This window comes from uncultured Porphyromonas sp. (genome assembly GCF_915070105.1).
Classification (GTDB): Bacteria; Bacteroidota; Bacteroidia; order Bacteroidales; family Porphyromonadaceae; genus Porphyromonas.
The window spans coordinates 1-57,671 of sequence record NZ_CAJZFJ010000002.1 but is presented as its reverse complement, the minus strand read 5'-3'; the positions used below and the strand labels follow the sequence as shown (position 1 = coordinate 57,671).

Sequence of the window (57,671 nt, the reverse complement as noted above, 5' to 3'; positions counted from 1 at the left end):
CTCGCAGGCGTAGCCCCGTGATGCGTGACGCCCCTTCTGCTACGACCGAGAAGATCGGGGCACTTAGGCTATCCATCAGTTGTATGCTCGAGGCCTGAGTAGCCTCTACTCCATAGAGCTCGGGGAGGTAGACATCGAGGTGAAGATCGTGGTTGGTTAACTTGTTCCAGAAGCTAGAGCGGTCATTCATCCCCTTGGAAGCAATCAGCAGGAGATTATCCTTGACCCGTAGCTCGATGTCATCACGAACCTCCTTAGGAAAGTCTTCGGGGAAGACTACCTGTGTCGTTTGTCCGACATGTAGTGACACACGTACGGGGTAGTCTACGAGGAGGAAGTTGCATGGGGGGAGCTGACTCGGCTCCACGGTGGTGAAGCCTTCGCGGGAGACACCAAATCCCCGCCCCTGACAGCTCTCTAGGCTTAGCCCGAGGAGCGTCAGTAGAAGTGTCATCAATAGAATGCGAGTACTAGTCATTGTGCGTATGTGTATAATTAAGTGATTATATGCACCTCAAAGGTAGTGAATAGGAGGGAATTATATACTACATATTCCTCTGATATAGCCCAGGGTGGAGGCATGAAATCACTAGGGTAGAGAGCAAGCGAGGTGGAGGTGCATACCCTAGCGATAGAGACATCTGTGTCCTGGGTGTAGATTTACCTAGCGTAGAGGTACTATAGAGGAGGGAAAAGTGTACACGTGTGTATACAACAGTGTACCCACGTGTATACAATAGTGTACACGCGTGTACACAACATCGCTCTCGGTATGTCCCTCTTAGCGATCTCTCCTAGGTCTATTTCTCGGGGCTAACGTTTGGTATTCAGAGGTAAGGCTACGGCTTCCTTCGCTATGAGACCAGCCCCCGAGAGGAGCAAAAGCGTGGAGAATCCCGAGGGTGACCGTACGTCGGCTCTGCTGACTTCGCCCTGAGGTATGGGGGGATTCTCGCCCTATATCGTACTTTATCCCCGTTAGCTGTGCTGGCTCGCAGGGAATGTGTCTCGTATGTACACAGAAATAGGTATCTTTGAAAGATATTGGTATGCTCTGTGCAGATAGAGCGACGTTATAGATAGAAATGAGCATCAGAAAGCAACTCATATACATAGGTCTGCTGACCCTCTGCCTCGTCGAGAACTACAGCGTGTGCGGGCAGCAGACAGCTAAGGTCGGTAAGCGAACAGGAATAGATACCCTCAGTCGAGAGGATAAGGCTACCGACTACTTCTACCGAGGGGTTCTTGCCCAGCGAGTGAATCGGATGGACGAGGCCCTAGACCTCCTACAGCAAGCCTATCAGCTTTCGCCTAAGGATCCTATGATAGCCTTTGCCCTTGGAGGTACATATATGGATGCCGAGCGACAGAGCGAGGCCCTGCCTCTACTGGAGCAAGCCTATCGGTCGGATAGCACAGACATAGCCTTTGCCTCCGCGCTCTCCTCTGCCTATATTGCGACCGAGCGTATGGAGGATGCGCTACGAGTGAATAAGCAACTCCTGAGCCTCGATCCCGATGACGTGGATGTGAAGTATCGTCTCGTCCAGCTCTATGCTCGTACGGGCTATATCCCACAGGCCATCCAGCTGTGTACGGAGCTTCAGGCTCGCTTCCGTCCACATCCAGATCCCTATAATAGGCTTACCCAGATCAAGATACAGCTCCACCAGCTCGCTGGCAATAAGAAGGCCATCGAGCAGGAGTATGAGACCCAGGCTTCGCTGTTCTCTGGGAATAGGAAGTACTACTATGACTTGATCCTTTTCCTCATTCAGGATGGACGCTATCAAGAAGTGAATAAGCGACTAGCTGCCGATGTCAAGAAGCAGACGATCCGCCCTGGTGATGCTCGTGCTCTCAGAGTCCACCTACATATTGCCAAGAAGGAGTATGAGCAGGCAGAGCAGGAGCTCGTACAGCTAAGCGAAGATCCCGAGATCAGCGCTGGAGAGAAGTTCGTCCTTTGGTCGCTCCTCTCCAATGAGATAGCGGGTGAGGAGAAGCTCCTCGATGAGCGGTATATGCCCCGTATCAAGCGGCTCCTCACTGTCCATCCCGAGGATCTCTCTATCCTCAGGAGCTATGTACAGCTCCTTCGTTATCGAGATCACCATCAGGAAGCGATAGATGTCCTTCGTCCTCAGACGAAGCTACACCCTTCGACGGCTTGGCTGTGGGATGAGCTCTTTCAGAATGCTGTCGGGCTCTCCCAGGATAGCCTCATCGTGCAGGTCGCTCGAGAGGCTGTTCAGTATGTGCCAGAGGACTGGCGGTATCACATCGCTCTGGCTACTGGAGACTTTGCAGAAGAGCGTTTCTCAGATGCCATCAAGACCCTAGAGCGGGGAGCCAGTGCCATCAATCCTAAGAAGGGGGACGGAGCAGCTCGACTCTATGGTCTGCTCGCAGATCTCTATGCAGAGCGTGGTTCAGCAGCTCAGAGGGTCTTAGCCGACAGTCTCTATCGCCTAGCTATAGAGGCCAATCCTAATGACCCCGACGTGCTGAATAACTATGCCTATCGTCTAGCGAAGGCAGGGAAAGAACTCGAGCTAGCAGAGCAATACGCAGGCCAGGCGGTCAAGCTCAATCCTGACGTAGCTCATATCCTAGACACCTATGCCTACATCCTTCACCTGCGAGGGAATGACAGCCTAGCTAGACTCTATCAGAGAAAGGCTATTGACAAGGCGGGAGACAAGTCTTCAGGGGATATGTATGACCACATGGGAGACATCCTCCTAGCCCTCGGGGATCAGGATGAGGCTCTCCTCTACTTCATCAGTGCTCGGAAGGCCTACGAAGAGCAGGGCGATCTCGAGGAAAAGCAGCAAGTAGATGCTAAGATAGCCCGACTACAGAATCCCAAGGTCAAGGAGACCAAGGTCACAAAGAAGAAGAAAAGATAATGCGATATTCTCTCTATACAGTAGCCCTGCTGGCTACACTCCTATTCTCTGGTTGTGATCTATCTCGTCGTGGTACCAACGCCACTGGAGGTACTGTCGCTGGGGCAGAAGCCTACTCCGAGGCTCGTCTACGCTCCCTGCTCTCCTCGCCCACAGACCTCGCCTCTGGTGAGGGGGCGATGCTACGTGGAGCGATGAATCTACAGGTACAGCTAGGGAAGGAAAGCTTTTCCTCTAAGGTCAATACGACGATCCAAAGGGGACGAGGGGTCTATTGGTCCGTTGTCCCATTCCCCCTTGTCGAGGCTGGCCGTGTATGGTTTACCCCTGAGGGGATCACAGCTGTGGATCGCATCCATGGTCGCTATGCCGAGGCTTCGTATGCCGAGCTCTCCGACTATCTTGGCTTCCCACTGAGTTATCCAGAGGTAGAGGCTTTGCTCATAGGCCGGCCCTTCCTCCCCAAGGCTGCTCAGGAGCGTCGAGCACACGAGCTCCTCTATCGAGCCTATCCAGAGGGAGGGGCAGAGCTCTCGGGACATCTACGTCCGGGTGCGACACAGAGTGCACAGCGATATACTTACCGCTGGGGCTTTGGTCGTACGGGATATGCTGAGGTCTTCGACGTCTGGCATCAGGAGGCTGCTCGTGGGCGTATCTTTGCCCTTCGCTATACAGCACCCTCCTCCTTACTACCCGAGCGTACCGAGCTCTATCTGGGGCAAGATCGAAATGCTGCCCCTCGTCTGGTCATCGACTGGAGCCGAGTCCAGCCCTATGAGGGTACTCCTCCTAACCTCAAGCCTCAGATCAAGCCTAGCTACCAGCGTATCTCCATCTCATCCCTACTACGTGTACTGGCATCCGAGCAATAATCAGAGCCTCATGAGGTCAATCAGCTTATTTACCCTCCTTGTACTTCTCTCGCTGGGACTCTCGCACCCGTACAGCGCACAGGCGCAGAGCAAGTCTCGGACACTACGTAGGCTAGAGCAGGAGCGTCGCCAGCTCCTTAAGAAGATTGAGGCAGGCGACAAGAAGCTCCAGCAGCTACGTGCCACCACTCAGAGCTCCGAGCAGACACTGCGTGCTGTCCAGCAGCAGGTCGCTCAGCGCCGTGAGGTCGTCTCACTCCTCGGGCATGAGGTCAGTGGCTTGCAGGCTCGTATCGATACCCTCTCGGGACATATCGGTCGTCTAAGGCGAGAGGAGGGTGCACTGCTCCTGCGCTACCAAGCGGCTCTCCTTCAGCTCCAGCGTGTAGATACTCATATTGACCCATTGGTCTTCATCCTTTCCTCTTCCACACCGACCCAAGCACGGGAGCGACAGCACTTCCTAAGTAAGTATGTCAAGGCCGTGCAGCAGGCCTCTCGGGCTCTACGAAGTACCCGCTCTGAGATAGAGGTCACTAAGGCCGAGGTCGGGCGCACACACTCCGAGAAGGAGCAGCTCCTAGCCCTGAGAGAGCAAGAGAAGCGTAAGCTCGAGAAGGAAGAGGCTGCACGTGCCACAGAGGTAAAGAGCCTCAAGGGGCAAGAGAAGCAGGTCGCCCAAGATCTTTCTCGCCAGAGGCAGCGTGCCGAGGCTCTCGATAGGCAGATACAGAGACAGGTGGAGGCTGAGATAGTCGCTGCCCAGAGACGATCCGAGGAGCTCCGTAAGAAGCAACTCGCAGCTCGCACTAAGACCAAACCCACCCCTGCTCCAAAGGGACAGAAGGGTTCTGCTCCCACTTCCCCTTCCACCCCCGCGCCGACACCCGAGGAGCCTGCTGACGAACGCCGTGCAGCCTCCCCCGGTGGCTATGCAATGGATGCCAGCGAGCGTGCCCTAGCTTCCTCCTTCTCGCAGAACAAGGGTAAGCTCCCTGCTCCCATCAGAGGCTCTTATTCTCTACTACGTACCTTCGGCGTGCACCGACACAGCGAGCTCTCTCGTGTACAGGTCAGCAGTAGTGGGGTAGACTATGGGGTGCAGGGCGATAGTCGTGCCTATGCTGTATTCGCTGGAGTGGTTAGCCGTGTCTTCGTCGTCCCTGGGTATGGTACGGCGGTGATCTTGAGGCATGGGAACTACCTCACCGTCTATGCTAACCTCGCCGCTCTCTCCGTAGGACAGGGCGCAAAGGTCAAGACGGGACAAGCCCTCGGGACGATAGGTACTGCTCCTGATGGCAGTGGGACACGCCTACTGCACTTCCAGCTGTGGCACGAACGAACCAAGTTAAATCCTCTCTCATGGGTCAAAAGATAATTGCTACCATCGGCTCCTTCGATGGTGTGCATCGTGGGCATGCTATGCTCCTAGGTCAGATGCGAGACCTCGCTCAGTACTATGGCGAAGCAGAGCTACATGTCGTGACCTTTTCCCCTTACCCATCCGACGTCCTTCGCCCTGATCTCAGGATCGAACACTTGGTAGCACCTGAGGAGCGTAATCAGTTGCTCCGTGAGTTAGGTGGAGTCAAGGTGCATGACCTACCTTTTACTGAGACTCTTGCCTCGATGTCCGCAGAAGCCTTTATGGAGGACGTTTTGCTCCGACAGATCGGTGTGACGGATCTTGTCATTGGCTACGACCACCACTTTGGCAAAGGAGCTAGTCTAACTATCGAAGACTATGAACGTCTAGGACAGAGGCTCGGTATCGCTATCCACCGAGGACGAAGCTACCAAGTCGATGGCGAGGTCGTGAGCTCAACACGTATCAGAGAGAGTATCAAGTCGGGTGACGTCGCTCATGTGGCTCTGCTGCTTGGCCGTCGCTACTCCCTAAAGGGAAAAGTCGTGCAGGGACAGCAGCTAGGACGGAAACTTGGCTACCCGACAGCCAATATCGACCTCGGCTATGCCACCCAAGTCCTCCCTCAGGATGGCGTCTACCTTGCTCGAGCTTACCTCCGAGAGGGGGGTAAGGAGGCCGAGTACAAGGCAATGCTCTATATCGGTACACGTCCGAGCATTGATCAGGCGACCATGCTTCGCAGTATCGAGGCTCATCTCTTGGACTTTGATCGGGATATTTATGGAGAGGAGCTGGTACTCCAGCTAGAGAGTTTCTTCCTGCCCGAGCAACGATTTGGGAGCAAGGAGGAGCTGAGGCTAGCTCTCTCCCTCTACGAGGCAAGTGTTCGTATGTACTTCGCACTAGAGGAGCGTCAGGTGAGTGAGGCCACTCAGATCCTTCACGAGGCAGAACTTAGATATGGGGATCGACTTACGCCATCAACGGCGCCGATTTTACTTCGCCTCCACGAGAGTCTCTCCCATGCTCCCCATCGGGAGGCATCCTCGAGCCACTCATCTAATTTTCACTAGGGGCACATTGCAGTGAGCCATATAGCCCTCAGGAGTTCAAACTTATTCTATCTATGAAAATAGAAGGCTTACACGTTGCCATTGTCTATCCTGTCCTTGGACTAGGTGGGCTAGATGTGGTTATTCGTGATACGGGCAAGCTCTTTGCCTCTATGGGTATCCACGTGCATTACTATACTATCGAGTGGCGAGAGGCGGAGTGGCAGCTACCAGCCCCTACGTACTGCTCTCTCTCTTTGCTTCCTGATGGGGCAGAGCTCTGGAATCAGCAGGCTGTAGACTTCGTCCTTCAAGAGCTACGTCTACGTCAAATCTCGGTACTCATTATCCCCAACTATTTCCCTGGCCCTTACCTAGATCTCCTCAGAAGCTCTGGTGTGAAGCTAGTCTTTTGGAGCCATGGGATGCCCCTATGGGAATATCATGACTCTATCGAGGCGCGTCGCTTCGTAGTGAAGAAGAAGCTGAGTCGGCACCTAGAGTGGATCTTCCTACGTGTGCCCTTCAAGCTCTGGACGGGTGCCTATCGACGACCATGGGAGGACTATTACCGACGTGTCATAGAGGGGATGGATCTCTACCTCACGCTTTGCCCTGCGTATGCTCGGGAGCTTGCCGAGCAGCTTTGCTTACCTTCCGAGCAAGCCTCCAAGGTCGTACCCCTAATCAATACCTTGCAGATAGAGCCACAGCCGACGCTGGAGAAGGAGAAGCTCATCGTCTTCGTCGGGCGTCTGAGTTATGCGGACAAGCGGGTGGATCGTGTCATCGACATCTGGGCAAGGGCTCACAAGGCTTTGCCTGATTGGCGTGTCGAGATATACGGCGCAGGCCCAGATGAGCAGCGAGTGAAGGCATACCTAGAGCAGAAGGGACTCCCTCGCATACGTTTCTGTGGCTATACCGCCGAGCCAAGCGAGGTCTACCGAAGAGCCTCTGTACTGCTATTGACCTCGACGCATGAGGGGTGGCCAATGGTCTTGATCGAGGCACAGAACCATGGTGTTGTCCCGATGGCCTTTGCCTGCTCCTCGGGGGTACGTACCATACTTGGTGAGGATAATCGTGCTGGGGTGCTGGTTCGCCCCTTCAGCTTGAGCCAGTATGCCCGTCGTCTAGTTAGGCTCTGTCGTGACACAGACTATAGAGCGAAGCTACAGCAGGGGTGTCTAAGCAAACGCTTGGAGTACAGCCCCGAGCGAAGCCGTGAGGCATGGGCGGAAATCTTCCAGCGTCTCTAGTCTAAATACAATCTGACTGCCGAGGCGGGGAGGTCGAGACTTCCGTCTTTGCTCTTGCCGAACTTTAGTTTGTACAAATCCCCTTTCCCTCCTAGAAGCATACCGCAGTGAGCCATACAGCCCTTAGGATAGCTAACTAAACTGATCAATGGAAATAGAAGGCCTACATGTCGCTAGTGTTCATCCGATCCTCTTCCGTGGAGGGCTGGATGTCATCGTGCATGATACGGGCAAGCTCTTTGCCTCCATGGGGATCCACCTACACTACTATACTGTAGAGTGGCGAGAGGCGGAATGGCAGATACCTGACCCTACGTACTGTTCTCTCTCGCTATTCCCTGAGGGGGCAAAGCTCTGGAATCAGCAGGCAGTAGACTTCCTTATTCAAGAGCTACATCTACATCAGATCTCGGTGCTCCTTATCCCCAACATCTCCCCATTCCCTTACCTAGATGCCCTCAGAAGCACTGGGGTAAAGCTAATCTTTTGGAACCACGGGATGCCCCTCTGGGAATATCGGGCTGCTATTGACGATCGTCGCTTCCTAGTAAAGAAGAATCTTAGTCGGCGCCTAGAGTGGATCTTCCTACGTGTGCCCTTCAAGTATTGGACGGGTGTTTATAAGCGGCAATGGGAGGACTACTACCGACGTGTCATAGAGGGTACGGATCTCTACCTCACACTTTGCCCTGCGTATGCTCGAGAGCTTGCCGAGCGACTGTACTTACCCGCCGAGCAAGCCTCCAAACTCGTTCCCCTAATCAATACGCTACAGGTAGAGCCACATCCAACACTGGAGAAGGAGAAGCTCATCATCTTCGTTGGGCGTCTGAGCTATGCGGACAAGCGGGTGGATCGTGTCATCGACATCTGGGCAAGGGCTCACGAGGCTTTGCCTGATTGGCGTGTGGAGATACACGGCACAGGTCCTGATGAGGAGCGACTGAAGGCATACCTAGAGCAGAAGGGACTCCCTCGTATACGTCTCTGTGGCTATGCTGCTGAGCCAAGCGAGGTCTACCGAAGAGCCTCTGTACTCCTACTGACTTCGACGCATGAGGGATGGGGGATGGTACTTGCCGAGGCACAGAACCATGGTGTTGTGCCGATGGCTTTTGCCTGCTCCTCGGGGGTGCGTGCCGTACTTGGCGAGGATGAGCGTGCTGGGGTGCTGATTCGCCCCTTCAGCTTGAGCCAGTATGCACAGCGGCTGATTAGGCTCTGTCGTGACACAGACTATAGAGCGAAGCTACAGCAGGGGTGTCTAAGCAAACGCTTGGAATACAGCCCCGAGCGAAGCCGTGAGGCATGGGAGGAGATCTTCAAGCGTCTCTAGTCTATATACGATCTGACCACCGAGGCGGGATGTAGAGGCCTTCGCCATGGCACTTGATGGACTTTAGTTCGTACACGATCCTTTCTTTTTCCCGTTGAGAGATTGAGGGGGGAGTCTATGATCTCACGAAGGTACCGAGGAAACCTCTCCAGAGGTACTGAGGGAAACTGCTAAGAGGTACCGAGGGTACTTTCCACGGGGTTCCCCCGATACCTCGCTTGAGGTCTCTAACTTTGCCCCCACGAGGGGCTTCTTTTTAGCTTGTTTTAGAATGGATACAAAGGGTTTGCACGTAGCGATTGTACACCGCCGGCTTGCGCTGGGGGGAGCAGAGGAAGTCTCTAGGGAGACGAGCCTTATCTTTCGCCAGATGGGTATCTGTACGCACTTCTTTGCCGAGGAGCATCGTGCCGAGGAATGGGTACTGCCCGCTTGCCCCGAGATCAGTCTGACACTCTTCCCAGAGGGGGTAAGGCTTTGGACTCGGGAGAGTGCAGACGTTATCCTCAGAGAGTCCAAGGCACGAGGGATACAAGTCGTGATCATCCCTATAGCACTACCTAATGACCAGCTTGCCTACCTGCGCTCGGCAGGTCTACGGCTCATCTATTGGTGCCATAGCTCGCCACTCTGGGAGCTGATCGACCGTAGGGAGCGTGCGGGCTATAAGCCTCATCACCCCTGGCATAAGAACATCTATAGCCTACTTATACGGCGCACCCGAAGACTCCTTGTCCCCGATCGTGCACGGCTCATCAAGTGGTACCGACATCTGGTGAGCGAGGTAGACTGCTTCATCACCCTCGCACCAGGCTACATCAAGATCTTTGCAGACTCCCTCGGACTAAGTGAGGGGGAGCAGAAGAAGTTTGTCTCTCTACCCAATATGGTGCGCCCCCCAAAGGGCGAGGTAACCCTCCTCGGTCGTCCGAAGAAGATTATCTTCATGGGGCGGCTAAGCTATGCCGACAAGCGGGCTGATCGACTCATCTACATCTGGGAGCAGATACACCGAGAGCTCCCCGAGTGGTCGGTAGAGATCTATGGTCAGGGCAAAGAAGAGAAGTACCTAAGGGCACTGATCGAGGGTAAGCAACTTCCCCGCATAAGCCTCCGAGGCTATGCCCCTGATCCTAGCCTGATTTATCCTCAGTCCTCCGTCCTAGCCATGACCTCTACCTACGAAGGCTGGGGACTCGTACTGACCGAGGCTCAGAGCTACGGAGTCGTACCCATTGCCTTCGGATGCTCCGATGGGGTCAAGGAGATTATAGGCACAGGGGAGCAGTATGGACGTCTCGTTACTCCCTTTGATTTAGACGAATACGCTACGAAGCTACGTGAGCTATGCCTTCGGGAGGAGCTACGCCAAAGCCTTGCTGAGGCCTCTATGCGACGTGTCGAGGAATACTTCCCCGAGCGAAACATACCACGCTGGCAGGGGATCTTTGACCAACTCTGAGTATCTTTACCCTCATGAAGCCCCTAAGTAGCCCTCGCCTGCTCATCGACTTAGAGCGTAGACGTTACCCATACTCTGGTTTGGGCTATTACTGCCGTGCCCTAGAGACGGGGCTACGGGAGGTAGGGGATAGTGGGCTAGAGTACCACTTCTATGCCCCCCGAGGGATCGGAGGGGAGGGGAGGGTAGCCTTCTCGCCGCTTCATGCGTTCTTCAACCCAAGCCCCCGAGGATTTGACCTCATACACTTGACCCATCAGAGACAGCATTACTTCCCACAGCTGTGGGGGAAGCCCTGTCTCGTGACCCTTCATGACCTAAACTTCCTCACCGAGCCTCTTGCCCCGAAGAAGCGGGAGAAGCTCCTGCGCCTAGTAGCCTCTAACCTCCGTCGGGCTACGGGCATCGCCTGCATATCGCACTATGTGAAGGAGGATCTCATGAGGCATAGGGAGCGCTTTGAACTGGCGGAGGATCTGCCAGTGAGGGTGATCCACAACGGGATCTTCCTTCCCGATGAAGCCCGTCTAGCGTCCCTCCCTAAACCTAGACTGATCCCTCGGGCTCCCTATCTACTAGCTCTAGGGGTACTGCATGAGAAGAAGCAACAGCACCTACTCATCCCCATGCTCGCAGCCCTACCCGAGGAGCTACAGCTCGTCCTGATCTATTCGGAGGCCAAAGCCGATTACCTAGAGCGCATTACCTCGCTCGTGGCTCGCTATGGACTACAGGGGCGGGTACACCTGATGAAGGCAGTGGGGGATGAGGAGAAGGCTCAGCTCCTCTACCATTGTCGTGCACTCGTACATCCCTCGATGGCGGAGGGCTTTGGGCTCCCAGTCGTAGAGGCCATGTCCCTCGGCAAGCCTCTCTTCCTTCGCCCGATGACTAGCCTTCCGGAGGTAGGGGGAGCGGAAGCGTATTACTTCCGAGACGTCGAGCCCGAGGCTATGGCAAGCCTTGTCTTAGAGGGACTGGAGCTCCATGAGCGGGAGGCCGAGCGAGGGCAGAGACTTCGTGAGCGTGCCCTTCTCTTTGACTATCGGGCAATGGCTCGGGGGTATCAAGACCTTTACACCACTCTATTAGAGCGAAGATGAAGCTAGCCGTCATCGTACCCGTCTATAGGGTCGAACCTTATCTCCGTCAGTGCATAGAGTCTATCCTAGGGCAGAGCTACCGAGATCTCCGAGTCATACTCGTCGATGATGGCTCGCCTGATGCTTCGGGGGCGATCTGTGAGGAGTATGCCCAGCGAGACGAGCGAGTGATCGTGCTACACAAGGAGAATGGAGGCCAGAGTTCGGCACGCAACCTTGGACTAAAGCACATCGACGGCTGTGACTATGTCACCTTTCTGGATTCGGATGATTGGCTCGAGGGGAATACCTATGAGCGGTGCATTCGTCACCTCGAGGAGCATCCCGAGGTGAGCATTGTAGGCTACGGGTACAATATGGTCTACCCCGATCATGTCCACCCCCTCATCCCATCGCAGGAGACGCTGACAAGGGAGGAGGCTCTGCGCCTCTTCCTCTCTTGCAAATCGCCTATCGTCGGAGCATTGGTATGGAGCCGAGTCTATCGCCTCTCTGCCTTAGTAGGGCTTAGCTTCCCCGAGGGAAGGCTGTGGGAGGATGTGAGCTACACCCTAGAGGTGCTCTGTCAGAGCTTGGGTAACTATGCCCTTCTCCCTATCGCTGGGCTGAACTACCGAGTCCAGAGACCAGGCGCAGCTACCGAGAGTAGACTGCTAGACCAGCGTGACCTCTTCCTTTCCCTAGAGAGTCTCATCGATCGTCGGCGAGAGGATCGGGATTTTCTTACTTATGCCAATACGCTAGAGCTGAGCTATCTTTGGCTTCAGTTCAAGCGTATCACTCGGGAGAGGGTGCTCTTTGATACTCTTAGCTCTGACTACCTAACCTTTCTGAGGAAGGTACAGTCCCGCCCCTATATCAGCGTCTTTAGCTCTCGGTGGGAGCGACTTCGTCATTGCTGGCTTTATCGCCACCCCCTTAGCCTACTTCGCCTAAGGCTCTTGGTGCGGGAGCTTTTTCATCGTCATAAATAGGATTGCTCTTGGTCTCTAACCTTCACCCCACAGATGCCACTCTGGCAGTCATTGTAGCTGTCTACAAGGTCGAGCCCTACCTCAGGGCATGTATTGAGTCGATCTTGACGCAGAGCTACAGGGCTCTTCGGGTTATTTTGGTCGATGACGGCTCCCCAGATAGCTGTGGTGCTATCTGTGAGGAATACGCAGCAGTAGACCCACGGGTGCACGTCATCCACAAGGCGAATGGTGGGCTTAGCGATGCTCGAAATGCAGGGCTAGCACTTGTCGGGGACTGCCCCTACGTGACCTTCGTAGACAGTGATGACTGGTTAGAGGAAGGCATTTATGAGGCTTGTATCTCCGCCCTAGAGCGTCATCCAGAGCTTGACTTAGTCGGCTATGGGCATCGCAGGGTGTCTCCAGAGCAGGTGGAGGAGGTCGTCCCCGAGGCTCGTACCTATAGCCACGAGGAGGCTCTCCTGCATTATGTCTCCATGACTTCGCCGATCGTAGCACCCCCTGTTTGGGCAAAAGTCTATCGCAGAGAGCTCGTAGAGGGCTTGACGTTCTTTAAGGGACATAAGTGGGAGGATGTCCCCTACACCCTTGAGGTTCTTTGGCGAAGTAGAGCCTATGCCCTCCTACCACGTGTGGGGGTGAACTATCGCATCCAGCGTCCAGGAGCCATCACGGATGTGACCATACCTGATCGGGAGACGCTCTTTGAGGATCTGGAGGTGCTTATCCAGCGGTATAACGACACGACCTTCACAGCCCTTGCCAATACCTTGGCAGTGAATTGCCTTTGGCGACACATGAAGCTCCTGGTCAAGTCCCCCGGAGCCTATGCAGAGCATGGGAAGAAGTACCTCAAGATCGCCCAGCGACTAAGCCAGCGTCCCTACCTCAACACCTTCCGTTCACGCTCTAGGTGGTGGAAGTATCGTTTGTTCCATCGGATGCCAAGCACCTTCCTCGGGGTTCAGTCCTTGCTCTATCGCATTTCTCACCACTAGTTCTCCCGACTCTTCCTGTCTCTTACTATCAGAATACAAGCTCTATGTCTATTACATCTCCGTCTAGCCCTCGCCTAGCTGTCATTATCCCTGTCTACAAGGTAGAGCCTTATCTGCGACAGTGCATTGAGTCTGTCCAGCATCAGACCTTTACCTCCTTACGTATCATACTTGTCGATGATGGCTCCCCAGACTCCTGCGGGGAGATCTGTGAGGAGTATGCTCGGGAGGATGATCGTATCCTCGTGCTACACAAGGAGAACGGAGGACTAAGCTCTGCTCGTAATCATGGGCTAGAGTATATCGGGGACTGCCCCTATGTGACCTACCTCGATAGTGATGACTGGCTAGAACTTGATACCTATGAGCGTTGTATTGAAGCCCTAGAGCGTGAGCCTGATCTTGACCTTGTCGGCTTTGGCTTTGAGGAGGTTTATTCTGATAGGATATCAGCACGTGATATACAGAGTCATAGTGGACGCTATACGAGGGCAGAGGTGTTGAATCGATATGTTTCTGGTTTGGACATCTATGTATATCCTGCTGTGTGGCAACGAGTATATAGGCGGGAGGTTATAGAGGGGCTACGCTTCGTGGAGGGGCACAGCATGGAGGATGTGTGCTATACGTTTCAGGTCTTTTGGCGATGCTCTGCCTATCGGATCTTACCCTTTTCGGGGCTTCATTATAGAGTGGAGAGACCCGGGGCGATCACGGAGAAGATTACTCAGAAGAATGGCATAACCCTCTTCGAGGACTTAGAACAGCTCATTAAGGAGGGAAAGCATAATCCCAGTTTTGCTGCCTATGCCAATGCCCTCCTAGTAAACTATATCTGGAACTATTACATGCTCCACCTACACGATGAAGAGGCCTATAACCTCTACACAAAGCTCTACAAGCCCTTCCTCGTGAGAGCACGTAAGCGTCGCTATCTAAACTGCTTTACGAAGTCACGGTACTATCGTCGTCATCTCCTCTTCCTCTACTTCACAGAGCCCTTCATGCGCTATTGGCGACGTAGAGAATATCGTAAGGGCAGAATTAAGAAGCATGGATAACAATAACAACACTAACTCAAACGAACTAATCTCTATGCTACTGCATCATATCACCATCTCGGGTCTTGGCGGTGTCGGGGGCTACTATGGGGCGATGCTCGTCCAGGCTGCCCGCCGAGAGGCTAAGGGGCGTCAGGTCGCCTTCGTCGCCCGTGGCGCACACCTCGAGGCTATTCGCTCTCGTGGGCTGCATGTCCATACTCCAGAGCGTGACTTCACTGTCGAGCCTGACTTCGTGGCGGAAGACCCCCACGAGCTCCCCAAGTCTGACCTCGTGATCCTTGCCACCAAGAGCTACGACCTAGAGGCTAATCTTCGTCAGCTCTTACCCATCATCACCCCAGAGACCATCATCCTTCCCCTGCTCAATGGTGCTGACATCACCGAGCAGGTGAAGCGCATCCTACCTAATAATAGGGTGTGGGATGGCTGTGTCTATATCTCGGGGCGAAAGCCCGAGGCAGGAGAGATCCTACTGGAGGCGGAGCGTGAGATCTTCATCTTCGGTAGCCGTGGGGCTACACGTACCGAGGAGGAACGGGAGCTAGCCGACCTACTTACCTCTGTAGGTGTGAAGGCGATCAACCCAGACGATATAGAGGATCATATCCGCAAGAAGTACCTCATGATCTCTGCCACTGCTACGGGAACCTCCTACTACAACCTCACCGTAGGCGAAGCCCTCGCCCAGCACCCTAGAGGGATGCGTGCGCTTATCGAGGAGCTCTGCCAGCTCTACACTGCCCTAGGGCACGACCTAGGGGAGGATGCGGTAGAGCGAACGATCGAGCGACAGACCTTCATGACCCCTACCAGCACCAGCTCTATGCACGTGGACTTCCTCGCTGGGGGAAGGACGGAGCTGGAGAACCTCACGGGCTACGTCGTGCGTACTGCACATCACCTCGGGATTATCCTGCCCACCTATGATCGTATGTACCGAGCTCTCAGAGACGAACTCTACCCTCCACACAGCCGTGTGTGACGTACTACTACTCTGCTACTTTGACCCAATTAACGCTTCATGATCATGCGAAGAAAGACTACCTCCCTTCTCCTCGTTGCCCTCTGCCTCCTTATGGGATGGGCAGAGCGAGCTACGGCACAGCACTTCGACACCTTCTTCCGAGACAGCACGCTGCGCCTGGACTACATCTTCTCCGGGGACTCTGAGCACACGACCATCTACCCAGAGGAACATCATCTGCTCACGGGTTGGGCAGGTCGCAGGCACCACCTCGATACCCTCGCTCTACGGGGCAACGCTCGTCTCTATGTACGGGACGAAGCCTCGGGGAAGGTTATCTACTGCACGTCCTTCAACTCCCTTTACCAAGAGTGGCGACTGACCGATGAGGCCAAGCGGGTACAGCGTGCCTACGAGAATGTCTTCCTCATCCCTTACCCTAAGGCACCTATCACGGTGACGATGGAGCTAAGCGGTGCGCATGCAGAGGTCATCGCCACACAGGTGCAGCGCATTGATCCTACAGACATCTTGATCCACGACCGTACGAAGGAGCCCGCCCTGCCCCACGAGTACCTCATCAAGTCGGGTACGGCGAAGGACTGCATCGACCTAGCCATCCTTGCCGAAGGCTATACCGAGGCTGAGATGCCACTCTTCCTCAAGGATGCTCGGGCTGCCGTGGATGCCATCTTCTCCTACGAGCCCTTCAAGAGCTATCGGGAGCACTTCAATGTCGTTGCCGTCCGCTCTACATCCAAGGACTCGGGTGTCGCTGTCCCCCGTGAGCACTTCTGGCCCCGCACGCCCTTTAGCTCCCACTTCGACACCTTCTATAGCGAACGCTACCTAACCACCCGCCGGGTCAAGGCCATCAATGATGCTCTCGTGGGAATTCCCTATGAGCACTTAATCATCCTTGTCAATAGTGATGTCTATGGCGGTGGCGGTATCTACAACTCCTACCTCATCAGCTCGACACACCACAAGTACTACCTCCCTGTGATCGTACACGAGTTCGGGCACAGCTTCGGGGGCTTGACCGACGAATACTTCTACGAAGATGATGCGGTAGCGGAGAGTTACTCTAGGGATGTTGAGCCCTGGGAGCAGAACGTCACGAACCTCAAGGACTTCGAGGGTAAGAAGTGGTCACACCTGATCCGCAAGGGTACTCCCGTTCCCACACCTCCTGCTCAAGCCAAGAAGTACCCCGTGGGGCTATACGAAGGTGCAGCCTACAGCAAGAAGGGGATGTATCGCCCGAGCTTCGACTGTCGTATGCGGTCGAATGCCAACCCAGACTTCTGTCCTGCCTGCCATCTCGCCCTCAACAAGCTCATGAACTACTACCTAGACGGCATAAAGAAGGCTAAGAAGTAAGCCCTCTCTCTTTCCCAATTGTCAAAGCCCCGAGGCAGTGCACCCAGTGAAGTGGTGCACTGCCTCGGGGCTTTTGTGTCGTCGCTCACCTGGAGTGCTAAGGCTTCCTGATTGCGTACCCTCGGCTTGGTCGCTTATCCTACTGGATATAAAGGGGAGGTGGGAGTCCCCCGAGTCGCAAGGCTAGCAGATAGAGCATGGGGAGGGTGGAGGAGGGTGGGGGATGTGCCGAGTCTTGAGCAAGAGTATGCAGTTGGGGCGGGTCGGAAGGTGTACTTGGAGTCGAAGGGAATAGAGACCAAGCAAGCCTCTGAACTCGGAGGCCGTGTGGACTGAGGTGGGATCAGAGCAGAGCCAAAAGCGTGGACTAAGGTCGGATGGAATAGGGGGTAGGATGAGGCAGAAACAAGGGGTTAGGGTAGGGGAAAATAAACCGCCTTCAGATCTCGGAGCTAAGTCCCTCTGTATCGGGCATTCAGAGAGGGGTGGAGAGGACATACTGAGAGCGGTGTATCGAACATACCGAGTCCGCCCTAGCGTTCATACTGAGTTCGCCCTAGCGTTCATACTGAGTTCGCCCTAGCGTTCATACCGAGTTCGCATGAGCGTTCTTACCGAGTCCATTTTGGCGTTCATACCGAGTCCTTGGAGGGGTCTTTGTAATGTGCTTGATTCCAGACTTATATGGACGGCTCTTCTGAGGGGGGAGTCGTCCCGCCTTCGCAGGCCTTGGTGGGGATAGCTGGTGTCGGGGGAAGGGGCACATGGGGATGAACTATGGGGGGCTAAGGGTGGGACTAGAGATGGGGTAGGCTGGGGAAGGGTATCCAGCACGAGCTCCGAGGGTATTTCTTATCTTTGCACAGATATACTACACGGTACAATGTGATTTGACTAAAAGAAACAGAAAAAAAGAATGTCTGAGATACATAAGATCAAGGCTGCAGTCGTTGGCTACGGCAATATCGGTCGCTATGCCGTAGAGGCCCTCGAGGCGGCATCCGACTTCGAACTCGTGGGCGTTGTACGCAGAGATGCCACACAGGTGCCTCCTGAGCTTCGCCCCTATCCTGTGGTGAGCTCTATCGGAGAGCTTGGGGAGGTCGATGTAGCCCTGCTCTGTACCCCTACACGACTCGTAGAGCAGACGGCTCTCGGGATCTTGGCTCAGGGGATCCGTACCGTGGATAGCTTCGATATTCATACCGATATACTTGCCCTACGTCGCACTCTCGGGGAGGCTGCCCGTCAGCACGACACCGTCTCGGTGATCGCCTCGGGCTGGGATCCAGGGAGCGACTCGGTCGTGCGTACTCTCATGGAGGCCATCGTGCCCCGTGGGATCACCTATACCAACTTCGGCCCCGGTATGAGCATGGGGCATACAGTAGCCGTCAAGGCGATCGCTGGAGTCAAGCGAGCACTCTCGATGACCATCCCCACAGGTACAGGTATTCACCGCCGAATGGTCTACATCGAGCTGGAGGAGGGATATCAAGCCCCCGAGGTCATCGCTGCTATCAAGGCCGATGACTACTTCGCCCACGACGAGACCCACGTCACTGTCGTGGATGATGTGGATGCCCTCATCGATATGGGGCATGGGGTAGAGATGATCCGTAAGGGAGTCTCGGGCAAGACGCAGAATCAGCTCCTATCCTTCAACATGAAGATCAATAACCCTGCCCTGACGGCACAGATCCTCGTAGCCGTAGCACGAGCCTCTATGCGTCAGCGTCCAGGATGCTATACGATGCAGGAGATCCCTGTGATCGACCTCCTCCCCGGTGATCGGGAGCGGTGGATCGGGAAGCTCTGCTAACCAAATTCAGAATATCATATCATACTAGAGACACATGACACTGGCTGCTATTACGTGGGATGTCGATCCTGTGATCTTCGAGATCTTCGGCAGAGGTATCCGTTGGTATGGGCTCCTCTTTGCCCTAGGGCTGTTGATCCTTGGCCCGATGATCGAGGATCGTATTTGGAAGCGGGAGAAGCTCAACCCTGAGTGGATGAACTCCCTCTTCATCTATGTCGTCCTCGGGACGGTCATCGGAGCACGCCTCGGGCATGTGCTCTTCTATGACCCTGCCTACTATCTGGCGAACCCTGCCAAGATCTTTGCCGTCTGGGAGGGGGGACTGGCTAGCCACGGTGGGACAATAGGTATCATCATCGCCGTATGGATCTATTCCAAGCGGGTCACGAAGAAGTCCATTCTCTGGACACTTGACCGTCTAGCCGTGCCTACAGGGCTGGCTGCTGCGCTCATTCGCCTAGGGAACCTAATGAATAGTGAGATCTTCGGTAAGCCTACCGACCAGCCCTGGGGCTTCATCTTCCCTCGTGCCTCAGAGTTCGCAAGCTATGCTGAGAAGGGGCTGACGATCCCCGCCTGCCATCCGACGCAGATCTATGAGGCGCTGGCATACCTCGTGGTATTCGCTGTCTGTATGTATCTCTACTGGAGAAAGGACGCTGCCCGTCGCTACTCGGGCCTTATCCTCGGTTACTTCCTACTGGGTGTCTTTGGCTTCCGCTACTTCATTGAGAGTATCAAGAATGTACAGGAGCCTTGGGAGATCGATATGGTGCAGCACTATGGGCTGAACATGGGGCAGCTCCTCAGCATTCCCTTCGCTGTGGCTGGGGTGGCACTCATCATCTATGCCTATCTCCATCGGGCTGACGAGAACCTCGTCAAGCAAGAATAAATGAACGTGCATCCTACGCTAGGCTAAGCCTTGGCGCCGCACCAAGTGTAGCATGCCATACATCTATAAATATATACGCACGCTATGTACCAAGTCCCTCAGGTCTGCGACTCCATCTACTACGTAGGTGTGAATGACCGCATGAAGGCTCTCTTTGAGAATATGTGGAGCCTACCCAGTGGTGTCGCCTACAACTCCTATCTGATCGTCGATGAGCATACGACCCTCATCGATACGGTGGATGTCTGCTACTCCGACATCTTCTTCCACAAGCTGGATCTCGTCCTACAGGGCAGGCCTCTTGACTACCTCATCGTGAACCATATGGAGCCCGACCATGGTGGATCTATCGGCCTGCTCCGTAAGCGTTACCCACAGATGAAGATCGTGGGGAACAAGAAGACCTTCGATATGCTCCGTGGCTTCCACGGCATCACCGAGGGACTGCATGAGGTCAAGAGCGGAGATGCTCTGCGTATCGGACGCCACGAGTTCTCCTTCCTCATGGCTCCTATGGTGCACTGGCCCGAGGTGATGTTCACCTACGAGCAGACGAGCAAGGCGCTCTTCACAGCCGATGCCTTCGGGTCATTTGGTGCTCTCAATGGTATCCTCTTCGATACACAGATCACCGACCGCACAGCCTACTTCAGAGAGATGCGCCGCTACTACGCTACGGTGATTGGGAAGTATGGGGGCTTCGTGCAGAAGGCTCTTGCCAATATGCAACGCCAGGGACTAGACGTAGACTTCGTCTGTCCTACACACGGTGTCGTATGGACGAAGGAGGGCTTCGGCGAAGCTCTAGACCTCTATGAGCGTCTCTCGCACTTCACAAGTGAGGAGGGTGTCGTAGTCCTCTACGGCTCGATGTATGGCAATACCGAGCAGCTAGCCGACGTGATCGCCCAGAGCCTCGTCGCCCATGGGGTGAAGCGTGTCGTCTGCCACAATGTGAGCAAGTCCGACCCCTCCGATATCCTCTGCGACATATTCAGCTGTCGTGGGCTCATCATCGGTAGCCCCACTTACTGCGGGGAGCTCTTCTCTCCCATTGAGAACCTCCTACAGCTCATACGCATCCGTGACGTCAAGGATCGTCTCTATGCTGCCTTCGGCTCCTATACCTGGGCACCAGGTGCGGTGAAGCGTCTTGTCCCCTTCGCCGAAGAGATGAAGTGGGAGCTCGTCGGCGAGGCTGTCGAGCTGAAGATGTCAGATCTAGCCTCTGTCCTAGATGCTGGGTGGAGTCTCGGTCAGGCTATGGCTGAGCGGATCAAGGGCTAGCGACCCACATACTAATGTATCTATTAGCAATTCATAATATCAACTAACCTAATGCGTCTTATCATCCAACCAGACTATAGTGGCATCTCGCAGTGGGCTGCTGACTATGTAGTCCGACGTATCAACGAGGCTCAGCCTACAGCCTCTAAGCCCTTCGTCCTCGGTCTGCCTACGGGCTCCTCTCCTCTGGGTATGTATCAGGCTCTTGTCGAGGCTTACCGTGCAGGACGTGTCTCCTTCGAGCACGTCGTCACCTTCAACATGGACGAGTATGTAGGTATCCCTAAGGATCACCCACAGAGCTACCATACGTTCATGTGGACGAACTTCTTCAGCCATATTGATATCAAGGCTGAGAACGTGCATATCCTCAATGGTAATGCACCCGACCTAGAGGCCGAGTGTGCAGCCTATGAGGCCGCTATACAGGCTGTCGGAGGGATAGACCTCTTCCTCGGGGGGATTGGCCCTGATGGGCATATCGCCTTCAACGAACCCGGCTCCTCACTCTCCTCCCGCACTCGTATCAAGACGCTCACGACAGATACGATCATCGCCAATAGCCGCTTCTTCGAGGGGGATGTGAACAAGGTGCCTAAGACCGCTCTCACAGTAGGTGTCGGTACGGTGATGTCCGCTCGCGAGGTACTCGTCCTCGTCAATGGCCATGGTAAGGCTCGTGCCCTACAGCAGGCTGTCGAGGGCTCGGTGAACCAGATGTGGACCATCACTGCCCTGCAGCTCCACCCCAAGGGGATCATCGTCTGCGATGAAGCCTCCTGCATCGACCTAAAGGTCGGTACCTATAGGTACTTCAAGGATATCGAGCGACTCTAGTCCTTCGCATCCATGCTTCCCTAGCTATACTAGGAGCTACCTTATACAGAGGCTACATATCCCCTAGGGATGTGTGGCCTCTGCCTTTCTTCATAGATGATGTGGGCAGAGGGGAATACTCGTCCCCTATGAGCTGGATATGCTTGGCTTGTAGGGGGCTAATGTGTACCTTTGCCCTGCCATTTAGGGGGTATCCCCCCGTACCCTAATGTATCTCCATAGACTGCACTCTGATACGAATATCTGCGGTATGAGACCACTTCTACTCTCCCATTCGGCTCTAGCCCTCCTTTCTGGGGCTACACTTCTCCATGCCCAGCAGGGCAAGCCCGCTCGCCCCAATGTCCTCGTCATCTACGCAGATGACCTCGGCTATGCCGACCTCGGATGCTATGGAGCCAAGAACGTACAGACATCCAATATCGATCGCCTGGCTCGCCAAGGCGTGCGCTTCACCAATGCCTATGCCGCTGCCGCCACGAGCACCCCCTCACGCTATGGGATGCTCACGGGGCAGTATGCCTGGCGTAGGGAGGGGACTGATGTCGCCCCAGGGAACGCTGGGATGATCATTCGCCCCGAGCAGTACACGTTGGCAGACCTCTTCAAGCAGGCTGGCTATGCGACAGCAGCCTTCGGCAAGTGGCACCTAGGTCTAGGGGACAAGACCGGCACACAGGACTGGAATGGGCTCGTCTCTCCTAGTCTCGGTGATCTAGGCTTCGACTACTCCTATATCATGGCTGCAACAGCAGACCGAGTACCCTGTGTCTTCATCGAGAATGGTCGGGTGGCTAACTATGACCCTTCAGCTCCGATCGAGGTCAGCTATCGCAAGCCCTTCGAGGGAGAGCCTACAGGCAAGACGCACCCAGAGCTCCTCTATAACCTTCGCTCAAGCCACGGGCACGATATGGCGATCGTCAATGGTATCGGACGTATCGGCTATATGAAGGGTGGGGGAAAGGCTCTATGGAAGGATGAGAATATCGCCGACTCCATCGCCACACGTGCCATCTCCTTCATTCAGACCCATCGGGCAGAGCACCGAGACCAACCCTTCTTCGTGTATCTAGCTACGAATGATGTGCATGTCCCCCGCTTCCCACACCCTCGCTTCCGAGGTCAGAGCGGTATGGGGCTGCGAGGAGATGCTATCGTACAGCTGGACTGGACGGTGGGCGAGGTGCTCCGTGCCCTAGATAGCCTCGGGATAGCAGACGATACCCTCGTCCTGCTCTCTAGTGATAATGGCGGTGTGATCGATGATGGCTATGATGATCAGGCTGAGGCTCTGCTGAAGGGGCATAATCCCTCGGGGATCTATCGTGGGTATAAGTATAGTGCCTTCGAGGGTGGAACACGCATCCCCGCTATCGTCCGTTGGCCTCGGCGCGTGCGTGGAGCACAGACCTCCTCGGCGCTTGTGAGTCAGACGGACTGGATCGCTTCCTTTGCCGAGCTCCTTGGGGTTAAGCTCCCCGAGGGAGCAGCCCCCGATAGCCGTGTACAGCTAGCGACTTGGTTGGGACGTTCGTCTAAGAGTCGTCCGTGGATCCTCCAGCAGGCAGCCGACAAGACCCTCAGCCTACGTAATGAGCGCTGGAAGTACATCGCCCCCTCATCACATGGCCCGATGATCACATGGGGACCCAAGATCGAGAGTGGTTACCTCCCGACTCCTCAGCTCTACGATATGAAGCGTGATCCGAGGGAACGTGTGAATGTCGCTGACCGCCACCCCGACATCATCCGCTACTTCCAGTCGCTAGAGGCTCGGATACGAGCCGGGCAGGAGTAAGGGAAAGAGTAAGGGTAAGAGAAGGAGTAAGGGAAAGAGAAAGAGTAAGGGTAAGAGCTATCTATCCTTCGACATAGTACGTAGTTGCTTCGTGTGTGCCTTTAGGATAGGCTCTTCTCATAGGTTAAGTAGAGTTCTACCCACGTTTCTAGGCAAGTATAGGGCAGGGATGCTCTAGCCTAATACGACATAATAAATAAGGTAAGGCACACCACCCACAGAGATGATGGGGTGGTGTACCTTACCTTTTACTATATAGCCAGAGTGAGACCTTAGCAGTCTCTGTCCTTAGTCTACCTCGAACTGATCTAGGTAGAGATGTTCCCCATCCCAGACCGCATAGGAATTGTATTGTAGCCAGTCGCCGAGGATGAGCACACGTTTGTCCCCTCGGAGGGCTAGGTCTAGGAGTAGGTGCCGATGCCCAAAGAGGTAGTAGTCGATCTCGGGGTGTCGCTCTGCGTGGTGCTTGGCGAAGAGTACGAGTAGCTCCTTCTCCACCTCGAAGTAGTCGTTGTGGTAGGCATGGGGGATCTTCCCATGGGCACGCCTTGCCATTCCTCGCTTGCGGCTACGTAGGGAGCAGCTAAGGGCAAAGCCTACTGTCCAGCGTGGATGAACAGCAGCATAGAGCATACGAGCAAGGGGGTTGCGGAAGAGCTTGTAGAGGAACTTGTTGGAGAACTTCTGCACACAGTACTCCTTATCCCCATGTGCTAGACGGAAGGTCTTCCCCATGAGCTCTACGGTGAGTGCATCGTGGTGTATGATCGCCCCGACCTCGTGGGTGAGATAGTCTCTGAACCACACATCGTGGTTGCCTGCGAAGAAGTGTATCTCTACCCCCTTATCATGCATCAGAGCGACCTGCCCTAGGAAGCGTACGTGACCCTGAGGAGCTACAGCCTTGTACTCAAACCAGTAGTCGAACATATCCCCTAGGAAATACACCGCCTTAGCCTCGGACTCTATACTCTGTAGCCAGCGCACCAGCCGACACTCTACGGCTCGGGGATCCTTGTGATAGCCCGACCCTAGGTGTGCGTCACTGGTGAAGAAGATCTTTGTACGCTTCATCTCTCCTCTTTACTATAGGAAGCCTAACTCTAGCATAGCCTCCTCACTCATCATATCCCTGTTCCACTCGGGCTCGAAGGTCAGCTGTATATCCACCCCTGTCACACCCTCGACATCCTCCACCTTGAGCCGTACATCCTCTAGGATGAAGTCAGCGGCAGGACAGTTGGGGGCAGTGAGGGTCATCGTGATGGTCACATGCTTATCGTCGGTGAGCTCGACACAATAGATGAGTCCCAGGTCATAGACATTCACTGGGATCTCAGGGTCGTAGACCGTACGTAGGGCGGAGACTATATCTTCCTCTATACGGAGGTATTCGTTTTCGTCTGACATATATTTGTACTATTGATATGTATTTATAGAAACTCTCAAGCGCCCCTAATGGTTGAGCCATATAGCCTTAGGGTGCTATGGGAGGGCAAAGGAATGTGCAGTCCTCAAGGGCAAAGAAACACAAAATCTCGGTAATATTTGTAGTAAATTAGCCATTCTGAGAGACCTTAAGGCTAGGGCTGACGCATGATCTCGCTCGCATGCTCTTGCCTTTGGATCTTCGGGGGTATCATTCGTATCCCAAGGAGCCTTAGCCCATCACTAAAGATCCTAGGCATTATCCCCAAGGAATAGACCTACAAGCGAGCCCTAGAGAGGAGATACTTAGAGCGCACTTGTGTACACGCGTGTATACAGTTGTGTACACGTGGGTATACAGTTGTGTACACACGTGTATACTTATCCCTCCTCGGTAGGAAGTGTTCGCTTGGCATATCTATGCTGAGACATAGATACTTCTATCTTTGGGCGTATGCTCCCCCACGACCTTGCCCTCGCACTATGGTGATTTCATGCGTGAGCCCTGGCTGTATGGGAGGATGGGGGGCTGTGGTCTACGGGTGTTTTCGTATCTTTGACCAGCAGAGCCCCTCGCCTAAGGGGGGCTCTACTGATGTAGATGTATAGTACACCCAAATATAGATTTTGCTTCCTATGAAGAGACTAGTCGCATCGGCCCTCACGCTGGGCTGTGCCCTTAGCCTACCCTTCCTTAGTCTACCCCTCTCGGGCCAGCGCACGGTAGAGCGTCTGGAGAAGCGCATCGCCCAGCTTGAAAAGATGGTTAGTGAATACCTCTCGGGCCAGCGCATGGTAGAGCGTCTGGAGAAGGGATGGCGATTTACCCGAGTAGATGACCCCAAGGCCTCCGCCGAGGGGTACGACGACAGCAAGTGGAGCCGTGTCGTCGTACCCCATGACTGGGCGATCTACGGCCCCTTTAGCTTCGACAACGACAAGCAGCATCTAGCCATCACGCAGGATGGGCAGAAGGAGGCCATGGAGCACGCAGGCCGTACGGGTGGCCTCCCCTTCGTCGGGGTGGGCTGGTACCGCCGTACGCTTTCTATCCCCGAGGATCTTGGGCAGCGTAGGGTCGTCCTACGCTTCGATGGGGCGATGAGCCGTGCTCGTGTGTATGTCAATGGGCACGAGGCGGGCTATTGGCCCTACGGCTACAATAGCTTCCACCTCGATGTCACTCCCTACGTTCGCCCCGGCAAGGATAATACCCTAGCCGTACGACTGGAGAACAAGCACGAGAGCAGTCGCTGGTACCCCGGTGCAGGCCTCTACCGCAATGTCTACATGGTCATCACCGACCCCGTCCATGTGCCTACATGGGGGACACAGATCAAGACACCCGTCGTACGGGAAGACTTCGCCTATGTAGACGTCGAGACAAAGCTCGCTGGGCTGAAGACGCTTGGGAATAAAGTGCTGACGATCAAGACCCATATTCTCACCCCTCTGGGCACAAAGATCGCTAGCAAGAGCGTAGAGACTAAGGCTTCCTTCTGGGCTAAGGACAGCATCCTGCGCTCGGGCTTCGAGGTACGGAGGCCTCTACTCTGGGACATCGGTCATCCCTTCCTATATAAGTATGTCGTGGAGCTTTCGTCTGGTGGCAAGCTCCTAGACCGAGATACGACGACCTTCGGGATACGCTCGATCGAACTGAAGGCTGGCGATGGCTTCTACCTCAACGGACGCAAGATCAAGTTCCAGGGTGCTTGTCTGCACCACGACCTAGGTCCCCTCGGTGCTGCCGTGAACGAAGCTGCTATGCGCCGTCAGATACGTCTGATGCAGGATATGGGTGTCAATGCTATCCGTACCTCTCATAATATGCCTGCCCCTGAGTTCGTCCGTCTATGTGACGAGATGGGGATGCCGCTGATGGCCGAGAGCTTCGACTCCTGGGCTCAGCCCAAGGTGCCCAATGGCTACAACCTAGACTTCAACGAGTGGCATGAGCGTGATCTGGTGAACCTCATCCACCAGTTCCGCAACAGTCCCTCCGTCATCATGTGGAGCATCGGGAACGAAGTCCCCGAGCAGCCCTCTGCCGAGGGTGCTAAGCTCGCCTATCGCCTCCAGCAGATCTGCCACAGAGAGGACCCCACTCGCCCCGTCACCAACGGGATGGATAACCCCAAGGCAGTGCTCAAGACCGGTATGGCAGCTACACTAGATATACCGGGCTTCAACTACCGCCCCTTCCTCTATGATACGGCACATCGTGTCCTCCCACAGGGCTTCCTCCTCGGCTCCGAGACCTGCTCTACGGTCAGCTCACGAGGAGTATACAAGTTCCCCGTCGTGCGTAAGTCCATGGCCAAGTACCCCGACCATCAGTCCTCTAGCTACGACGTCGAGCACTGTGGGTGGAGCAACCTCCCCGAGGACGACTTCATGCGTCAGGAGGATCACAGCTGGAGCATGGGTGAGTTCATCTGGACGGGGATCGACTACCTCGGTGAGCCCACACCCTACTACAGCGACTGGCCCAGCCACTCCTCGCTCTTCGGTGCCGTGGACCTAGCAGGTATCCCTAAGGATCGCTTCTATCTCTATCGTAGCCACTGGAACAAGACTTCGCCCACGCTGCATATCCTACCCCACTGGACTTGGCCTGACCGAGTAGGTGAGGTGACCCCCATCTTCGTCTATACGAGCTACCCCGAGGCGGAGCTCTTCATCAACGGCAAGAGTCAGGGGCGTCAGCGCAAGGATCGCTCGATCACGATCGACGCTACGGAGAATGAAGAGAGCTTCAAGAACTTCACTCGTCAGAAGCGTTACCGCCTGATGTGGATGGACACGAAGTATGAGCCAGGAGAAGTCAAGGTTGTCGCCTACAACGACGCTGGTGAGGTAGCCGAGGAGAAGGTCATCCGCACCGCAGGCAAGCCCCATCACCTCGAGCTCGTAGCCGACCGTACGACACTCACGGCGGACGGACGGGATATAGCCTTCGTGACGGTGCGTGTGGTGGATAAGGAGGGCAACTTGATCCCTGATGATGCTCGCCTCTTGACCTTCCGTGTCACGGGTGCTGCTACCTTCCGTGCAGCTGCCTCGGGTAACCCTGCTTCTCTGGATGCCTTCCACCTGCCTCGTCACCACGCCTTCAGTGGTCAGCTTGTGACCCTCGTTCAGAGCTCCGAGCAGTCGGGCGAGGCTGTTCTCCATGTCTCGGCGAAGGGTCTGCCTACGGCTACTCTGCGCCTTCAGATCAAGTAGCCTCTATAACACTTGCGACCCTCCACCGCCCTCCGCCTACTGCTAGGCAGGGGAGCGATGGAGGGTCTTTCCTATCCCTCCCGCACGATGCCCTACTACACCCCGAGCGAGATTGAGCATATCCTCACCCTCACCCAGCAGTATCAGACGACGAGCCCCGAACGTATCCTCCTCGGCAAGGGGGCGATGAGCCGTGAGGAGCGAACCCTCGTCGCCCTCCAGCTAAGCGCTTGTGTAGCCCTCTCGAGGCGACTACCACGGTGGGCGGAGGTCGGAGCCTTCGTCCCCTCTGCTCTTGCTCTAGAGCAGTGCTCCAGCGAGGAGGCTGCCGAGTATAAGAGACGCTTCGCACGAGAGGATGACCGCCTCCTTGACCTCACCGGAGGAATGGGGGTAGACTTCGCCGCACTTAGGGCCGTGACGGCTCACGGGGTGTATGTGGAGCGTCATGAGGAGCTATCCTCTGCCGCAGCCTATAACCTCCCTCGCCTCCTCCCCACTCAGCCGAGTGAGGTGATCTGTGGGGAGTCGCTAGAGCTCCTCCCAGAGCTCCTCGGGCGTTACCGCCCGAGCCTTATCTACCTAGACCCTGCACGTAGGGAAGGGCACGACCAGCATCGTAGGGTCTATGCCATCGAGGACTGCGAGCCTGACCTTCGGGAACTCCTACCGAGACTACGCTCGCTCTATGCTTCGCTTGGCTGTCCGCTCCCTCGCCTTCTGGTCAAGCTCTCCCCGATGCTGGACATCACCCATACCCTGCAGAGTGTGCCCTGCGTCACCGAGCTACATGTCGTAGCCGTGCGGGGCGAGGTGAAGGAGCTCCTGCTGTCCCTTGACCTAAGCCTAGGCGAGGGCATGCCCGAGGCAGGGACAGTCACCATCACGGCGGCGAACCTCCTAGGCTCGGAGCGACCTACCCAGACCTTCACACAGCCCCGTGCACTAGCTCATGAGGGAGAACTCACGGCGAGCTACGCCACTGAGCTCTCGACCTATCTCTATGAGCCGAATGCTGCCCTCATGAAGTCGGGGCTCTTCAAGACCTTAGCGGAGACTTTCGCTCTGCAGCCCCTCCACCCCAGCACCCATCTCTATACCTCGAGCCATCGGGTCGTGGAGTTCCCCGGGCGAGTATTTGAGGTACGAGCTGTCTATCCCTTTGCCTCCTCCACCCTTCGTCGGCTGGGGCGAGAGCTCGGGGCTGCACAGATTTCGTGTCGCAACTTCCCCCTCTCGCCCGAAGCCCTTCGTGCTAAGCTCGGCATCAAGGATAGCGATGCCCAGACGCTCTTCGCCCTCACACTCTCCCCCTCCCTCCCCCTCATGGTCCTCTGCCACCGCCTGTAGCGAGCGGGGGAATCCCGTTCCTTTGGGGGGCTTATCCTCTTCGTATCTCTTTAGGCTAGGTAGTGGGCTTTGTGCTCACTACCTAGCCTCTTTTTAAGTGGAGGTTGTAGTGTCTGGGCTGACAATATGTCGCAAATAGGGTGGTTTAGGGGGTGCGGAGTCAGTTTTATGTGACTTATTGTCATGTTCTTAGGGCGGCACGGCCTTTGGAAGAGGGTAGGTGTAGATAACGAAATCTACACATAATAGAATAGAATATGAATATAAATAAGTATACAATCAAGTCGCAGGAGGCTCTACAGGCTGCCATCGATCTGGCTCGCAGGAATGGCAACCAGTCCATTGAGCCCGCGCACCTGCTCGGGAGCTTGCTCTCGGCGGGAGATAGCCTGATGGACTTCCTCTTCTCCAAGCTCGCTGTACAGCGTGCCCGAGTAGAGGAAGCCAACAACGTCGCCCTCTCTCACCTGCCCAAGGTCTCCGGTGGGGAACCCTACCTGAGCCAGAGTGCCAACGAGGTACTCAACAAGGCGGAGGATCTTGCCCGTGAGATGCAGGACGAGTACGTAGCCGTCGAGCACATCCTCATGGCGCTTGTCATGGTGGATAGCCCTACGGCTCGTATGCTGAAGTCCGACTTCGGAGTGAATATCTCCGACCTCAAGAAGGCCGTAGAAGAGCTCCACAAGGGCAACCGTGTGACCAGCCAGCATGCCGAGGAGCAGTATAACTCCCTTAGTAAGTATGCGATTAACCTCTGCGAGCGTGCTCGTGAGGGCAAGCTTGACCCGGTCATCGGGCGTGATGATGAGATCCGCCGTGTCTTGCAGATCCTATCCCGTAGGACGAAGAACAACCCAATCCTCATCGGTGAACCCGGTGTGGGGAAGACCGCCATCGCCGAAGGGCTCGCCTATCGTATCGTTCGTGGGGACGTCCCCGAGAACCTTCGCTCCAAGCAGGTCTATTCCCTCGACATGGGTGCCCTCATCGCTGGGGCAAAGTACAAGGGTGAGTTCGAGGAACGTCTGAAGGCCGTCGTCGGCGAAGTCACCAAGAGCGAAGGGGAGATCATCCTCTTCATCGACGAGATCCACACCCTAGTAGGTGCCGGTAAGGGCGAGGGGGCTATGGACGCTGCTAATATCCTCAAGCCTGCACTAGCTCGTGGTGAACTGCGTGCTATCGGTGCTACCACCCTCGACGAGTATCAGAAGTACTTCGAGAAGGATAAGGCTCTGGAGCGACGCTTCCAGATGGTCATGGTCGAGGAGCCCGATGAGGCAAGCAGCATCTCTATCCTTCGTGGACTGAAGGAGAAGTATGAGAACCACCACAAGGTGCGTATCAAGGATGATGCGATCATCGCTGCCGTACGTCTCTCCGACCGGTATATCACCGATCGCTTCCTTCCCGACAAGGCTATTGACCTCATGGATGAGGCTGCTGCCCGTCTGAGGATGCAGATCGACTCCCTCCCTGAGGACCTCGATGAGATCGGGCGAAGAATTACACAGCTTGAGATCGAGCGTGAGGCCATCCGTAGAGAGAACGATGAGGCCAAGCTCGATGAGCTGAACAAGGAGATCGCTTCCCTCAAGGAGCAGGAGGCCACCGACAAGGCCAAGTGGATGCGGGAGCAAGAGCTCATCAATCGTATCCAGCAGGCCAAGATCGATATTGAGCGTCTACGCTTCGAGGCCGAGCGTGCAGAGCAGGTCGGTGACTACGGCAAGGTAGCAGAGATCCGCTACGGCAAGCTCAAGGAGAAGGAGGCAGAGATCGCAGCCACACAGGCCGAGCTCGCCAAAGCGCAGGGTGAGGAAGGAGCGATGATACGTGAGGAAGTCGGGGCAGAGGATATCGCCGATATCGTCTCTCGCTGGACGGGCATTCCCGTAGGGAAGATGCTCCAGAGTGAGCGTGAGAAGCTCCTTCACCTGGAGGACGAACTCCATCGCCGTGTCGTCGGTCAGGACCTTGCCATCGAGGCTGTAGCTGACGCTGTCCGTCGCTCACGTGCTGGTCTGCAGGATCCCAAGCGTCCGATAGGCTCCTTCCTCTTCCTCGGTACTACGGGGGTAGGGAAGACGGAGCTCGCCAAGGCCCTGGCCGAGGTGCTCTTCGATGACGAGACGATGCTCACCCGTATCGATATGAGCGAGTATCAGGAGAAGTTCTCCGCCACTCGTCTCATCGGTGCTCCTCCGGGATACGTAGGCTACGATGAAGGAGGACAGCTGACGGAGGCTATCCGTCGCAAGCCCTACTCGGTCGTCCTCTTCGATGAGATCGAGAAGGCACACCCCGATGTCTTCAATGTCCTCCTCCAGGTGCTGGATGACGGCCGTCTGACGGACAATAAGGGTCGGGTGGTGAACTTCAAGAATACGATCATCATCATGACGAGCAATATGGGCTCTGACCTCATACGTGAGCGTTTCGCCAATGTCCCCGAGGGCAAGATGCAGCAGACGATCGATGAGACCCGCGAGCTGGTGCTGGATCTCCTGAAGCGGACGATCCGCCCAGAGTTCCTCAATCGTATCGATGAGACGATCGTCTTCACACCTCTGACCAAGTCCGATATCGAGCGTATCGTCCGTCTACAGCTAGACGCTACCGCCCATGTCTTGGCCTCTACAGGCATAGAACTGCACTACACGGATGCCGCTGTCAGCTGGATAGCAGAGGCTGGGTATGATCCAGAGTTCGGTGCTCGTCCGGTACGTCGTGTGATCCAGCATAGTGTCCTCAATGAGCTCTCGAAGAGCATCCTTTCGGGTTCGGTCGATCGCTCCAGTGTGATCACCCTAGATGCCGAGGACGGCAAGCTACTCTTCCGCTAAGCGCAGCGTAACGAGTATTATTTGTGAGTTGTTAGAAGAGGCGAAGGCTGCATACACAGGGGTGTATGCAGCCTTCGCTGTATTATCTCGCCACCTGCTCGCAGTGGAGGGATTGGGGACTACTTGATGGTATTGCCGTTGGCGTCCTTGCGGGAGAGTGAGGCTGCCTTGATCTCGAAGTCCGTGGTGGAATTGTCGTCATCGACGAACTTCCGTCCGTCCCACCTACGGGTCAGGGCTAGGCCAGAGAATTTGGGGTAGTCGCTGTGCCTAAGCTCAGAGAAGGGGACGTCGGTCACGGCATTGTAACCCTTGTCAAGCTTGCTGGGGCGCATCTGGAAGCGACGCTTGGGGCAGACCGTCATGCAGTCGATCACATTGGCGAAGGGGATCTCGATAGCATAGAAGTCTGCGAAGGCACTGCTCGTGACATTGATGTAGTGGCGGTAGCCCTTCTTTTGCTTGGTCTCCTGGTAGTTGTTCTTGAAGTCCTCGAGCGACCAAGGGAGACGAACGAGGGCGATACCGTTGGCCTGCTGGAGGTACTTCAGCTCGAAGTAGGGGGTCTGACGTCCCTTGGCATCCGGCTCGACGAGGATAGGCTCTAGGTCGGGGACATTGGGGTTGTTCTTAGTTGCTCCGCCGTACTTGATGTTGCTCCACTCGAAGTCTGCCTTGGTGAGGTCGAGCAGGGCATCTAGCCCCTTGTACTCCGTGAGGTCTGGCTCGGCCTCGCCCTCCTCCTTGGCGGCCTCTCGGATACTACGGATGAAGTCCTCCTTGTAGTCGATTGCATACTGCGCTATGGTGATGGACTGCTTGGGCTGTATCGGGTGGTCGTGCCCCGAGCCGGGGAAGTAGGAGATGGAGCTGATGCCGTAGTAGCGATTGACGAAGTTGTCACCCGGGGCGAAGGTGATCGAGATCGTTGGGTCTATAGCGTGGATACAGAGGGCGAGCCCGTCGAGGTACTTCACCTCATTGGTGGGATTGTAGATGATGATGTACTGGTCGTCGCTGACCATTTGGTTGCGAGCAGGGAAGTTGTAGCCCTTGAACTCACGTCGCCAGTAGTGGCCTGAGTAGAAGACCTCCTTGATGATGAGGTGATCGACTTTGCTCTTGGAGGTAGACTGCTTCTTGGGCATGCCGTTGCGTGTACAGCTAGCCGAGAGGGCTATGAGGCAGAGGGCTATGAGTAGCCAAGGTGATCTATAGCGGTTCATTGCTGGATCTATGCTAAAGTCATGAATGGAGGGGGTAGGGGAAGAGGGCTAGAGGAACCAGTTGCCTAGTCCCGAGCCTCCACCTACGCCGTGGGTCTGGAGGTTCTGTGAGGCCTCGAGGGCTTCGGCAGAGGGGAGTCCGATCTCCTGACCTAGGAAGTAGTAGTAGGGGTCGTTAGGGTCGATGGCGGTAGGGTCGGTGTCGAAGCTACTGCAGTAGACCTTGATGGGGAGGTTGAAGCGGAAGACTTCCTTCCACTGAGAGTCCTGACCATAGTCCTTCGCCTCATCGGGTAGGTGTGCCTCGGCACAGATGAACTTACTGATGAACTGGTAGGTAGAGTGCCTGCTGAGGTACTCGTCACGGGGGATAAGCGCCTTCTTGCCCTTAGGACACTTCATGATCCGTACCGATAGGTAGAACTTCGGGAGCAGGTAGGTCGGGCGTGTATACTTCCCGCTCTTGCCCGTCGTGGGGTCTACACGCTGGGTGATCTCCAGAGGCCACTCCCGCTGGTCATCGCTCTCGTCCGCCTCGATATCGAAGTTGAAGTGTCCCTTCAACCCGACACGATCCTGGTCATAGGGAGCGACAGCCCAGTCGGCATCGTGGCGAGTAAGGGGAGGGAGGAGGCGCTGATTGAAGAGCTCACGTGCGCCATCGCCCATAGCGTCATGGATCCAGGTATCGCGGTAGGTGTACTTGAAGACCTTGTCGGAGACATCGGCACGTGCCTTCCACGTGGTCTTGTCGGCAAAGAAAGGTGAGGGGACAGGTGTTGGGTCGATTGTCCCCCCCTTCATCCATTGTCCGTACCTATCGTGCTTGGCACGCCAGGTACCCCGGCAGTCCATAACTTCGTAGGGGGCGCCCTTGTCATCCACATCACTCACGGTGAAGAAGATCTGATACTGGTCGGACTGGTTGAGTATGCGGTCGTTGATGAGGTTGCCTGCCTTGTCGAAGAAGTAGAGGCAGAGCCCCCAGCGCTTCAGTCTTCCACCGATGATGCGGATGTAGTTAGGGCCTTGCTTGCCCTCTCCCTGCTCGAGGTGTGTGACGGTGCTGTTACGTTGGATCTCCACCCGAGGCCAAGGGCCCGAGGTGTTGTGGATGATGGCGAACTGCTCCTGTCTCCAGGGGGCATTCTGATAGACGAAGTTCCCGTGCATCATCCCGTCTCCGTGGGAGTGCCCCTCCTTGAACATCACGAGGCAGGTAGCCCAGTCGCCGAAGGCTCCCCCGGCATCGGGGTTCGAGAGGCCACTGTCTGTTACCTTGACCTTCTTGAGGCTATCGACGTAGTGGTCTGCCCCACTTCGGGGGACGGGTTTGGCTAGGAGTGGGTTCTCGTTGTAGTCTACGTGTACGTCTCCGAAGACGAACTTCTCACACGAGGTGGCAAGGGCGACGAAGGCGGCTAGTAGGGGTACGAGTCTGAGTATCTTATTCATGTTGAGTCGCTGATTGATAGGGGGGTTACATCACCACGGCACTGCGTCTGTAGTGCTGCTGTAGGTAGCCTCTAGGGTTCGAGAGGAGCTGCCAGAGCTGTGCCTTGTCCACCTCGGGGTAGAATCGCTTGACATCTTCGTAGCACTTGTCTATCCCATCCTTAGGACTGGCGATGACACGTACAGGGATGGGGTAGTCGATGTCGAAGCTATCCCAGCCGGGCTGGATCTGATTGAAGTCCCAGAGGTAGCCGTTAGCTTCGTTGTTGGCATTACCATACTTAGCGGGCTTCTCGGTCTCGCCCACGTGCTGCTGTACCTTGTTGAGGATATGGCAGATCTTTACCTGAAGCTGAAAGGCGAGGTTTGCCTTCTTGAACTGTAGGACACCCTTGAAGCCCAGCCTATCCCTAGGTGTACCACTATCGAGACTTCTATTCTGTCGTAGGAAGCCGACGGTCTCGCCGTAGCGTTGGCGTGGGGCATCGGTGTCGGGGTCGATGAAGTCGTCGTTGTACGAGTCGGTGAAGAGCTTCCCCAGCTCCTCCTCTACGGGGTCTGTATCTCGGTACTCGTAGGTGAAGATCTCGGGGGTGATCTTATTGAGGTGCATCATGTCGATGACCTTGTAGAGGCGATAGCTGAGGCCGTCCTTCCACTGTAGGAGCTCGGTAGCCTCGGGTTTGCCGGAGCGTTCGATTGCCTTCCATGCTAGCTCAGTGTCGTAGGCTACTTGGTTGGAGCCAAAGGTGAAGCCATCGGGAGCGAAGATATTGGAGAGCGAATACTTAGAGGCAGGCTCGGGTGCACCATCCTTGAGGCGGAAGGTGTACCGGTCGTAGAACGTGGCGGGAGAGGCTAGTGAGCGTGGGTAGGCGAGCTGTACTCCTCGCTGATGTATGGCCTTGCCGCCCTTGACCTCTTGGTTGAGGGAGGTATTGCCGATGCCGAAGAAGTGCTGGTGCACCAGGAGCGTGGCGTTTGCTTCGTCGGGGATGCTGACACCCTCGCTATTCTTCTTGTAGGGGTAGCCCGAGAACTGGTGGTTGATGAGCATTCCGTTCTGGTCGTAATACTTGAGCTCTAGTCCGTAGTAGATGTCCTCCGAGGCGATGACGTCGAAGTGGTCACGTTCGGTGGTGATGGTCATCTGCCCCTCATCGTCCTTGGCGATATCGATCTCCTGAGTGAGGGGGATCATCTTGGGGTCGCCCACAGTGTGGTAGGTCAGGTAGGTCTCTACCTGCTCGTTCCCGTCGGGGCCTACACCGATCATATCTCCCTTGTGCCCCATGCGCAGTATGATGTGCACGGCATAGATCTGCTCATGCCCCTTGACATCACGCTCGATGGAGGAGGGGGGAGCCTGGACGATCTTCTTGAAGAACTCATCTACTCGGTCTGCGGAGCAGCTACTGAGTAGACTGCCCAGCATCATGGCGGAGAGGACGAGACTGGTATATAAGCGGTTCATAGTGCGTAGCTAGAATTTGATGAGGGTGCGTAGGGATACATTCACCCCACGCTCGTGGGCGTAGTACCTGAATCGGTCGGTGTACTCCTTGTAGAGGTTGTTGAGGATATTCTCCCCTACGATCATGAAGCGTACCTCCCTACGCTGGGGTAGGCGGATGGCAAACTCCGCCGTACCGCCGAGGAGGAAGTACGGGTCGGGAGAGTCAGAGACGAGGTCTTTGTCGGGGTCGAAGCGACGCTGCTTCGTCACGTAGAGTCCCGAGAGCGAGAGGGAGGCATGGTACTTCTCCTTCGCCCCTAAGCTCCGCTCGTAGGTACCCGTGAGTCCGTAGCGATCGGAGGGCATGAAGGGAAGCCAGTCCCCACGAGTGATATTGCGGGCAAACATCCACTCGGCCTTACCTACCACAGTGAGCCCCTTTAGGGGAGTCATCGTAGCCTCTAGGTCACCCCCGTAGAGCTGTACATCATCCTGGTCGTAGATGAACTTAGGGTACTTACCGCTGGGGTGGTTGTGGAAGCGATCCTTACCCGTACCTATGTGGTCATAGATATAGCTATTGATACGCTGATAGAAGAGGCTAGGCTCGATGGAGAACCAAGTGTCTCGGTAGCGCCCCCCGAGGACGGACTTGTAGCCCCGCTCACTCTCTAGCTTGCTATTGCCCACTACCCAGTAGGAGCCATCCTGTAGCCCGATGGCATAGAGCTCATTGATGTCGGGTGGACGCCACGACCAGCCGATATTGGCACGGACATCCCAGTGGTCATTGAGGGTGTAGTGTGCCGCTAGGCTAGAGGTGAAGTTGCTATAGAGCTTGAAGTCGTCGTAGTAGGTGTAGTTGCTGAGGCTCGTGTAGCCATTGACTGACATCACGCGGAAGTCATAGCGCATCCCTAGGGCACACTGCAGACGGTCAAACTGTGCTCGGTGTAGGACATAGCCCCCCATCGTCAGGGCGGCGAAGTTGGGGACGAAGGCAGGCTGCTTCGTACCGGGGTAGTTATAGTTGGTCTGGTAGGTATTGGCCGTACCTACGTCGGTGGACATGTTCCATAGCTTCCACTTGGCATTCCACTGGGCGTCTACCTTGTAGGTCTTGAGGATAAGGTCCTGCATAGGCACCCAGCTCCACTCTACCTTCTTGCGGTTCTCGAACTCCTGTCGGAGGTTCTCTTGGAAGGAAGCCGTGAGGGTGAGCTTGTGGTCATCGTTGATGTTCCACTTGAACTCTCCCTTGAGGGTGAAGTGCTGGGATTGCTGGAAGGGGGGCTTGATGTCGTAGGAGAAGGGATGTAGGGTACTGGGGTCTGGCCGTCCGTACTCAAATCGCTTGATGAGCTGATCGAGGTCGGAGATCTTGCTAGCATAGTAGATACCACTACGCTGGTAGTAGAGGCTGGAGGAGAGGTCTATCTCTATCCGTCGGCTCTTGTAGCCGAGGACACCAGAGAGGCTGATGGTGTTGTAGCCCGTGTTGTTGAGGATATACTCTGCGGTGCGGTAGTCACCGCCCTTGGTGTACATGCCGTGTAGGCGCAGGCCGACATTGCGGTAGCCGAGCTCTAGGCTTCCCGAGCCACTGCCTCCTCGGGCATTGGTGTCGTAGCCGAGGTTGGCTTTGCCGTGCACTTGGAGCTTATCGTTCCCATAGGGCAGGGGTGCTTCGTTGAGCAGGACGACACCCCCCATAGCTCCGAAGCCGTAGCGTACACACTCTGCACCCTTGACGACCTCGACCATGCTTGCCCCCGTGTAGTCGATCTCGGGGGCATGGTCTGCGCCCCAGCTCTGGCTCTCTAGGCGGACACCATTATTCATCAGCAGGATACGACTGCTGTGCATGCCCTGGATCACAGGCTTGGCCACAGTGCTGCCCGAGCTGATGGAGCTGACCCCGGGGATGGTCTCGAGCATCTTGGCTAGCGAGGTGGCACCTCCCTTCTCGAGGGTCTCGGAGCTAATGCGGGCAGTCTGCTGGAGCTTGTTGGTGCGTCGCTGTTGTCCTGAGACGAGGACTTCGCCGAACTGCTTGACATCCTCCTGCATCCGTAGGGTGATGGGCTTGCCTGGAGTGACGGCGATGGTACGTCGGACGGGCTTAAATCCGATATAGGTGATATGCACCTGGATCTCTCGTACGGGTTGCTTGAAGCGTAGGACACACCTCCCAGTCTGGTCGGTGATGTCCGGGCTGAGTGCACCTGTACAGCGTACCACAGCCCCGACGATCGGGTCACGGCTTGAGCCACTGAGTACTATGATGGAGACTCGCCTAGGGTCTGCGGGCTCGGTAGTCTCCTCATGCACGGTGGTCGTGATGGTAGCTGATAGGGGAGAGGCTGGGGTGCTGATCACCCCAACGAGTAGTAGAAGGAACGACCAGAGACGGAGGTGCGTCCGCCGAGGGTATGGTCGCATGCGTAGTATTAACATATTCCCATAGGTTTACTTTGCTGTTCTTTTTTGTTTTCCCTCCGGTAGGTCGATCTGCTGGCTATCGGGTAGAGGGAGGAAGAGGAAGGGGTGCGTATTCGATAATGAAGTACTAGGTGCACACTCGCCAATTCGGGTGCAAAGATCTCACCTTTTTGCGTACGAATAAATACCTAATAGGGAGTATTTTTTCCTTGTTCGCCGTATTTATATACCTACCCATGTGCCTACAGAGGGGAGAGGCCTTTGCCTCGCGCGTACATTATAATATATATAATATAGGGGGCGGGATGACTAGCTTCTCTGAGAGGAGGAATTTGCTCCACAGCTCATCAGGACGGGACGGCCAAGGCACACTTCCCTAGAATACTCTAGCCCTAAGCCCAAGCGTGTCTCTCTGCTCAGGCTCTCCATCAGGGTGCCCACACGTGCATACCTCGAGGATGTGGGGGGAGAGCGGGGTGGGGTGGAGGAGGGGGAGGTGTGTCGATTTTTAGCCCGACTAACATGCTCTGTATCAGTCTTGCCGAGAGGGGCAAAACGCTCTTACCGAGAGCGCAAGTGCGCTCTCGGTAAGAGCGTCCTCGTCACCTTACATAGGTGATGGAAGCGTTCTTTATAGGAGGGCAAGAGCGTTCTCGGTAAGTTCATTTCGAGGGGTGCGAAATGCCCGCTACGAAGGGGGCTATTAGGAGGCTCCGACCAGTCCCACTCTGCCTCCGATGGGGTGTGAGGGATCGGATGAGTGCTATTCAGAGTAGAGCGTGGTGGCTCCCTACAGGATGGGTGAAAGCTCTAAGGGTCATCCTAGGGAGTATGGACGAGCCATGCGAAAGCACTACCTTTGTCCGAAGAACGATTTATTCACCCAAGGAACAGCGATAAGCGAAACGAACATCACGTGCGTATAGATATCCTCACCGTCGTGCCCGAGCTCCTAGAGAGCCCGCTGAAGCACTCCATCATCGGGCGAGCCCAGCGAGAGGGCTTCCTAGAGCTCTATGTACACAATATCCGTGACTACTCCACCAATAAGTGGAGACGTGTCGATGACTACCCCTTCGGTGGAGAGGCGGGTATGGTGCTGCAGGTCGAGCCCATTGATCGAGCGATCAGTGATCTGAGGGCACAGCGTGACTACGATGAGGTGATCTATACCTCACCCGATGGGGAGACCTTCGATCAGGGGATGGCCAATGAGCTAAGCCTTCGGGAGAACCTCATCATCCTCTGCGGTCACTACAAGGGGATCGACCATCGTATCCGAGAGCACCTCATCACTCGTGAGATCTCCGTAGGGGACTACGTCCTGACTGGAGGGGAGCTCCCCGCTGCGATCATGACGGATGCTATCGTGCGCCTGCTCCCTGGGGTGATCGGGGATGCCGAGAGTGCACTCTCCGATACCTTCCAGGATGACCTCCTCGCTCCCCCCATCTATACACGTCCCGCAGAGTACAAGGGGTGGTGTGTGCCGGAGGTGCTCCTGAGCGGTCACGCAGCGAAGATCGAGGAGTGGAAGATGAACGAGGCGGTGGAGCGCACGAAGCGTCTGCGCCCTGATCTCATGGAGCGACATAAGCGGAGATAGCTAAGTATTTCTTACTTTTGCCACGAAGAAGTCTGTTACACAGAGGAAACAAGGAACGAACTGACGAACATAAAATATCCACATATATAAATATCATGGCTTTGAAGTTTATCACAGCAGATGAAGCGGCTGCGCTGGTGCAGCACAATGACAATGTCGGCTTCAGTGGCTTTACGCCCGCCGGCTGTCCGAAGGTCGTCCCAGGAGCTATCGCCCGCAGGGCAGAGGCCGAGCACGCTGCCGGTCGTCCCTTCAAGATCGGGATGTTCACAGGTGCTAGTACGGGTGACCGCCTCGATGGTGCGCTGGCACGTGCCGAGGCAGTGAAGTTCCGCACCCCCTATCAGTCCAACAAGGATATGCGTACGGGGATCAATGCCGCAGCGAACCCTTACTTCGACATGCACCTCTCGATGGTCGCTCAGGAGCTCCGCTATGGCTTCCTCGGCAAGGTAGATGTCGCTATCGTCGAGGCTGCCGATGTGACCGAGGATGGGGAGATCGTCCCTACCTGCGGTGTGGGTATCCTACCTACGATCTGCCGTCTAGCTGACAAGATCATCGTCGAGCTGAACGATAAGCACCCCAAGGAGATCCGAGGGATGCATGACCTAGCTGAGCCCCTCGATCCTCCTCACCGCAGAGATATAGCTATCTACAGCCCTAGCGATCGTGTCGGTGATACGTGCATCAAGGTCGATCCCGCTAAGATCGTAGGCATCGTACGCACGAGCGAGCCCAACGATGATGGTGGCTTCGCACCCCTCGATGAGGTGACGCAGGCTATCGGGAACAACGTCGCCCAGTTCCTCGTCTCCGAGATGGAGGCTGGTCGCCTACCTAAGGAATTCCTACCCCTGCAGAGTGGTGTGGGGAATGTCGCCAATGCCGTGCTCGGTGCTCTCGGTGACAACGATAAGATCCCCGCCTTCAACGTCTACACCGAGGTCATCCAGGATGCTGTGATCGCCCTGATGAAGAAGGGCCGTGTGAAGTTTGCCAGTGGCTGCTCGCTCTCCGTCTCTCGCCCTGTGATCCAGGATATCTATGCTAATCTAGACTTCTTCAAGGATAAGCTCCTCCTGCGTCCACAGGAGTACTCGAATAACCCTGAGATCGTTCGCCGTCTCGGTATCATTACGATCAATACTGCTCTGGAGGCCGACATCTTCGGTAACGTCAACTCCACGCACGTCAATGGTACCCGTATGATGAATGGTATCGGTGGCTCGGGTGACTTCGCACGTAATGGTTACCTCTCGATCTTCACCACTCCCTCGACAGCTAAGGATGGCAAGATCTCTGCCTTCGTGCCCATGGTCTCCCACCTCGACCACAGCGAGCACTCGGTGAAGATCATCATCACGGAGTATGGTATCGCAGACCTTCGTGGTAAGAGCCCACGTCAGAGAGCTGAGGAGATCATCGAGAAGTGTGTCCACCCAGACTACAGACCTCTACTACGTGAATACCTCGAGCTCGGAGTGAAGGGTCAGACTCCTCAGGATCTAGAGTGTTGCTTCGCCTTCCACCAGGAGATCGCCGCCTCGGGCGATATGCGTAACGTGGACTGGAAGAAGTACAAGAAGAGCTAGTCCACCTCCCCACTATATCCATTGCGCCTATCCCCGCTGCCTCGGCAGTAGGGGTAGGTGCAATGCTGATTTAGTCCATCCCCTATCCAAAAATCTTCTATGCCTACAATCTATACCGCATCAACAAATGAATATTATGTCCCACAGCAACGAGCGAGACTTACAGCTCCTGCGTAAGTTCTTCCTATCCCTAGTGACCGAGGGGAGCGCCCTCATCACGAAGCCTATCAACGACCTCTTCCTCCAGATCGACTGTGAGGTAGGGGAGCTGCGTGTCTATGATGATCAAGATGAGCTCATCGCCCATCAGGAGGTCTTCTCTTGGGCAGAGACGGGCTCGAGTGAGGATCCTACCCATGAGGCCATCGAGACGCTGAGGGAGCTCGTGACACGTCTGGAGCAAAAGGGGTTCTGGAGCAAGGAGGTCTTTGCTCGTCCCTTCTCCGTGGAGCTTGTGCGCCCAGATTTCTCCCTCATTGAGGTGCTCCTCTTCCTAGACGAAGACCTCTTCAATCTCTCTAAGCCATTGATGGAGGACCTCGATGAAGAGCTGGGCGTATTCATGGACAGCCTGCTTGGGGAGGAGAAGTAATCGCTGTTTGGCAGGTCTAAAATAAATGCCTATCTTTGCACCGCCTTTTGGGAGAGTATGCAGTTTCTATGCATTAGGAAAGCGCCTTCCCTAGAGGTTACGCCGAAATAGCTCAGTTGGTAGAGCAATTCATTCGTAATGAATAGGTCGCCGGTTCGAGTCCGGCTTTCGGCTCCTATGTGTAATCATTTCATGACTTTATAGAAGAAAGTTTTTTCATAAGAATGACAATCGGTGCGCCAGTCCTCGGGAGAGAGCTGGCGCACAACCTTTATATATAGTTGAGTGGCTAGGGGTATAGTCTAGGTACATTGTCGTATCTTTGTCCACACTTTTTGCCCCGAGGGAGACGTTTACGAGGTGTGAGGTAGGGGCAAGAGAGCGATTAGGGAGCTTAGACGAGATAAGATAGGATAGATGCGCTATTGGCAGGTAAATAAGCATTTCCTGAAGGTGCTTCGGGTGGTGGCATGGATAGCTGCTACCCTATTCCTTTTATTTTATCTCCTCCCACTGGGGCTCTTCCGTATACCAGCTGTGCAGCGTGAGGCTGCAGCACGAGTAGGGAAGTTCCTCACGGAGCTCTTCGATAGCCCCGTGTCACTCCATCAGGTCAAGCTCGTAGGCTGGACAGATGTCGAGGTGCATGGGGTGACAGTCCTCGATACCGTGGGCAGGGAGATGCTCCGAGCCAATCGTCTAGTGGGTAGTATCACACTCTCCGACCTCATCACCGAGGGGGAGGTGCGGATCACCTCGGCACGACTCTTCTCCGCACACCTCTCTCTACACCGTGACTCCGTGACTGGACGGCTCAATGTCCAGCACGTCATCGACCACCTGAGCAAGCCCAAGCGGGACAAGGCTTCCATCCCCGTAGATATCAATAGTATCATCATCCGAGATCTGGGCCTCACGCTCCAGCAGGGGGATACCAAGCTCCTAGAGCTACAGAAGCTCTCTACACGCATCCGACGCCTTCGCTTCTCTCCAAACTACATCGCTGGGGCTGTGGATGAGCTGAGCTTCGGTCTCACCAATGGCTTTACTCTCTCCTCACTCACTGCTCAGGGGGAGCTCCACCATGGTCGCTACCTCACGCTACGTAACGCACAGGCCACACTCCCCAATAGCCAGTTCGCCCTGCCCCTGCTCCGCTTGGATCTAGGAGGGAAGGGGCTAAAGCTCCTCCATGAGGTCGAGCTGGCGGATACCTACCTTGCCCTATCTGACTTTGCTCCTTTCTTCCCACAGCTCGGGGAGCACAAGGAGCGTCTCTATCTACGAGGGCTCTATACAGCTCGGACGATGGAGACTGGTCAAGGCTCCCTCTCTGTCCGCCTACCTGGACTACTGAACCTAGAGGAACAGCTCTCCCTGAGCTGGAACCAGCATGGAGCACTCAGTTCCGTACAGCTTGACACCGAGACCCTCGAGGTGCGGCAGGGGCTGATTGAGCTCGTCAAGCCCTACCTCCCCGCTTCACTCCACTCTGCCCTAGACTATGGGAAGCAGCTAGGTGCTCTCTCCTATCATGGTCACCTAGACTACAAGGTAGCTGGGGCGATCAAGGCACGAGGGACGCTCGGTACCGACCTCGGGAAGTGGCAGCATGACCTAGAGGCACACCTTGTGGATAAGAGCCTGAGGAAGGTACGTGCCGACCTCAGCACGGAGAGCTTCCTCCTTACCCCTCTCCTTGGTGGTAAGGTGCCCCTAGAGCGTCTAGGAGCGACGATCAAGCTTGAGGCTCAGCGCTCGACAGACCGCCTAGAGGACTGGCAGGTTGGGGCAACTATTACCAGCCCCCAGCTGACCTATCAGGGCTACACTTACCGAGACCTTAGTCTGGCGATCCGTCCACTACGTCCCTACCGACATGAGCTACAGCTCTCGGTCAATGACCCGAATGCAAGCCTTAGTGTGCGTGGTGCAGCCTCCTTTGACGGGAAGGTCGTGCGGGATATGGATCTCTCCCTATCTACCGACCTCCATCCCGAGGCTCTTGGGCTAAGCCAGCTCCTCGGGAAGTATAATATCAAGGCTACGGGCTCTGCGAACTTCGATGTGCTCAATATCGACCGTGGGCATGGAATGCTCGTGCTACAGAGCCTAAGCCTCACGACGCCGAAGCAGACCCTAAGTCTGCATGACCTCCAGCTCCAGCTCATCGGTAGCCCAGAGTCGGGACGACTCATACATATCACTTCGCCATACCTTATGGCTCAGCTTAGTGGCCACTATACCGTAGGCCAAATCCTCCCCGACCTCAAGCAAACGCTCCGACACTACCTCCCCTCGCTCCAGGGAGAGGAGGGCATCAAGCATCCTCTCCTAGCTCCTGCACGCTCCTCCTACGAGCTGGATGTGAAGATCAAGAAGGTCCCCGAGGAGTGGGCGGAGTACCTTCGCCTGCCCATACGTCTCGAGCAGGGTGGCTCTCTACGTGCTCTCTATACGGGTGGTAACCACGAGCTGACCCTCTATGCCGAGGCTCCAGACCTTCGCCTAGGGGATCATCACCTCTCGGGGCTCCATGTGACCTTTGCCGACCGTAGGCTTCAGCTCTCCTCGGATGTTCGCCTCGCCAAGGGGACGGAGGTGAAGGATGTCGGTATCTATAGTGACCTCCAGACGGATAGTATCTACACCCGTATCAGCCTAGGTCGTGACCAGCATGGTGTCGCCAATGGCTTCGTAGGCATCGGCACCCGCCTAGAGCGTGTCCCTCTAGCAGGGACAAAGGCTGGGGTGCTTAGGACGACCTTTGACCTCTCGCCCTCCCTCGTACGTATCAATGGCGAGGACTGGACGATTGCTCCTGCACACGTACATCTGCAGCAGGACGAGGTGCACGTCCGAGGGCTTGACCTCTCCAGTGCTGAGCGACGTGTCAGCATCGACGGTGCACTGAGCAACCAACCTAATGAGCATCTCAATGTCGCCCTCAAGAAGATCAACCTCCTCTATATCCTCCAGTCCGCAGGGGTAGGCTTTGATATGCTCGATACGGAGATTACCGGTCGAGCTAAGGCCAGTCTGCGTAATGGTGCTGTGGTCGCTACGGCAGATGTCTCCTCGCCCGCCTTCTTCGTCAAGGGGGTCGATGTGGGGACACTCCGTGCGGGACTGACCTTCGACAGCCGAGATGGTCGGCTCATGATCCGTGGGCATGTTGCCCAGCCTGATGGAGGGATGGCAGATGTGTCGGGCTATATCCGTCCCGCTGGAGGTGCGGGGCTTGACCTAAGCTTTGACGCTACACGTCTGAGGGCTACCTTCGTTGGGCGTTTCATGGATACTCTCTTTGACCGAGTCGATGGGAAGGCCTCTGGGCATGTCCGTCTCTTCGGTGTCTTCGATGAGGGTGTGACGGTCGAGGGGACTGCGGATGTCGAGGAAGGATGCCTAGGGGTACGCCTTCTTGGCACGAGCTACTACTTCGACCATCGTCTGACCTTTACTCCCACCTCGATACAGCTGGATAATATCCCTGTGCGTGATGATGAGGGACACACGGGTATTGCCCATGGGGTGATCCGTCACCGCTTCTTTGACCACTTTGACCTTGATCTCGAGGCTCGGGATATGGTGCAGATGAAGGTACTGCAGACCAAGAGCAAGCAGCGCTTACCCTTCTACGGGACAGCCTATGGCTCAGGCTCGGCTAAGCTCCGTGGCCACCTCCCTCGTCTACTGCTGGAGGTCAATATGCGTAGTGCCGAGGGGACAGACCTTACCCTAGACTTCAACAAGACAGATATCCGCAAGGAAGACCGACTCATCGTCTTCAAGCCCCTTCGCCCCACAGCTCCCCAAGATAGCCTACATGCACCTGCTCCTGCCCCCACTAACGAGGGAGAGACGGAGCTGACGATGCGTATGGCCTTCCGTGTTACACCTGAGGCACGGATAGCCCTTCGCCTAGGCTCTAGCAATATCCCGAACGAGGTGAAGGCTCGCTGCGAAGGCGACCTAACGATCGAAGTCCCTCACACAGGCCCTGTCACGACCTACGGAGGACTTACCCTGAGGGAGGGATCGTATGTCTTCAACTTCGAGCAGCTCACCCGCCGTCGCTTCACCCTCCTAGAGGGCGGACGACTGGACTTCCGTGGCGATCCTATGCAGGCCTCCATAGACCTCAAGGCCATCTACAGCCTCACCGCCAATATTGCCGACCTCGATGCAGGGCTCTCTACCGAGTCCAAGCGTACCCACATGCCGGTGAACTGTACCCTACATCTGAGTGGAGAGATCTCCAAGCCTGATATTCACCTCGGGCTAGAGCTCCCAGGGGCAGAGCCCGAGGTGGATCGCCGTGTGCAGTCCCTCGTCAATACGGAGGATGAGCGCAATAGGCAGGTACTCTATCTGATGACGATCGGTAAGTTCTACACCCCAGAGAATAGGCGTAATACACGTGGGGTGTCTGATGGCTGGGCCTCACTAGCGGCCTCTACGCTCTCCGAGCAACTCACCCACGTACTCGGCAACTTCTCCAAGGATATCCAGTTGGGGACGAATATTCGTACGAGTACTACCGCCTTTGAGGATACGGACATTGAGCTCCTCTTCTCAGGTAGCTGGCTAGGTGACCGCCTTATCATCAACGGCAATGTCGGCTACCACGATAACCCCTTCCTGCAGGGGAAGTACATCGGGGAGTTTGACCTTGAGTATAAGCTCAATCCAGCTGGTACGCTACGTCTGAAGGGATACAACCACTACAACAATATGTACCAGTATCTGCGTCAGTCGCTCACGACACAGGGGCTAGGCTTTATGTTCCAGCGTCGCTTCAACTCCTTTACTGAGCTCTTTGCTCCTGGACGTAACAAGAGAAAAAAGCGTACATTTGCTGAAGAGAATAAAACTCAACCATAATTCATTATACACTTCAATCAATTATGAGCTTCCTCACACAAGACAAGCTAACGATCGTCGGTGCCGCTGGCATGATCGGGTCAAACATGGTGCAGACGGCTGCCATGATGGGTCTAACACCTAACATCTGTCTCTACGATCCCTTCCTATCTGGTCTAGAAGGGGTCGCCGAGGAAATCCGTCACTGTGGCTTCGAGGGTCTCAACCTCACCTTTACCTCCTGCATCAAGGAGGCACTCACCGGTGCTAAGTACGTAGTCTCCTCGGGTGGTGCTCCTCGTAAGGAGGGGATGACACGCGAAGACCTCCTCAAGGGCAACGCCGAGATCGCTGCTCAGCTAGGCAAGGACATCAAGGCCTACTGCCCAGACGTACGTCACGTGGTCATCATCTTCAACCCCGCAGACATCACGGGGCTCGTGACCCTCATCCACTCGGGTCTTCGTCCAGAGCAGGTCACTACGCTCGCTGCACTCGACTCTACTCGTCTGCAGAGCGAGCTAGCTAAGCACTTCGGTGTCGCTCAGAGCGAGGTCGTAGGTGCTCGTACCTACGGTGGCCACGGCGAGGCTATGGCTGTCTTCTCCAGCGGTGCTACGGTAGCTGGGACTCCGCTGACCTCGCTGATCGGTACCGATAAGCTCCCCGAGGACAAGTGGGCAGAGATCAAGGAGCGTGTCACCAAGGGTGGTGCTAACATCATCAAGCTCCGTGGTCGCTCTTCCTTCCAGAGCCCAGCCTATGTCTCCATTGAGATGATCCGTGCTGCTATGGGCGGTGCTCCCTTCCGTTGGCCAGCTGGTTGCTATGTCGCTATCCCAGGGCTTGACCATGTCGTGATGGGGATGGAGACCGTGATCGATAAGGACGGTGTACACTACAGCCACGAGATCAAGGGCAGTGAAGCCGAGAAGGCTGCTCTGAAGAAGAGCTACGAGCACCTAGTGAAGATGCGCGACGAGGTAATCTCGATGGGCGTCATCCCTGCCGTAGCAGACTGGAAGAGCGTCAATCCTAACCTCTAGTCCGAGCGGAGGTCTCAGCCTCCCTCGCTAGTATCCCATCCTGGTAAGGGGGTACATCCTAGCTTCGGCTAGGGTGTACCCCCTTTTATGTATAGAATAGTCTATATTTGCTCCCGTAAGGTCGAGGTGGTGGAGCCTACAGAGGAATCCCTCGTGTATCTCATGGGGACACAAAGGTACGGATCTCTCCCTCTTTGATCCAGTGACAAGAGCAATAATCTCCCTATCTAATCATTCTAGCAATGAAGCGAATACTTTTCCCGCTCCTGCTGTCCCTATCCGCTACTCTTAGCTGGGGACAGACAGCAGACCCGGAGGCCTTCTTCCGAGGCTTCCCCTCCCTAACCAAGAATACCATTACGAACGAAGACTTCGCCTACAGTCAGAGCCGAGACTCGCTCTTCTCCGCCCTGCCTCAGATGCCCTCCGTTCGGAAGATGGCACGACTCCTACAGAGTGATGATGAGCCTAGGATGGCCTACGGACGTCAGTGGAACTATGGGGCATTTAGAGTCTTGCACTTCTCCCTCTCGTGTGAGTTACCTCCGATGTGTACATCGCCCATCAGGCGGATATCAGTCATTGCGGTCTATGATCAGCAGGGTGGGCTCATTGATTATGCGATGATCCCTCCGCAGACGATCATTCAGGGGACACTCTTCCCCTATAGCCTACACCTAACGGCTTACCACCCTCTGGAGCCCAATGTCGGCCGGTACGCTGTACGGCACGAACGCCTCCGTATCACCAAGGAGGGGAAGATACAGCGAGAGAAGCTCCATGACCTAGAGCCTAAGGAAGTATCGCTAACGGGCGATCAGGCTGGGGCGATACAATCACTTTAATACCGCTCTACGATGAACCGCAAGCTTATCCTATCTCTCCTGGCCCTCATCTTCCTAGCACAAGTAGGCGTAAGGGCACAGGGTGTGGACTTCAAGAAGTTCTCAGAAGCCTTCCCCGTGCAGGAGGATCTACGCATAGATGACAAGACTTTCTTCCACAGCTCTGATCAAGAAGCCTCCTTCGTCTATGTCCCTAATCTCGCTCAGCTCAAGCCTATCCTGAAGAGTCTCCCCTGTGGTGAGTCCCTTCGCTTCTCCTATGGTAGGCGGGTGGTGACGGAGCGATACGTCGTCCTACACTTCTACCTCTCGTGCGACGTACCTAGCCCGGGGACGCTCCCCTACAACAAGGCTGTGCTAGCGACCTTCACCCCCGCAGGCAAACTCATTGACTATACGACCTTCCTGATGCATAGTGACGAGGGGCATACGCTCCTACTGGGGACGCTCGCACCCTATCTCCTAGAGGCTACCCTCTATCAGCCCTCGGACAAGGGGCAGGGGCTGTACTCGGTGTCGCAGGAGCAGATCACGATCCATCCTACCACGGGTCGGATCCAGCGCCGTCCACTTGCCTTGCCCGAGCGCAGTGTCACCCTTCCTAGCGATTGGCCTCCACTCAGCCTTAGCCGTTAGTCCCGTCGCCCCTGTCGCCAGACTCCCCACTGAATTAGAGGGGGTACATCCTAGCTTCGTCTAGGGTGTACCCCCTCTCCTTTTTGGGGGAGGGGGAGGCGCTGAGCTGTGCACCCTTCCTTCAGCTATCATCGTCTCCCCACGGGATGCGCCTATGCCTCTGGTGGGTTTCATTTGTCTCGCAATGCCTATATTTGCTCCAAGGGAAGTGCTCTAGCGTGCTACAGCCCCCAAGGCTCTTTTGCTGGCACACACATTCCTTCGCTATCTGCTGGCCTAGACCTCCCCACGCTCTCTAGCTCTAGCTACGCCGAGTGAGCTAAGCTAACCCACCCGTCCACGGAGCCCGCTCCGCCTCCTCCACGATGGTGCTACCATCAGTGATCCTAGCTATTGCACGACTATCATATTCCTCACTTCTTTAATTTCAAGAATAAGTATGTCAAGATGGGTGAATTCGTCTGGAAGTAGACGCTATACTTGGACTAGGGTAGCCCCAAGGAGGCTATTCTGGTGCTTGTTCCTTATTCCACTGCTCACTGCATGCTGGATGATGCCGACAGAGCCCTATGGTATGGGTACGACGTACTATCTTACTTGCTATCCCATCAACAGTAGTGACCTCTCAGTCTATCCATCTCGCCACTTCTCTCCAAATAGTTTTGGGGGAGAGGTGCCTCATGGTGCGCACTTCTCCAAGGAGGGTTTGAACCTGAAGAGCAATACTAGGACAGGTGTTCTTGTGGAGTTTGACAAAGGTAATCGCCCCAAGCGGGCGGATGGACTCTTCGAGCTAAAGAATGCAGCAGATGAGCCTCGAAGGATATTTGCTGTACAAAAAGGGGGCTCTAAGCATGATGAGCTGAAGTACTCTAGGCAGCTAGAGCAACTCGGGATTACAGCAGAAGAGTTGTTCGGTCGGCTATCTGACAAGCTAAAGGCAGGCGGAGCAGATGCCCTCAATGCCTATTGGGAGGAGGTGCATCGCCTTCGCCCCGATATTGCCTTGCTTATCCCGCCGAAGAGTACCATAGCGCTCCCTTGGCGTTAGCCTCCCCTTTACTCCTAGGGGATATAGGACTCAGTATGTTCGTCCCCGTCACCTATCTAAGGTGACGGGGACGAACGCTATAGGTGCTCTCTAGGGCAGTCAAGGGGTGTGCAGCCTTCGCTCTAGTAGAGCGCTCTACGACGGAGGTGCAGGAGAGGGGGTAATCCAGAGGGCGCAGTGGGGCTTGGGCATGAGAGTACTAGAGGGCTAGGGCGAGACCGTAGAGGAGTATACACTCAAGATAGAAGCATCTCTTCCCTAGGGATAGATTTACCCAGCATATACCTGCTACCTAGGAGGGCAAAGTGTACACGCGTGTATACAGTAGTGTACACGCGTGTACACAAAGGTATACACACGTGTACACTACATCGCTCTAAGTATGTCCTCCGTAGGGCTCTCGTATGTTGGCCTTCCGGGCTAACGCCAGACGCTCCATGTCTGGGTAGCTGCACCTCTACGCTTACTCCCAGCATCCTCCCTGGGGTATATGTCTCGTATGTGATATAGCCAGCACTCTGTCTCCCCATGATCTCGGATGGCTCGGAAGATATGCTTGTCGTCCTAGGGCGATCTGATAGGGTAGGAGGCTTCAGCTGTTTCTTTGTCCGAGCGTTTATCGTATCGCTTGCAGGCGAAATATGCACCGACAGCAGTGATCATTCTAGTCTGTTTTCGGAGGATAATGTTTATCTTTGGGTACTAACTTAAAATGTTGAAGACTATGGGTATCATCGCAACGCTTATCGTTGGAGCCATCGCCGGATGGCTAGGTGGAACTATCTATAAGGGTAGTGGACTAGGACTGATCGGGAATATCATCGTGGGTATTCTTGGTGGTGGTGTTGGCTCTTGGCTTTTACGGCGAGTGTTTAATCTCTCCTTCGGAGAAGGATGGATTGGTTCTATCCTCACTGGAGCTATTGGAGCTATCGTTATTTTGTTCGTGATCAATCTGATATTTGGAAAGAAGAAATAACTAGACTCCTCTCCGAGATGTGTACATCTCGGGAGCACGACGCATAGAAGCCATCAGGGTCATTCTAAAGCATAGGAATGACCCTGATGGCATTTATGCATCATCGCTCTAGGTGTGGAGGGAGGGTATGGATATTTTTTGTATCTTTGTGCGATTTTCCTATGTAGGGTCTGTGGATCAAGTGCGTAGCTAAGGCGACGACACCCTACGGGGCTAACTTTTTAATAGTTATAGATACGTAATGTACGTAATCGTAGACATTCAGGGACAGCAGTTCAACGTAGAGCAGGGCCGTCGCCTGTTTATCCATCACGTTAAGGGCGCTGAGAGTGGCGCTAAGGTAGAGTTTGACAAGGTACTCCTCGTCGATAAGGATGGTGCCGTGACTGTAGGTACGCCTACTGTGGCTGGTGCTAAGGTCGTGTGCGAGATCCTCACTCCTCTCGTTAAGGGCGACAAGGTGCTCGTCTTCCATAAGAAGCGTCGTAAGGGCTACCGCAAACTCAATGGCCACCGCCAGCAGTTCAGCGAAGTCATCGTGAAGGAGGTCATCGCATAACCAGATTGTATCACCGCATTAGTTTAGACAAAGACAATGGCACATAAAAAAGGTGTAGGTAGCTCCAAGAACGGACGCGAATCGGAAAGTAAGCGACTTGGGGTAAAGCTCTTCGGTGGTCAGCACGCTAAGGCTGGGAATATCATCGTCCGCCAGCGTGGTACGCAGCATCACCCAGGTGTAGGGGTCGGTATCGGTAAGGACCATACCCTCTATGCACTGATCGATGGCACGGTCGTCTTCACACGCAAGCGCAACGACCGCTCCTACGTCTCGATCCAGGCAGAGGCCTAAGCGAGACAAGGGAAGTTCGGAGAACGACCACAACGATACCCGTCCCCATCCTGACTCCAGCCCCTAGTGGGCAAGCAGATATGGTGGACTCATCTCAGAGAGGTTGCTTCTAGGGATTTATTCCTTGGAGCGACCTCTCTCCCTATTTATGCTACCCCATACATATCATCTCGTATGCTTACCCTAAAGCAAATAAAAGAACAGACCGAGGACGTCCTGCGTCGGCTACAGAAGAAGCACTTTGAGGCACGTGAATACATCACCGAGGTGCTAAGCCTAGATGAGGTTCGTCGCCATGCACAGCAGGAGCTGGATGCAGCCCTCGCCAAGCAGAATGCCATCGCCAAGGAGATCGGTGCACTCATGAAGCAGGGACTCAAGGAGCAGGCTGAGGCGATCCGTGCACAGGTCGCCGAGCTCAAGAGCCTAAGCAAGGGACTCGAAGAGCGTAAGGCCGAGGCTGAGGCCAAGATCCGTGAGATCCTCCTCCTCATCCCTAACCTCCCCAACGAGATCGTCCCCGAGGGCTCGACAGCCGAGGATAACCTCTGTATCAAGACCGGAGGTGAGGTGCCCACCCTACCTGCCGACGCTGCCCCACACTGGGAGCTAGCTAAGAGCTATGACCTCATCGACTTCGAGCTCGGAGTGAAGATCACAGGTGCGGGCTTCCCCGTCTACAAGGGCTACGGTGCACGACTACAGCGTGCCCTCATCAATTTCTTCCTCGACAATGCCCGTGCAGCAGGCTATCTCGAGGTACAGCCCCCCTATGTGGTCAATGAGGATTCGGGCTACGGCACGGGTCAGCTCCCCGACAAGGAGGGACAGATGTACCACGTCGGCGTCGACAACCTCTACCTCATCCCTACGGCAGAGGTGCCCGTGACCAACCTCTATCGGGATGTGATCCTCGATGAGAAGGATCTCCCCGTACGCAATACTGCTTACTCTGCTTGCTTCCGTCGTGAGGCTGGCTCCTATGGCAAGGACGTGCGTGGGCTCAACCGCCTACACCAGTTCGACAAGGTCGAGATCGTCTGCATCGACAAGCCCGAGCGTAGCTATCAGCGTCTGGACGAGATGATCGCCTACGTGGAGACCCTCGTGACGAAGCTTGAGCTCCCCTGGCGTATCCTTCGCCTCAGCGGGGGGGATATGAGCTTCACCAGCGCACTGACCTACGACTTCGAGGTCTTCTCGGCTGCTCAGGAGCGTTGGCTGGAGGTAAGCTCCGTATCCAACTTCGAGAGCTATCAGGCCAACCGCCTGCGCCTACGCTACCGTGATCAGGAGGGTGTACAGCTAGCTCACACGCTCAACGGTAGCGCCCTGGCTCTACCTCGTATCGTAGCGGCTCTGCTGGAGAATAATCAGACACCCGAAGGGATCCGCATCCCCGAGGCTCTTCGTCCCTACACGGGCTTTGACCTCATCCCTCACCCCTAGCACCAGCTAGGAAGGCGATAGGTCGGGACAAGGACAGATCCCTACCATAACTAGGGCAGGAGTCCACCCCCTAGAATACGACATAGGCGAGGCACGTATCATACGTGCCTCGCCTATGTCGTATTCTGTATGGAGTCCTATCCTAGAAGGGATAACCGATGGCGAGGTGGAAGCCTAGGGCATCACGGAAGCGGGGGATATTATACCACCCCTTGCGAGAGGTCTCGTAGGGGAGGTGTAGTCCCACACCGACGTCGAAGCGTACCACGAGGAAGGAGAGGTCATAGCGCACACCTACTCCCGTCCCTACAGCTATCTGCCGAGCAAAGTCAGCTATGGAGGAGAGCTCGGGGAGCGAGGCTCCGACACGGGAGCTATCCCGACGTAGGAGCCAGACGTTGCCCGCATCGAGGAAGACCGCTCCATAGCAGTCCCCGAAGAGGCGACCACGATACTCCACATTGGCCTCGAGCTTCATCTCGCCGACACGATCCATGAAGGAGTAGGCACTCTCCTGCTGTGTCCTGAAGCGTCCAGGACCGATACTGCGCACCGTGAAGGCTCGTATGCTATTCGCACCGCCAACGAAGAACTGCTCGATATAGGGCGCAGTAGTGACATTACCGAAGGAATAGATCGCCCCAGTGGCGAAGCGTGTGGCGAGGGTCTGGTTGCGGTCGATCCGCCATGAGTAACGTAGGTCAAAGGCTGCCTTGACGAACTGGGCAAAGGGCACCCCAAGCATCGTCTTCGTCTCGGTGTAGCGTCGTCCGAAGGCCGTCATCAGCCCATTCGATAGGTTGCCCGCCTCGCTGACCTCGCCGAAGAGCTGGAAGAAGTGTGGGCTCTCCTCTCGCTGTCGTGTGTAGGTGAAGTAGTAGCCGACCTTAGGGATGAACTGGTTACGAAGGCTGAGCCCAAGGGCAGGATTGTCCACGAGGAGCTTGTCGAAGGCCGCTGTGGTACGGGTCAGCTGGGTGTAGTTCAGACTAAGCGGGGTGATACGGTGCGTCCATCTCGAGGAGGGCTGGAAGCTATAGTCCATCGTGAAGGAGAGCGAGCGTAGGGTATAGAAGCGGGCATGATTGATGGCCTGCATCCCGACCTTGAAGCTCGTGGAGGTCGGGTACTTGTAGTAGCTATTTGTCCACTTCGGGAAGAGGATGAAGGGGAAGGTAATCCCGAGGTCTCCCCCGAGCTGGTAGCTATTGATGGATATGGAGTTCCCCTCTATGGGACTCCGCCCCGTCTGCCACTCATAGGAGCCGTAGACATTCGCCGAGAGACGCTCCCCTCCGCCGAAGAGGTTGCTCCGCTCGATAGAGGCGGAGAGCCCAGGGCCGATGTAGTTATTGGACTTCTTCATGAAGGCAGCCCCGAGGTAAGCATTCCACGGCTTGTCGGGGCGAAGGAGGATCGTGAGGTCCAGCGTCCCGAGGGTATCGGCTGCCTGCATCGTGAACTCGGGATGCGGGGTGTCGCCTACGCTGTCACTCGGGAGTACTGTGATGAGGCTATCGGTGCGGGTGCTGTCGTCCGTCTCTCGCTTGGCGAAGTAGAACTCCACCGAGGAGAAGGCACCGAGGTTGGTCAGCGCACTTAGTGTCCTCTCCTCATCCTTGTGGCGGTAGATCTCTCCTTCCTTCATCCGAATACGTGTCCTGAGGACAGCAGGGCGCACGAGGGTCTTGTCCCGATAGTAGAGCATGATGCTGTCACTCAAGGGGAGGCTATCGTTGGCCATAGTCGTCATCCCCTCGTCCGAGCTCTGGAGGAGGCGTAGCTGTATGCGCCCGATCTTCCACTGTCTCAGAGCATCCATAGGAGCACTCTCTGAGATGACAGTACGTAGGGCTACCCGCTGTGGGGTCTGTAGGGTGTCGGCTTGGTAGCTGATATAGTCAGGCTTGAGGTAGTAGTAGCCGAACTGGCGGAGGTACCTGCTGATGGCCTCACGATCTCGCTCTAGGATCTCCAGGGAGAAGGGGGTACCTGGCTGGAGCTCACTCTCGGTGCCGTGGTTGAAGTAACGCCCCTTCGAGGTATATACCCGAGGGAAGTAGCTCACGGTGTCCAGTAGGTAGAGCGGGCCTAGGGTCATCTGATAGCTGACCCGAGCCTGTAGAGAGTCCGAGGGTAGGGGAAGGATGGTGGAGCGGACACTCGCACTCATATAGCCCTGCTCACGCAGGGTCTGCTGGGCGACCTTGGCTCGTAGGCTGGGGCTGACCTCACGCATCCAGACAGGCTTGGAGGTGAAGCGACGCAGGACATTGGCTAGTAGGGTCTTCTTGTCCGCTAGGCTACTGTATAGGTAGGGGCGCACTAGGGGGAAGGGCCAGCGTAGCGAGCTACTGCCGAAGATAGCACTATTGGGGGCATACTGGAGCTTCTCCTCGGCCTTGGCCACTGCATTGTCCGCATAGCTACCCTTGATGGTATCTGTTACCTTGATGTCCTTGATCCCTATATAGAGCTGGTCATCGGGACCTTGGAAGCGATGTAGAGAGCACCCCGATAGGACGGCTAGTAGGGCGATCAGGCTGAGTAGGGGATAGAGTCTCGCTGGGCGCTGTCTCCCAGATTGCTTGGGACTGGGGTTATTTGCCATCTGACTCTGGGGTGTGACTGAGGTGGGGATGAGGGAGCGCATAGGGCTTGTCATAGGGTTGCGACCACGTGGTGTCACTACTTCTTGGGGATAAGGAGGGTGGCACTGCCAGCGGTGCTTGTGGTGTCTCCGCCGAGACGCCAGGGCTGGGCGATGACCTTCTGAGGAGTGAGCTTGGGCTTCTTCTTGAGGAAGTTGAAGACGTCGAGCAGGCTATTCATCTTGCGCCTGAGGACATACCCTACACCCGTCTCGGAGTATTCACCCTCGAGGATGTTATCGGTCACACGCTTGTGATAGAGACTGAAGTACTGCTCACCCGTCTTGTCCACCTGGTACTGGATGGAGACGTTGTCGAGGAAGTTCTGCCCTTGGTTACCACGGTTGGCTCCGCTCTGTACCTTACCCCCGACGACGATACGGATGCGGTCATTGTAGAAGCGACGACTGAAGCTGTAGGTGTAGTCGGTATGTGCCGATTCGCCAGAGGAGCCATCGTAGTGGTCCATGCCGATGCTGAGGTCAGTGCCCTGTAGGAGCTTGCCTGCGGTCTTGTTGATCTGGGACTGCAGGAGGCTAGAGAGGGCAGAGTTCAGACTTAGGTTGCCTGCACCACCCGAGGTGTTGGAGAGGTACATACCCGTGGCCATGAGGGCGATGGCCTGCTTGCTCTGCTCCTCGGCAGACATGGTGGATA

42 protein-coding genes and 1 tRNA gene (1 of these 43 running past the window's edge) are annotated in these 57,671 nt (G+C 55.6%); 34 read left to right on the top strand and 9 right to left on the bottom strand.

What is annotated here, in order from left to right; genetic code table 11:
* Positions 1 to 478: the 5' portion of a DUF2807 domain-containing protein gene (locus QZ554_RS00510; RefSeq protein ID WP_297193359.1), read on the bottom strand. The gene continues 341 nt to the left of window position 1, outside the view; only the first 478 of its 819 coding nucleotides appear in the window; the start codon lies at positions 476 to 478; its stop codon lies off the left edge, out of view.
* Positions 479 to 1,085: 607 nt separating this feature from the next.
* Here QZ554_RS00510 and QZ554_RS00505 point away from each other — a divergent pair.
* The 18 genes from QZ554_RS00505 (at position 1,086) to QZ554_RS00420 (ending at position 23,408) form a co-directional block, all read left to right on the top strand.
* On the top strand, positions 1,086 to 2,915 hold the full coding sequence (locus QZ554_RS00505) for a tetratricopeptide repeat protein (protein ID WP_297193357.1): 1,830 nt from the start codon (positions 1,086 to 1,088) through the stop codon (positions 2,913 to 2,915).
* Positions 2,915 to 3,790, top strand: a complete 876-nt coding sequence (locus QZ554_RS00500) for a DUF4292 domain-containing protein (protein ID WP_297193356.1) — start codon at positions 2,915 to 2,917, stop codon at positions 3,788 to 3,790. The genes QZ554_RS00505 and QZ554_RS00500 overlap by 1 nt, the downstream gene beginning before the upstream one ends.
* Before the next feature lie 10 nt (positions 3,791 to 3,800).
* On the top strand, positions 3,801 to 5,171 hold the full coding sequence (locus tag QZ554_RS00495; RefSeq protein WP_297193354.1) for a peptidoglycan DD-metalloendopeptidase family protein: 1,371 nt from the start codon (positions 3,801 to 3,803) through the stop codon (positions 5,169 to 5,171).
* Positions 5,156 to 6,235 carry a riboflavin biosynthesis protein RibF gene (gene ribF / locus QZ554_RS00490; RefSeq protein WP_297193352.1) on the top strand — a complete coding sequence of 360 codons (1,080 nt, stop codon included), beginning with the start codon at positions 5,156 to 5,158 and terminating at the stop codon, positions 6,233 to 6,235. Before QZ554_RS00495 ends, ribF begins: the two co-directional genes overlap by 16 nt.
* A 53-nt stretch (positions 6,236 to 6,288) precedes the next feature.
* Entirely contained in the window at positions 6,289 to 7,476 is a 1,188-nt protein-coding gene (locus QZ554_RS00485; protein ID WP_297193350.1) for a glycosyltransferase, read from the top strand.
* Between the two features lie 148 nt (positions 7,477 to 7,624).
* Positions 7,625 to 8,812: a glycosyltransferase gene (locus QZ554_RS00480; RefSeq protein ID WP_297193348.1), complete on the top strand. Its 1,188-nt coding sequence runs from the start codon at positions 7,625 to 7,627 to the stop codon at positions 8,810 to 8,812.
* 271 nt (positions 8,813 to 9,083) lie between these two features.
* Entirely contained in the window at positions 9,084 to 10,274 is a 1,191-nt protein-coding gene (locus tag QZ554_RS00475) for a glycosyltransferase (protein ID WP_297193346.1), read from the top strand.
* A gap of 14 nt (positions 10,275 to 10,288) precedes the next feature.
* Positions 10,289 to 11,377, top strand: coding sequence for a glycosyltransferase family 1 protein (locus QZ554_RS00470; RefSeq protein ID WP_297193344.1), 1,089 nt, complete (start codon positions 10,289 to 10,291; stop codon positions 11,375 to 11,377).
* Positions 11,374 to 12,351: a glycosyltransferase family 2 protein gene (locus QZ554_RS00465; protein WP_297193343.1), complete on the top strand. Its 978-nt coding sequence runs from the start codon at positions 11,374 to 11,376 to the stop codon at positions 12,349 to 12,351. Before QZ554_RS00470 ends, QZ554_RS00465 begins: the two co-directional genes overlap by 4 nt.
* A gap of 2 nt (positions 12,352 to 12,353) precedes the next feature.
* Entirely contained in the window at positions 12,354 to 13,352 is a 999-nt protein-coding gene (locus QZ554_RS00460; protein WP_297193342.1) for a glycosyltransferase, read from the top strand.
* A 44-nt stretch (positions 13,353 to 13,396) separates the two neighbouring features.
* On the top strand, positions 13,397 to 14,413 hold the full coding sequence (locus QZ554_RS00455; protein ID WP_297193340.1) for a glycosyltransferase family 2 protein: 1,017 nt from the start codon (positions 13,397 to 13,399) through the stop codon (positions 14,411 to 14,413).
* Positions 14,406 to 15,398, top strand: coding sequence for a ketopantoate reductase family protein (locus tag QZ554_RS00450; RefSeq protein WP_297193339.1), 993 nt, complete (start codon positions 14,406 to 14,408; stop codon positions 15,396 to 15,398). The genes QZ554_RS00455 and QZ554_RS00450 overlap by 8 nt, the downstream gene beginning before the upstream one ends.
* A 93-nt stretch (positions 15,399 to 15,491) precedes the next feature.
* On the top strand, positions 15,492 to 16,763 hold the full coding sequence (locus tag QZ554_RS00445; RefSeq protein WP_297193372.1) for a M64 family metallopeptidase: 1,272 nt from the start codon (positions 15,492 to 15,494) through the stop codon (positions 16,761 to 16,763).
* 925 nt (positions 16,764 to 17,688) lie between these two features.
* Positions 17,689 to 18,585 (top strand): diaminopimelate dehydrogenase, encoded by an 897-nt coding sequence (locus QZ554_RS00440; protein WP_297193370.1) that lies wholly within the window; start codon positions 17,689 to 17,691, stop codon positions 18,583 to 18,585.
* Positions 18,586 to 18,619: 34 nt separating this feature from the next.
* Positions 18,620 to 19,483 (top strand): prolipoprotein diacylglyceryl transferase, encoded by an 864-nt coding sequence (gene lgt / locus QZ554_RS00435; protein ID WP_297193337.1) that lies wholly within the window; start codon positions 18,620 to 18,622, stop codon positions 19,481 to 19,483.
* An 84-nt stretch (positions 19,484 to 19,567) separates the two neighbouring features.
* Positions 19,568 to 20,770: an FprA family A-type flavoprotein gene (locus tag QZ554_RS00430; protein WP_297193335.1), complete on the top strand. Its 1,203-nt coding sequence runs from the start codon at positions 19,568 to 19,570 to the stop codon at positions 20,768 to 20,770.
* A gap of 51 nt (positions 20,771 to 20,821) precedes the next feature.
* Positions 20,822 to 21,607 (top strand): glucosamine-6-phosphate deaminase, encoded by a 786-nt coding sequence (gene nagB / locus QZ554_RS00425; protein ID WP_297193333.1) that lies wholly within the window; start codon positions 20,822 to 20,824, stop codon positions 21,605 to 21,607.
* Positions 21,608 to 21,857: 250 nt separating this feature from the next.
* Entirely contained in the window at positions 21,858 to 23,408 is a 1,551-nt protein-coding gene (locus QZ554_RS00420; RefSeq protein WP_297193331.1) for an arylsulfatase, read from the top strand.
* A 288-nt stretch (positions 23,409 to 23,696) separates the two neighbouring features.
* On the opposite strand, the gene QZ554_RS00415 is transcribed toward QZ554_RS00420, so the two are convergent.
* Both QZ554_RS00415 and QZ554_RS00410 read right to left on the bottom strand, forming a co-directional pair.
* On the bottom strand, positions 23,697 to 24,485 hold the full coding sequence (locus tag QZ554_RS00415; protein ID WP_297193329.1) for a UDP-2,3-diacylglucosamine diphosphatase: 789 nt from the start codon (positions 24,483 to 24,485) through the stop codon (positions 23,697 to 23,699).
* A 12-nt stretch (positions 24,486 to 24,497) separates the two neighbouring features.
* Positions 24,498 to 24,821: an iron-sulfur cluster assembly protein gene (locus QZ554_RS00410; RefSeq protein ID WP_297193327.1), complete on the bottom strand. Its 324-nt coding sequence runs from the start codon at positions 24,819 to 24,821 to the stop codon at positions 24,498 to 24,500.
* Positions 24,822 to 25,601: 780 nt separating this feature from the next.
* Between QZ554_RS00410 and QZ554_RS00405 the strand changes: the two genes are divergently transcribed.
* The 3 genes from QZ554_RS00405 (at position 25,602) to clpB (ending at position 32,266) form a co-directional block, all read left to right on the top strand.
* Positions 25,602 to 28,067: a glycoside hydrolase family 2 TIM barrel-domain containing protein gene (locus tag QZ554_RS00405; RefSeq protein WP_297193368.1), complete on the top strand. Its 2,466-nt coding sequence runs from the start codon at positions 25,602 to 25,604 to the stop codon at positions 28,065 to 28,067.
* Positions 28,068 to 28,079: 12 nt separating this feature from the next.
* Complete coding sequence (locus QZ554_RS00400) at positions 28,080 to 29,417, top strand: hypothetical protein (RefSeq protein WP_297193325.1); 1,338 nt, start codon at positions 28,080 to 28,082, stop codon at positions 29,415 to 29,417.
* 257 nt (positions 29,418 to 29,674) lie between these two features.
* The gene (gene clpB, locus QZ554_RS00395) at positions 29,675 to 32,266 is read left to right on the top strand and encodes an ATP-dependent chaperone ClpB (RefSeq protein WP_297193323.1); all 2,592 of its coding nucleotides are present in this window, start codon (positions 29,675 to 29,677) and stop codon (positions 32,264 to 32,266) included.
* A 119-nt stretch (positions 32,267 to 32,385) separates the two neighbouring features.
* On the opposite strand, the gene QZ554_RS00390 is transcribed toward clpB, so the two are convergent.
* From QZ554_RS00390 to QZ554_RS00375, 4 genes are read right to left on the bottom strand one after another with little or no spacing between them, the layout of a single operon-like run.
* A complete protein-coding gene (locus tag QZ554_RS00390) occupies positions 32,386 to 33,492 on the bottom strand; it encodes a DUF4876 domain-containing protein (RefSeq protein WP_297193320.1) in 1,107 nt (368 codons plus the stop codon).
* Between the two features lie 48 nt (positions 33,493 to 33,540).
* Positions 33,541 to 34,947: a hypothetical protein gene (locus QZ554_RS00385; RefSeq protein ID WP_297193318.1), complete on the bottom strand. Its 1,407-nt coding sequence runs from the start codon at positions 34,945 to 34,947 to the stop codon at positions 33,541 to 33,543.
* Between the two features lie 25 nt (positions 34,948 to 34,972).
* Positions 34,973 to 36,421, bottom strand: a complete 1,449-nt coding sequence (locus tag QZ554_RS00380) for a hypothetical protein (protein ID WP_297193316.1) — start codon at positions 36,419 to 36,421, stop codon at positions 34,973 to 34,975.
* Positions 36,422 to 36,430: 9 nt separating this feature from the next.
* The gene (locus QZ554_RS00375) at positions 36,431 to 38,845 is read right to left on the bottom strand and encodes a TonB-dependent receptor (protein WP_297193314.1); all 2,415 of its coding nucleotides are present in this window, start codon (positions 38,843 to 38,845) and stop codon (positions 36,431 to 36,433) included.
* Positions 38,846 to 39,761: 916 nt separating this feature from the next.
* On the opposite strand from QZ554_RS00375, the gene trmD reads away from it, so the two are divergent.
* The 13 genes from trmD (at position 39,762) to serS (ending at position 54,363) form a co-directional block, all read left to right on the top strand.
* Entirely contained in the window at positions 39,762 to 40,451 is a 690-nt protein-coding gene (gene trmD, locus QZ554_RS00370) for a tRNA (guanosine(37)-N1)-methyltransferase TrmD (RefSeq protein ID WP_297193312.1), read from the top strand.
* Positions 40,452 to 40,546: 95 nt separating this feature from the next.
* On the top strand, positions 40,547 to 42,046 hold the full coding sequence (locus QZ554_RS00365) for an acetyl-CoA hydrolase/transferase family protein (protein WP_297193310.1): 1,500 nt from the start codon (positions 40,547 to 40,549) through the stop codon (positions 42,044 to 42,046).
* 127 nt (positions 42,047 to 42,173) lie between these two features.
* On the top strand, positions 42,174 to 42,638 hold the full coding sequence (locus QZ554_RS00360; protein WP_297193308.1) for a hypothetical protein: 465 nt from the start codon (positions 42,174 to 42,176) through the stop codon (positions 42,636 to 42,638).
* 101 nt (positions 42,639 to 42,739) lie between these two features.
* A tRNA-Thr gene (locus QZ554_RS00355) sits at positions 42,740 to 42,812 on the top strand.
* 243 nt (positions 42,813 to 43,055) lie between these two features.
* On the top strand, positions 43,056 to 47,525 hold the full coding sequence (locus QZ554_RS00350) for a translocation/assembly module TamB domain-containing protein (protein ID WP_297193306.1): 4,470 nt from the start codon (positions 43,056 to 43,058) through the stop codon (positions 47,523 to 47,525).
* Positions 47,526 to 47,548: 23 nt separating this feature from the next.
* On the top strand, positions 47,549 to 48,550 hold the full coding sequence (locus QZ554_RS00345) for a malate dehydrogenase (RefSeq protein WP_297193303.1): 1,002 nt from the start codon (positions 47,549 to 47,551) through the stop codon (positions 48,548 to 48,550).
* Between the two features lie 242 nt (positions 48,551 to 48,792).
* Positions 48,793 to 49,395: a hypothetical protein gene (locus tag QZ554_RS00340; RefSeq protein WP_297193301.1), complete on the top strand. Its 603-nt coding sequence runs from the start codon at positions 48,793 to 48,795 to the stop codon at positions 49,393 to 49,395.
* A gap of 12 nt (positions 49,396 to 49,407) precedes the next feature.
* On the top strand, positions 49,408 to 50,031 hold the full coding sequence (locus tag QZ554_RS00335) for a hypothetical protein (protein WP_297193299.1): 624 nt from the start codon (positions 49,408 to 49,410) through the stop codon (positions 50,029 to 50,031).
* A gap of 742 nt (positions 50,032 to 50,773) precedes the next feature.
* Positions 50,774 to 51,082 carry a hypothetical protein gene (locus tag QZ554_RS00330; RefSeq protein ID WP_297193297.1) on the top strand — a complete coding sequence of 103 codons (309 nt, stop codon included), beginning with the start codon at positions 50,774 to 50,776 and terminating at the stop codon, positions 51,080 to 51,082.
* 724 nt (positions 51,083 to 51,806) lie between these two features.
* Complete coding sequence (locus QZ554_RS00325) at positions 51,807 to 52,061, top strand: GlsB/YeaQ/YmgE family stress response membrane protein (protein WP_297193295.1); 255 nt, start codon at positions 51,807 to 51,809, stop codon at positions 52,059 to 52,061.
* 241 nt (positions 52,062 to 52,302) lie between these two features.
* The gene (gene rplU, locus QZ554_RS00320; protein ID WP_297193294.1) at positions 52,303 to 52,620 is read left to right on the top strand and encodes a 50S ribosomal protein L21; all 318 of its coding nucleotides are present in this window, start codon (positions 52,303 to 52,305) and stop codon (positions 52,618 to 52,620) included.
* Between the two features lie 36 nt (positions 52,621 to 52,656).
* Positions 52,657 to 52,914, top strand: a complete 258-nt coding sequence (rpmA, locus tag QZ554_RS00315; RefSeq protein ID WP_297177011.1) for a 50S ribosomal protein L27 — start codon at positions 52,657 to 52,659, stop codon at positions 52,912 to 52,914.
* Between the two features lie 174 nt (positions 52,915 to 53,088).
* Positions 53,089 to 54,363 carry a serine--tRNA ligase gene (gene serS, locus QZ554_RS00310; RefSeq protein ID WP_297193292.1) on the top strand — a complete coding sequence of 425 codons (1,275 nt, stop codon included), beginning with the start codon at positions 53,089 to 53,091 and terminating at the stop codon, positions 54,361 to 54,363.
* 142 nt (positions 54,364 to 54,505) lie between these two features.
* Here serS and QZ554_RS00305 read toward each other — a convergent pair whose 3' ends face one another.
* On the bottom strand, positions 54,506 to 57,016 hold the full coding sequence (locus QZ554_RS00305; RefSeq protein WP_297193290.1) for a BamA/TamA family outer membrane protein: 2,511 nt from the start codon (positions 57,014 to 57,016) through the stop codon (positions 54,506 to 54,508).
* Between the two features lie 35 nt (positions 57,017 to 57,051).
* A partial coding sequence (locus QZ554_RS00300) for a translocation/assembly module TamB domain-containing protein (protein WP_297193288.1) occupies positions 57,052 to 57,671 on the bottom strand: 620 nt, incomplete at its 5' end.

What these genes read in the sequence shown, in the direction of transcription:
- QZ554_RS00405 (WP_297193368.1), top strand. Translation starts at nt 25,602, where the DNA reads ATGGTTAGTGAATACCTCTCGGGCCAGCGCATGGTAGAGCGTCTGGAG.
- QZ554_RS00375 (WP_297193314.1), bottom strand. Translation starts at nt 38,845, where the DNA reads ATGCGACCATACCCTCGGCGGACGCACCTCCGTCTCTGGTCGTTCCTT.
- serS (WP_297193292.1), top strand. Translation starts at nt 53,089, where the DNA reads ATGCTTACCCTAAAGCAAATAAAAGAACAGACCGAGGACGTCCTGCGT.
- QZ554_RS00500 (WP_297193356.1), top strand. Translation starts at nt 2,915, where the DNA reads ATGCGATATTCTCTCTATACAGTAGCCCTGCTGGCTACACTCCTATTC.
- ribF (WP_297193352.1), top strand. Translation starts at nt 5,156, where the DNA reads ATGGGTCAAAAGATAATTGCTACCATCGGCTCCTTCGATGGTGTGCAT.
- QZ554_RS00420 (WP_297193331.1), top strand. Translation starts at nt 21,858, where the DNA reads ATGAGACCACTTCTACTCTCCCATTCGGCTCTAGCCCTCCTTTCTGGG.
- QZ554_RS00495 (WP_297193354.1), top strand. Translation starts at nt 3,801, where the DNA reads ATGAGGTCAATCAGCTTATTTACCCTCCTTGTACTTCTCTCGCTGGGA.
- QZ554_RS00430 (WP_297193335.1), top strand. Translation starts at nt 19,568, where the DNA reads ATGTACCAAGTCCCTCAGGTCTGCGACTCCATCTACTACGTAGGTGTG.
- QZ554_RS00410 (WP_297193327.1), bottom strand. Translation starts at nt 24,821, where the DNA reads ATGTCAGACGAAAACGAATACCTCCGTATAGAGGAAGATATAGTCTCC.
- lgt (WP_297193337.1), top strand. Translation starts at nt 18,620, where the DNA reads ATGACACTGGCTGCTATTACGTGGGATGTCGATCCTGTGATCTTCGAG.
- QZ554_RS00415 (WP_297193329.1), bottom strand. Translation starts at nt 24,485, where the DNA reads ATGAAGCGTACAAAGATCTTCTTCACCAGTGACGCACACCTAGGGTCG.
- QZ554_RS00455 (WP_297193340.1), top strand. Translation starts at nt 13,397, where the DNA reads ATGTCTATTACATCTCCGTCTAGCCCTCGCCTAGCTGTCATTATCCCT.
- nagB (WP_297193333.1), top strand. Translation starts at nt 20,822, where the DNA reads ATGCGTCTTATCATCCAACCAGACTATAGTGGCATCTCGCAGTGGGCT.
- QZ554_RS00360 (WP_297193308.1), top strand. Translation starts at nt 42,174, where the DNA reads ATGAATATTATGTCCCACAGCAACGAGCGAGACTTACAGCTCCTGCGT.
- QZ554_RS00365 (WP_297193310.1), top strand. Translation starts at nt 40,547, where the DNA reads ATGGCTTTGAAGTTTATCACAGCAGATGAAGCGGCTGCGCTGGTGCAG.
- QZ554_RS00325 (WP_297193295.1), top strand. Translation starts at nt 51,807, where the DNA reads ATGGGTATCATCGCAACGCTTATCGTTGGAGCCATCGCCGGATGGCTA.
- QZ554_RS00385 (WP_297193318.1), bottom strand. Translation starts at nt 34,947, where the DNA reads ATGAATAAGATACTCAGACTCGTACCCCTACTAGCCGCCTTCGTCGCC.
- QZ554_RS00340 (WP_297193301.1), top strand. Translation starts at nt 48,793, where the DNA reads ATGAAGCGAATACTTTTCCCGCTCCTGCTGTCCCTATCCGCTACTCTT.
- QZ554_RS00480 (WP_297193348.1), top strand. Translation starts at nt 7,625, where the DNA reads ATGGAAATAGAAGGCCTACATGTCGCTAGTGTTCATCCGATCCTCTTC.
- QZ554_RS00505 (WP_297193357.1), top strand. Translation starts at nt 1,086, where the DNA reads ATGAGCATCAGAAAGCAACTCATATACATAGGTCTGCTGACCCTCTGC.
- QZ554_RS00350 (WP_297193306.1), top strand. Translation starts at nt 43,056, where the DNA reads ATGCGCTATTGGCAGGTAAATAAGCATTTCCTGAAGGTGCTTCGGGTG.
- QZ554_RS00485 (WP_297193350.1), top strand. Translation starts at nt 6,289, where the DNA reads ATGAAAATAGAAGGCTTACACGTTGCCATTGTCTATCCTGTCCTTGGA.
- QZ554_RS00335 (WP_297193299.1), top strand. Translation starts at nt 49,408, where the DNA reads ATGAACCGCAAGCTTATCCTATCTCTCCTGGCCCTCATCTTCCTAGCA.
- QZ554_RS00450 (WP_297193339.1), top strand. Translation starts at nt 14,406, where the DNA reads ATGGATAACAATAACAACACTAACTCAAACGAACTAATCTCTATGCTA.
- QZ554_RS00345 (WP_297193303.1), top strand. Translation starts at nt 47,549, where the DNA reads ATGAGCTTCCTCACACAAGACAAGCTAACGATCGTCGGTGCCGCTGGC.
- QZ554_RS00390 (WP_297193320.1), bottom strand. Translation starts at nt 33,492, where the DNA reads ATGAACCGCTATAGATCACCTTGGCTACTCATAGCCCTCTGCCTCATA.
- rplU (WP_297193294.1), top strand. Translation starts at nt 52,303, where the DNA reads ATGTACGTAATCGTAGACATTCAGGGACAGCAGTTCAACGTAGAGCAG.
- QZ554_RS00470 (WP_297193344.1), top strand. Translation starts at nt 10,289, where the DNA reads ATGAAGCCCCTAAGTAGCCCTCGCCTGCTCATCGACTTAGAGCGTAGA.
- QZ554_RS00465 (WP_297193343.1), top strand. Translation starts at nt 11,374, where the DNA reads ATGAAGCTAGCCGTCATCGTACCCGTCTATAGGGTCGAACCTTATCTC.
- clpB (WP_297193323.1), top strand. Translation starts at nt 29,675, where the DNA reads ATGAATATAAATAAGTATACAATCAAGTCGCAGGAGGCTCTACAGGCT.
- QZ554_RS00380 (WP_297193316.1), bottom strand. Translation starts at nt 36,421, where the DNA reads ATGAACCGCTTATATACCAGTCTCGTCCTCTCCGCCATGATGCTGGGC.
- QZ554_RS00305 (WP_297193290.1), bottom strand. Translation starts at nt 57,016, where the DNA reads ATGCGCTCCCTCATCCCCACCTCAGTCACACCCCAGAGTCAGATGGCA.
- QZ554_RS00475 (WP_297193346.1), top strand. Translation starts at nt 9,084, where the DNA reads ATGGATACAAAGGGTTTGCACGTAGCGATTGTACACCGCCGGCTTGCG.
- rpmA (WP_297177011.1), top strand. Translation starts at nt 52,657, where the DNA reads ATGGCACATAAAAAAGGTGTAGGTAGCTCCAAGAACGGACGCGAATCG.
- QZ554_RS00445 (WP_297193372.1), top strand. Translation starts at nt 15,492, where the DNA reads ATGGGATGGGCAGAGCGAGCTACGGCACAGCACTTCGACACCTTCTTC.